This window comes from Burkholderia stagnalis, from assembly GCF_902830275.1.
GTDB lineage: Bacteria > Pseudomonadota > Gammaproteobacteria > Burkholderiales > Burkholderiaceae > Burkholderia > Burkholderia stagnalis.
The window spans coordinates 1-57671 of the sequence record NZ_CADESW010000007.1 but is presented as its reverse complement, the minus strand read 5'-3'; the positions used below and the strand labels follow the sequence as shown (position 1 = coordinate 57671).

46 protein-coding genes, 1 tRNA gene and 1 pseudogene (1 of these 48 running past the window's edge) are annotated in these 57671 nt (G+C 63.7%); 34 read left to right on the top strand and 14 right to left on the bottom strand.

The genetic code is table 11. The features are described 5' to 3' along the window. Positions 1 to 229: the beginning of a response regulator gene (locus tag HWY45_RS14545; RefSeq protein ID WP_059882361.1), read on the bottom strand. It extends 416 nt beyond the left edge of the window; the window shows 229 of its 645 coding nt (coding positions 1–229); it begins with the start codon at positions 227 to 229; its stop codon lies off the left edge, out of view. 484 nt (positions 230 to 713) lie between these two features. On the opposite strand from HWY45_RS14545, the gene HWY45_RS14540 reads away from it, so the two are divergent. The 10 genes from HWY45_RS14540 to HWY45_RS14495 all read left to right on the top strand — a co-directional run bounded on the left by HWY45_RS14540 (position 714) and on the right by HWY45_RS14495 (position 14178). Beyond that, complete coding sequence (locus HWY45_RS14540; RefSeq protein WP_059882363.1) at positions 714 to 1721, top strand: ABC transporter substrate-binding protein; 1008 nt, start codon at positions 714 to 716, stop codon at positions 1719 to 1721. Between the two features lie 107 nt (positions 1722 to 1828). Then, complete coding sequence (locus HWY45_RS14535; protein ID WP_059882365.1) at positions 1829 to 2626, top strand: ABC transporter ATP-binding protein; 798 nt, start codon at positions 1829 to 1831, stop codon at positions 2624 to 2626. A gap of 47 nt (positions 2627 to 2673) precedes the next feature. After that, positions 2674 to 3522, top strand: a complete 849-nt coding sequence (locus HWY45_RS14530) for an ABC transporter permease (protein ID WP_059564675.1) — start codon at positions 2674 to 2676, stop codon at positions 3520 to 3522. 89 nt (positions 3523 to 3611) lie between these two features. Further along, positions 3612 to 4979 (top strand): sensor histidine kinase, encoded by a 1368-nt coding sequence (locus tag HWY45_RS14525; protein ID WP_059882367.1) that lies wholly within the window; start codon positions 3612 to 3614, stop codon positions 4977 to 4979. Positions 4980 to 5000: 21 nt separating this feature from the next. Next, positions 5001 to 5678, top strand: coding sequence for a response regulator (locus HWY45_RS14520; protein ID WP_059564650.1), 678 nt, complete (start codon positions 5001 to 5003; stop codon positions 5676 to 5678). Positions 5679 to 6027: 349 nt separating this feature from the next. Then, positions 6028 to 7155: a porin gene (locus HWY45_RS14515; RefSeq protein ID WP_059810906.1), complete on the top strand. Its 1128-nt coding sequence runs from the start codon at positions 6028 to 6030 to the stop codon at positions 7153 to 7155. Positions 7156 to 7507: 352 nt separating this feature from the next. Further along, positions 7508 to 9514, top strand: a complete 2007-nt coding sequence (locus HWY45_RS14510; RefSeq protein ID WP_059564648.1) for a site-specific DNA-methyltransferase — start codon at positions 7508 to 7510, stop codon at positions 9512 to 9514. Continuing rightward, positions 9514 to 12540 (top strand): type III restriction-modification system endonuclease, encoded by a 3027-nt coding sequence (locus HWY45_RS14505; protein WP_059882368.1) that lies wholly within the window; start codon positions 9514 to 9516, stop codon positions 12538 to 12540. Before HWY45_RS14510 ends, HWY45_RS14505 begins: the two co-directional genes overlap by 1 nt. A gap of 259 nt (positions 12541 to 12799) precedes the next feature. Then, the gene (locus HWY45_RS14500; protein ID WP_059882370.1) at positions 12800 to 13960 is read left to right on the top strand and encodes a DUF4382 domain-containing protein; all 1161 of its coding nucleotides are present in this window, start codon (positions 12800 to 12802) and stop codon (positions 13958 to 13960) included. Positions 13961 to 14016: 56 nt separating this feature from the next. Continuing rightward, entirely contained in the window at positions 14017 to 14178 is a 162-nt protein-coding gene (locus HWY45_RS14495; RefSeq protein ID WP_124483003.1) for a hypothetical protein, read from the top strand. A gap of 74 nt (positions 14179 to 14252) precedes the next feature. Here the strand turns inward: HWY45_RS14495 and HWY45_RS14490 are convergent, their stop codons facing one another. Next, positions 14253 to 14615: a hypothetical protein gene (locus HWY45_RS14490; RefSeq protein ID WP_059882372.1), complete on the bottom strand. Its 363-nt coding sequence runs from the start codon at positions 14613 to 14615 to the stop codon at positions 14253 to 14255. Positions 14616 to 14871: 256 nt separating this feature from the next. On the opposite strand from HWY45_RS14490, the gene HWY45_RS14485 reads away from it, so the two are divergent. Continuing rightward, positions 14872 to 16086, top strand: a complete 1215-nt coding sequence (locus tag HWY45_RS14485; RefSeq protein ID WP_059882374.1) for an MFS transporter — start codon at positions 14872 to 14874, stop codon at positions 16084 to 16086. A 48-nt stretch (positions 16087 to 16134) separates the two neighbouring features. Here the strand turns inward: HWY45_RS14485 and HWY45_RS14480 are convergent, their stop codons facing one another. The 4 genes from HWY45_RS14480 to egtB all read right to left on the bottom strand — a co-directional run bounded on the left by HWY45_RS14480 (position 16135) and on the right by egtB (position 19167). Then, positions 16135 to 16392, bottom strand: a complete 258-nt coding sequence (locus HWY45_RS14480; protein WP_059882376.1) for a hypothetical protein — start codon at positions 16390 to 16392, stop codon at positions 16135 to 16137. Between the two features lie 51 nt (positions 16393 to 16443). Further along, on the bottom strand, positions 16444 to 16767 hold the full coding sequence (locus HWY45_RS14475) for a hypothetical protein (RefSeq protein ID WP_059810899.1): 324 nt from the start codon (positions 16765 to 16767) through the stop codon (positions 16444 to 16446). A gap of 164 nt (positions 16768 to 16931) precedes the next feature. After that, entirely contained in the window at positions 16932 to 17939 is a 1008-nt protein-coding gene (egtD, locus tag HWY45_RS14470; RefSeq protein ID WP_059882378.1) for an L-histidine N(alpha)-methyltransferase, read from the bottom strand. Continuing rightward, positions 17923 to 19167 (bottom strand): ergothioneine biosynthesis protein EgtB, encoded by a 1245-nt coding sequence (gene egtB, locus HWY45_RS14465; RefSeq protein ID WP_059882414.1) that lies wholly within the window; start codon positions 19165 to 19167, stop codon positions 17923 to 17925. Before egtB ends, egtD begins: the two co-directional genes overlap by 17 nt. A gap of 348 nt (positions 19168 to 19515) precedes the next feature. Here egtB and HWY45_RS14460 point away from each other — a divergent pair, with 348 nt between their 5' ends. Together HWY45_RS14460 and HWY45_RS14455 are read left to right on the top strand one after the other, a co-directional pair. After that, the gene (locus HWY45_RS14460; RefSeq protein WP_059810896.1) at positions 19516 to 19989 is read left to right on the top strand and encodes a carboxymuconolactone decarboxylase family protein; all 474 of its coding nucleotides are present in this window, start codon (positions 19516 to 19518) and stop codon (positions 19987 to 19989) included. Beyond that, entirely contained in the window at positions 19989 to 20849 is an 861-nt protein-coding gene (locus tag HWY45_RS14455) for a sigma-70 family RNA polymerase sigma factor (RefSeq protein ID WP_059882416.1), read from the top strand. Before HWY45_RS14460 ends, HWY45_RS14455 begins: the two co-directional genes overlap by 1 nt. Before the next feature lie 46 nt (positions 20850 to 20895). On the opposite strand, the gene glmS is transcribed toward HWY45_RS14455, so the two are convergent. Further along, the gene (gene glmS, locus HWY45_RS14450; protein WP_059810895.1) at positions 20896 to 22713 is read right to left on the bottom strand and encodes a glutamine--fructose-6-phosphate transaminase (isomerizing); all 1818 of its coding nucleotides are present in this window, start codon (positions 22711 to 22713) and stop codon (positions 20896 to 20898) included. A 6-nt stretch (positions 22714 to 22719) separates the two neighbouring features. After that, on the bottom strand, positions 22720 to 23478 hold the full coding sequence (locus tag HWY45_RS14445; RefSeq protein ID WP_059564639.1) for a hypothetical protein: 759 nt from the start codon (positions 23476 to 23478) through the stop codon (positions 22720 to 22722). A 1140-nt stretch (positions 23479 to 24618) separates the two neighbouring features. Here HWY45_RS14445 and wecB point away from each other — a divergent pair. Next, positions 24619 to 25833, top strand: coding sequence for a non-hydrolyzing UDP-N-acetylglucosamine 2-epimerase (gene wecB / locus HWY45_RS14440; protein ID WP_059810893.1), 1215 nt, complete (start codon positions 24619 to 24621; stop codon positions 25831 to 25833). Positions 25834 to 25952: 119 nt separating this feature from the next. Here the strand turns inward: wecB and HWY45_RS14435 are convergent. Further along, positions 25953 to 26029: transfer RNA gene (locus HWY45_RS14435), tRNA-Val, on the bottom strand. Between the two features lie 629 nt (positions 26030 to 26658). Here HWY45_RS14435 and HWY45_RS14430 point away from each other — a divergent pair. From HWY45_RS14430 to HWY45_RS14385, 10 genes are all read left to right on the top strand, one after another. Then, positions 26659 to 29823: a type VI secretion system Vgr family protein gene (locus HWY45_RS14430; protein WP_150998239.1), complete on the top strand. Its 3165-nt coding sequence runs from the start codon at positions 26659 to 26661 to the stop codon at positions 29821 to 29823. Between the two features lie 52 nt (positions 29824 to 29875). Further along, positions 29876 to 34594, top strand: coding sequence for an RHS repeat-associated core domain-containing protein (locus tag HWY45_RS14425; RefSeq protein ID WP_059883174.1), 4719 nt, complete (start codon positions 29876 to 29878; stop codon positions 34592 to 34594). Continuing rightward, positions 34591 to 34917: a hypothetical protein gene (locus HWY45_RS14420; protein ID WP_230942455.1), complete on the top strand. Its 327-nt coding sequence runs from the start codon at positions 34591 to 34593 to the stop codon at positions 34915 to 34917. Before HWY45_RS14425 ends, HWY45_RS14420 begins: the two co-directional genes overlap by 4 nt. Positions 34918 to 34925: 8 nt before the next feature. Further along, on the top strand, positions 34926 to 35351 hold the full coding sequence (locus HWY45_RS14415) for a hypothetical protein (protein WP_150998242.1): 426 nt from the start codon (positions 34926 to 34928) through the stop codon (positions 35349 to 35351). Positions 35352 to 35417: 66 nt separating this feature from the next. After that, positions 35418 to 35783 (top strand): hypothetical protein, encoded by a 366-nt coding sequence (locus HWY45_RS14410; protein WP_230942454.1) that lies wholly within the window; start codon positions 35418 to 35420, stop codon positions 35781 to 35783. A 54-nt stretch (positions 35784 to 35837) separates the two neighbouring features. Continuing rightward, positions 35838 to 36095, top strand: a complete 258-nt coding sequence (locus HWY45_RS14405) for a hypothetical protein (RefSeq protein ID WP_150998244.1) — start codon at positions 35838 to 35840, stop codon at positions 36093 to 36095. 14 nt (positions 36096 to 36109) lie between these two features. After that, on the top strand, positions 36110 to 36451 hold the full coding sequence (locus HWY45_RS14400; protein WP_059883172.1) for a hypothetical protein: 342 nt from the start codon (positions 36110 to 36112) through the stop codon (positions 36449 to 36451). Then, on the top strand, positions 36448 to 37167 hold the full coding sequence (locus HWY45_RS14395) for a hypothetical protein (RefSeq protein ID WP_060293858.1): 720 nt from the start codon (positions 36448 to 36450) through the stop codon (positions 37165 to 37167). Before HWY45_RS14400 ends, HWY45_RS14395 begins: the two co-directional genes overlap by 4 nt. Positions 37168 to 37183: 16 nt before the next feature. Further along, positions 37184 to 37480, top strand: coding sequence for a hypothetical protein (locus HWY45_RS14390; RefSeq protein WP_230942453.1), 297 nt, complete (start codon positions 37184 to 37186; stop codon positions 37478 to 37480). Continuing rightward, positions 37410 to 37910 (top strand): hypothetical protein, encoded by a 501-nt coding sequence (locus tag HWY45_RS14385; RefSeq protein WP_155634913.1) that lies wholly within the window; start codon positions 37410 to 37412, stop codon positions 37908 to 37910. Before HWY45_RS14390 ends, HWY45_RS14385 begins: the two co-directional genes overlap by 71 nt. 331 nt (positions 37911 to 38241) lie before the next feature. On the opposite strand, the gene HWY45_RS14380 is transcribed toward HWY45_RS14385, so the two are convergent. The 3 genes from HWY45_RS14380 to HWY45_RS14370 form a co-directional block, all read right to left on the bottom strand. After that, the gene (locus tag HWY45_RS14380; protein ID WP_059883165.1) at positions 38242 to 38619 is read right to left on the bottom strand and encodes a hypothetical protein; all 378 of its coding nucleotides are present in this window, start codon (positions 38617 to 38619) and stop codon (positions 38242 to 38244) included. Positions 38620 to 39546: 927 nt separating this feature from the next. Further along, complete coding sequence (locus HWY45_RS14375; protein WP_059883163.1) at positions 39547 to 40302, bottom strand: anti-sigma factor family protein; 756 nt, start codon at positions 40300 to 40302, stop codon at positions 39547 to 39549. After that, positions 40299 to 40817, bottom strand: coding sequence for a sigma-70 family RNA polymerase sigma factor (locus HWY45_RS14370; RefSeq protein WP_017334692.1), 519 nt, complete (start codon positions 40815 to 40817; stop codon positions 40299 to 40301). The genes HWY45_RS14375 and HWY45_RS14370 overlap by 4 nt, the downstream gene beginning before the upstream one ends. Before the next feature lie 156 nt (positions 40818 to 40973). Here HWY45_RS14370 and HWY45_RS14365 point away from each other — a divergent pair, with 156 nt between their 5' ends. Both HWY45_RS14365 and HWY45_RS14360 read left to right on the top strand, forming a co-directional pair. Then, positions 40974 to 42065, top strand: a complete 1092-nt coding sequence (locus tag HWY45_RS14365; RefSeq protein WP_059883161.1) for a catalase family peroxidase — start codon at positions 40974 to 40976, stop codon at positions 42063 to 42065. Further along, positions 42065 to 42589, top strand: a complete 525-nt coding sequence (locus HWY45_RS14360) for a cytochrome b (RefSeq protein WP_059883159.1) — start codon at positions 42065 to 42067, stop codon at positions 42587 to 42589. Before HWY45_RS14365 ends, HWY45_RS14360 begins: the two co-directional genes overlap by 1 nt. Positions 42590 to 42744: 155 nt before the next feature. Here HWY45_RS14360 and HWY45_RS14355 read toward each other — a convergent pair whose 3' ends face one another. Continuing rightward, positions 42745 to 43041, bottom strand: coding sequence for a hypothetical protein (locus tag HWY45_RS14355; protein WP_059883176.1), 297 nt, complete (start codon positions 43039 to 43041; stop codon positions 42745 to 42747). A 242-nt stretch (positions 43042 to 43283) separates the two neighbouring features. Between HWY45_RS14355 and HWY45_RS14350 the strand changes: the two genes are divergently transcribed. From HWY45_RS14350 to HWY45_RS14330, 5 genes are all read left to right on the top strand, one after another. Beyond that, positions 43284 to 43991, top strand: a complete 708-nt coding sequence (locus HWY45_RS14350; RefSeq protein WP_059883157.1) for a hypothetical protein — start codon at positions 43284 to 43286, stop codon at positions 43989 to 43991. Between the two features lie 320 nt (positions 43992 to 44311). Beyond that, complete coding sequence (locus HWY45_RS14345; RefSeq protein ID WP_081069812.1) at positions 44312 to 46666, top strand: type VI secretion system Vgr family protein; 2355 nt, start codon at positions 44312 to 44314, stop codon at positions 46664 to 46666. Between the two features lie 22 nt (positions 46667 to 46688). After that, a complete protein-coding gene (locus HWY45_RS14340; RefSeq protein ID WP_150998246.1) occupies positions 46689 to 49544 on the top strand; it encodes a lytic transglycosylase domain-containing protein in 2856 nt (951 codons plus the stop codon). Further along, positions 49522 to 50166, top strand: a complete 645-nt coding sequence (locus tag HWY45_RS14335) for a hypothetical protein (protein ID WP_150998249.1) — start codon at positions 49522 to 49524, stop codon at positions 50164 to 50166. The genes HWY45_RS14340 and HWY45_RS14335 overlap by 23 nt, the downstream gene beginning before the upstream one ends. A gap of 363 nt (positions 50167 to 50529) precedes the next feature. Next, entirely contained in the window at positions 50530 to 50820 is a 291-nt protein-coding gene (locus tag HWY45_RS14330; RefSeq protein WP_081069811.1) for a PAAR domain-containing protein, read from the top strand. Between the two features lie 215 nt (positions 50821 to 51035). Here HWY45_RS14330 and HWY45_RS14325 read toward each other — a convergent pair whose 3' ends face one another. Next, positions 51036 to 53159, bottom strand: coding sequence for a DUF4357 domain-containing protein (locus HWY45_RS14325; protein ID WP_059883150.1), 2124 nt, complete (start codon positions 53157 to 53159; stop codon positions 51036 to 51038). A gap of 468 nt (positions 53160 to 53627) precedes the next feature. Between HWY45_RS14325 and HWY45_RS14320 the strand changes: the two are divergent. From HWY45_RS14320 to HWY45_RS14310, 3 genes and pseudogenes are all read left to right on the top strand, one after another. After that, a pseudogene (locus tag HWY45_RS14320) lies at positions 53628 to 54287 on the top strand (IS110 family RNA-guided transposase); the annotation flags it as partial. A 360-nt stretch (positions 54288 to 54647) separates the two neighbouring features. Beyond that, positions 54648 to 54839 carry a hypothetical protein gene (locus tag HWY45_RS14315; RefSeq protein WP_059883148.1) on the top strand — a complete coding sequence of 64 codons (192 nt, stop codon included), beginning with the start codon at positions 54648 to 54650 and terminating at the stop codon, positions 54837 to 54839. Positions 54840 to 54912: 73 nt separating this feature from the next. Further along, on the top strand, positions 54913 to 57549 hold the full coding sequence (locus HWY45_RS14310; protein WP_230946928.1) for a type I restriction endonuclease subunit R: 2637 nt from the start codon (positions 54913 to 54915) through the stop codon (positions 57547 to 57549). The last annotated feature ends 122 nt before the right edge of the window (positions 57550 to 57671 follow it).

Here is a 57671-nt window from a genome sequence, read left to right as displayed (position 1 = left end):
TGCGCAGTTTGCGCAGCAGCGGAAGCCCGTCGAGCGGGCGCTCGCCGCGGCTCATCGAATAATCGACGACGGCGATGTCGACCGGGGCCTGCATCAGCGCGGCGATCAATGCGGTGCCGCTGCGGCATGTATGCGTGACGCGAAACGGCGGCGTCCGTTCCAGCAGGCGATCGAGTAATTCCAGTACCACGGGATGGTCGTCGGCAATGGCGACGGATATTGCATTCATATCTCGAATTGAAAAATGCTTCGTCGATCATCGATACGGCGACGCCTTGTGCCACGGCGCCGGTGGGAGAGCAGCCTGCTTTTCCGGAGTTCGTGCGCGGGCGAATCGAAGGAAGGCGCGATTATTCATGGATAAGCGCATGAATAATGACTCAAACCGAAAATGCATTGCCCGAATATATCAAACGAGAAATCTCAAAAAATAAATCGGCAAGATTCGCGCTTTGATGCGTTTCATTTTTATGGAACTTGTCCTATTTCAGATCGAATAATCCGATCAGCATCCTAAATCGTGCCTAATCGCCAGACCTTGCGCCCGCCCGCCTGTCGCAGGCCGGGCCGCCCGGGCCGGCTCCAGGATTGCTGGAAAACCCCTAAAGGAATGACGGGTCCGCGAAAGGTTGCGGAAGGTTTCGCGTCCCTATACTCGTTACAACGATGCGCGCAATGACCGCGCCATACCGATAACGACCGGAGACACCCCGATGCGACCCATCCTGCGCCACCTCGCCGTTGCAGCCAGCCTGACCTGCGCGTTCGCCGCGCACCCCGCCGTCGCGGCCGACGACGGCGGCAAGATCACGATCATGGTGGGCGGCATCGCGAAGCTGATCTACCTGCCGGCGCGCCTGACGCAGGAGCTCGGCTACTTCAAGGAACAGGGGCTCGACGTCGAGCTGCTGTCGCAGCCGGCCGGCGTCGACGCCGAGAACGAGCTGCTCGCGGGCGCGGTGCAGGGCGTGGTGGGTTTCTACGACCACACGATCGACCTGCAGAGCAAGGGCAAGGACGTGAAGGCGATCGCCGTGTTCGGCCAGGTGCCGGGCGAGGTCGAAATGGTGTCGACCAAGGCCGCGCCCTCCTTCAAGTCGATGGCCGACGCGAAAGGCAAGACGCTCGGCGTGACGGGCCTCGGCTCGTCGACGAGCTTCCTCACGCAATACCTTGCGCTGCAGCACGGCGTGCCGTCGACGCAGTACACGATGCTGCCGGTGGGCGCCGACGCGAGCTTCATCGCGGCGATCAAGCAGGGCCGGATCGACGCCGGGATGACGACCGAGCCGACCGTGTCCGCGCTCGAGAAGATGGGCGACGCGAAGGTGCTGGTCGACCTGCGCACGCTCGAAGGCACGCGCGCGGCGCTCGGCGGCACCTATCCGGCCGCGAGCCTGTACGTGCAGTCCGCGTGGGCGGATTCGCACAAGGCGCAGGCGACGAAGCTCGCGCATGCGTTCGCGAAGACGATGCAGTTCATCCATACGCACAGCGCCGAGGAGATCGCCGCGAAGATGCCGGCCGACTACCAGAAGGACAAGGCGCTGTACGTGAGCGCGCTGAAGGCGTCGCTGCCGATGTACACCGCCGACGCGAAGATGCCCGCCGACGGCCCGGCGACGGTGCTGAAGGTGCTGTCGGCGTTCAACCCGTCGGTGAAGGGCAAGCACATCGACCTGGCGCGCACCTACACCAACGAGTACGTGAGCGCGAAATAAGCGCCGGCGGCGGACGATCCCGCCGCCGCGCTCCCCCGTTCCGGCCCGGCTGACCGGCCCCGGCGCGGCCTGCACAGGCGGCGCCTTCCACCCGCAGGACGAATGCGATGACCCAGGCAGTTTCACCGAGCACACCGGCGATCGAGTTTCGCAACGTGTCGTGCCGCTTCATCTCGCCGGAAGGCAAGGCAACCATCGCGCTGCGCGATTTCAGCATGAGCGTCGCGCGCGGCGAGTTCATCGCGATCGTCGGGCCGACCGGCTGCGGCAAGTCGACGACGCTCAACCTGATCACCGGGCTGCTCAAGCCCGCGTCCGGCGAGGTGCGCGTGATGGGCCGCCCGGTCGACGGGATCGACCCGCGCATCGGCTTCGTGTTCCAGGCCGACGCGGTGTTCCCGTGGCGCAACGTGATCGACAACGTCGCCGCGGGCCCCTTGTTCCGCGGCCGCTCGAAGGACGTCGCGTACGGGCAGGCCGAGGAATGGATCCGCAAGGTCGGCCTCGACAAGTTCACGAAGCACTACCCGCACCAGCTGTCGGGCGGGATGAGGAAGCGCGTCGCGCTCGCGCAGACCTTCATCAACCAGCCGGAAATCCTGCTGATGGACGAGCCGTTCTCCGCGCTCGACATGCAGACCCGCACGCTGATGCAGGACGAGCTGCTGCAGCTCTGGTCCGCGAACAAGGGCTCGGTGGTGTTCGTCACGCACGACCTCGAGGAGGCGATCGCGCTCGCCGACCGCGTGTTCGTGCTGACCGCGCGCCCCGCGACGCTCAAGCGCGTGTACGAGATCGACCTGCCGCGCCCGCGCGTCACGTCGGAGATTCGCTATCACCCGCATTTCATCGAGATTTCCAAGGACATCTGGCACGACCTGCGCGAAGAAGTGCAGATCGGCTGAACGCAGCAACAGCAACAGGACAGAGCAAGGACAGGAGCATGACCGACATGACGCTTCCCACTTCCGCCATGAACGCGGGCTCGCTGGAAGACGCGCAGCGCGCCGCGCAAACCCGGCTGCGCCGCCGCCGGCAACTGATCATCGGGCTGCGGATCGCCGTGCTCGTCGTCGTGCTGGGCGGCTGGGAACTCGCCGCGCGGCTCAAGTGGATCGATCCGTTCTTCTTCTCGCAGCCGACGCTGATCTTCGCGCAGCTCCAGGACTGGTTCGTCAACGGCACGTCGCAGGGGCCGCTGCTCACGCAGGTGTGGGTGACGCTCGAGGAAACCACGATCGGCTTCGTGATCGGCTCGGTGGCCGGCGTGATCTGCGGGATCGTGCTCGGCCGCAACAAGCTGATGGCCGACGTGTTCGGCCTCTACATCCAGATCGCCAACTCGATCCCGCGCGTCGTGCTCGGCTCGATCTTCGTGATCGCGCTCGGCCTCGGCATGGCGTCGAAGATCGCGCTGGCCGTCGTGATGGTGTTCTTCGTCGTGTTCGGCAACGCGTTCCAGGGCGTGCGCGAAGCGGACCGCTACCTGATCGCGAACGCGCAGATCCTCGGCGCGTCGCGCCGGCAGATCACCACGTCGGTCGTGATTCCGTCGGCGCTCTCCTGGATTCTCGCAAGCCTGCACGTGAGCTTCGGCTTCGCGCTGGTCGGCGCGGTGGTCGGCGAGTTCCTCGGCTCCAAGCAGGGCATCGGCCTGTTGATCTCCACCGCGCAGGGCGCGTTCAACGCGAGCGGCGTGTTCGCGGCGATGATCGTGCTGGCCGTGGTCGCGCTCGCCGCCGACTACCTGCTGACCTGGCTCGAGAGGCGGTTGCTGAAGTGGCGGCCGGCCGCGTTCTGAACGCCGCACGATCGCGTTCGACCCCGACCGCGCCCGAGGCCGCCCCGGCCCCGGCGCGGTTCGGCATTCAGGGAAAGGAGCGGGAACGAATGACGCACAGCCTGCGCGGGCGGCTGCTCTGGTGGCTGCTGCTGCCGCTCGCGGCGTTCGTGCTGATCGCGGGCGCGATGTCGTACGACACCGCGCGGCGCACCGCCGACCTCGTGCAGGACAGCGCGCTCGTCGCGTCCGCGCGCACGATCGGCGAGGACGTCGAGTGGCGCAACGGCTACCTGGCGGCCGACGTGCCGCCCGCCGCGCTGGAGATTTTCGAATCGCCGTCGCGCGATTCGGTGTTCTACAAGGTGATCGACGGCCACGGCCGGCTGCTCGCGGGCAATCCCGAGCTCGACCTGCCCGCTCGGCATGGCGCCGAGCCGACGCTGTACCGCACGGCGCTCGGCGGCATCGCGCTGCGCGCGGTCGCGTACGACCGGCAGCTGTACAACGAAGGCCAGGTGGAGACGGTGACGGTCGTGGTCGCGAAGACGACGCGCTCGCGCGGCGCGATGCTCGACACGATCTGGCGGCCGCAGCTCGTGCGGCTGTCGCTGATGCTGCTGCTCGCGGTCGTGCTCGTGTATCTCGGCCTGACCTTCGAGCTGCGGCCGTTGATGAAGCTGAAGGACGACGTGGCCGACCGCGGGCCGATGGAGCTGGAGCCGATCCGCCCCGAGCGGCTGCAGCACGAGCTGCGGCCGATCGTCGACGCGATCAACCAGTGCATCGCGCGGCTGAACACGCACACGGCGACGCAGCGGCGCTTCATCGCCGATGCCGCGCACCAGCTGCGCACGCCGATCGCGGTGCTCGACACGCAGATCCAGTACGCGCAGCAGCGCGAGCGCGACGACCCGGAGCTGAGCGCGATGCTCGACAGCATGCAGCGCAGCAGCCGCAAGATGGCCGACGTGACCGACAAGCTGCTGCTGCTCGCGCACGCGGAGGCGACGCCGCCGACGCTGCTGACCCAGCGCGTCGATCTCGCCGCGGTGGTGTCGAGCGTGTTCGAGGAAACCATCGTGCTCGCGCAGCGGCGCGACATCGACCTCGGCGCGGACCTCGGCGAGCAGCTCGACGTGACGGGCAGCGCGAGCCTCTTGACCGCGCTCGTGATGAACCTCGTCGACAACGCGGTACGTTATACGCAGCCGGGCGGCTGCGTGACGGTCGCCGCGCGCCGCGACGGCGATACCGTCGTGCTCGACGTGATCGACAACGGCCCGGGCATCCCGGCCGAGGCGCGCCCGCACGTGTTCAAGCGCTTCTACCGCGTGTCGAGCGACACCGAAGGCTCGGGCCTCGGCCTCGCGATCGTGCGCGAGATCGCGCAGGCGCACGGCGGGATGGCGTCGCTCGCGCCGGGGCCCGGCAACCGCGGCATTGTCGTCACCGTGCGGCTGCCTGCGTATGTTTGAAGAGTTCGAAGAGACGCTGCAATGAAACTCCTGCTGGTCGAAGACAACGCCGAACTCGCGCACTGGATCGTGAACCTGCTGCGCGGCGAGGATTTCGCGGTCGACAGCGTCGGCGACGGCGAAGGCGCGGACGCGGTGCTGAAGACCGAGCGCTACGACGCAGTGCTGCTCGACATGCGGCTGCCGGGCATCAGCGGCAAGGAAGTGCTCGCGCGCCTGCGGCGCCGCAACGACAACGTGCCGGTGCTGATGCTGACCGCGCACGGCTCGGTCGACGACAAGGTCGACTGCTTCGGCGCGGGCGCCGACGATTACGTCGTGAAGCCGTTCGAGTCGCGCGAGCTGGTCGCGCGGATCCGCGCGCTGATCCGCCGGCAAGCGGGCGTCGGCGCGACGCAGCTGGTGTGCGGCGATCTCGTCTACGCGTTCGGCACGCGCGAATTCCGCTGCCACGACGTGCCGCTCGCGCTGCGCCGCCGCGAGCACGCGATCCTCGAGACGCTGATGCTGCAGCAGAACAAGACCGTGTCGAAGGCGCGGCTGATGGACAGCGTGTTCGCGCTCGACGACGAGCCGAGCGCGGACGCGATCGACATCTACATCCACCGGCTGCGCAAGCATCTCGCGCCCAGCACGGCGGAGATCATCACGCTGCGCGGGCTCGGCTACATCCTGCGCGAGAAGGCCGCGCAGGGCTGACGCCGCGCGCCCCCCAACGGCCTGCCGCCGGCGCGGCAGCGCTTTCGCACGTCCGCGAAATCGCCATGGGCCGACCGCGCTCACTGTTGTATTCACGCAAACGCCGCAGATCCCGGCACGCGGCGCCGATGTTCCTGCTCTCCCATTCCCACATGGCATTCGGCACTCGTCAGGACTCCGCCGTTCGGTGTTTTCACCGATCCGATTCGCGTGCCCGGGAAAGCGGCGTGAAGGATTGCCCTCTCTACGATGCTAGGCGTCGGTCATCTCGCAGGGGCCGGCAGGACGCGGCATACGTTAGGTACTGCCAACAAGCGAATTTCAATGCGGCAGCTCGGAGGAGACGATCTTGAAACGAAAATACCTGGCCCTTTCCATCGCGGCGGGGCTGTGCGCCGCGACCCAGGCGCACGCGCAATCGAGCGTGCAGCTCTATGGCCTGATGGACCTGAGCTTCCCGACCTACCGCACGCACGCGGATGCGAACGGCAAGCACGTAATCGGCATGGGCAACCAGGGCGAGCCGTGGTTCAGCGGCAGCCGCTGGGGCCTGCGCGGCGCCGAGGACATCGGCGGCGGCACCAAGGTGATCTTCCGCCTCGAAAGCGAATTCGTGGTCGCGAACGGCCAGATGGAAGACGAAGGCCAGATCTTCGACCGCGACGCGTGGGTCGGCATCCAGGACGACCGCTTCGGCAAGCTGACGGCCGGCTTCCAGAACTCGATCGCGCGCGACGCGGCCGCGATCTACGGCGACCCGTACGGCACCGCGCAGCTGACCACCGAGGAAGGCGGCTGGACCAACTCGAACAACTTCAAGCAGATGATCTTCTACGCGGCCGGCCCGACCGGCACGCGCTACAACAACGGCCTCGCGTGGAAGAAGCTGTTCAGCAACGGCATCTTCGCCAGCGCGGGCTACCAGTTCAGCAACTCGACCAGCTTCGCGACCGGCTCCGCGTACCAGGTCGCGCTCGGCTACAACGGCGGCCCGTTCAACGTGTCGGGCTTCTACAGCCACGTGAACCACAACGGCTTCCGGAACCAGACGTTCTCGGCCGGCGGCAACTACACGTTCAGCATCGTGCGCCTGAATGCGGGCTACTTCCGCTACAACGGCGACCAGGGCGCGCTCGGCCAGCGTCACGACAACGCGTGGACCGTGTCGATGAAGCTCGCGCCGCAGGGCCCGCTCGACTACGAGCTCGGCTACCAGCAGATGCGCATCAAGAACGCCGCGTACAACGCGGACGGCTTCACGCCGAACGCCAACCTCGGCGCGTTCAGCCTGACCAACGGCGTCGGCAACGGCTTCAAGGAGACGATCTACGGCTCGATCTTCTACCACCTGAGCAAGCGCACCGAGGTCTACCTGGCCGGCGACTACATGAAGCTGCACGGCGGCTACAAGGTGTCGTCGACGTTCGGCTCGAACAACCAGCTCGAGCTGACGACCGGCATCCGCACCCGCTTCTGACCCCGCGCGGGCGCCCGCCCGCGTGCATCGTTCCCGAGGCTCCATGCAGGGCACGCCGGCGCACCGCGCCGTCCGTGCCCTTTTTTTCTCGCAGCGGATCGGGCCGCACGGCCGCCCGGCGCGACAACCGGCCCATCACCGGCCCGAAGCCGCGCAGCGCCCGCCAGGCGGGCGATCCGGCCCGATCCGCCGGTTTGCGGCGTGCATCGGCGCCTATCGGGCGCTTGACCTGCGCCGACCGACTCGCTAGCGTTTCGGGTTCGCCCGCGGCGGCCCCCTCCCCGGCCGCCGGCGCCGCGACAGCGCCCGACGCCCGGGCGCGGCGCGGACGGGCCCAGGATGGAAAAGGACGATGCAGAAACTCGATGCGGCCAGCCCGCAGGCGATGTCGACGGATTTCACCGCCGACAACGTCGCGCGCCTGAAGGCGCTGTTCCCCGAACTCGTGACCGAAGGCCCTGACGGCGCGTCGGTCGACGTCGACGCGCTGAAGGCGCTGGTCGGCGATCGCACGGTCGGCGACGCCGACGAAAAATACGGCTTCCACTGGCACGGCAAGCGCCGCGCGCGGCAGGCCGCGCTCACGCCGTCCACCGGCACGCTGCGGCCCTGCCCGGCCGACAGCGTCGCGTGGGACGACACCCGCCACCTCGTGATCGAGGGCGACAACCTCGACGTGATGAAGCTGCTGCACAAGAGCTACGCGGGCAAGGTCAAGCTGGTCTACATCGATCCGCCGTACAACACCGGCAGCGATTTCGTCTATCCGGACGACTTCAGCGACAGCCTGCGCCACTACCTGGCCGTCACCGGCCAGACCGAAGGCGGCGTGAAGCGCAGCACCAACACCGAGGCGAACGGCCGGTTCCACACCGACTGGCTGAACATGATGTACCCGCGGCTGAAGCTCGCGCACGCGCTGCTGTCCGACGCCGGCGTGATCGCCGTGCACATCGACGAGCACGAGGTGCATGCGCTGGTGCTGATGCTGCGCGAGATCTTCGGCGAGGAGAACGAGCTCGGCGTGGCCGTGTGGGACAAGCGCAACCCGAAAGGCGACGCGCGCGGCGTCGCGTACCAGCACGAATCGCTCGTGCTGTTCGCGCGCAACGCGGAGGCGCTGCATGAAGCGACCCCGCTCAAGCGCCCGAAGCGCAACGCGCAGCGCATGCTCGACGCCGCGTACGACCTCGTGCGCCGCAACGGCACCGCCGCGGACGCCGCGCAAGAGTACCGCGCGTGGGTCCGGACGCAGACCGGCCTGTCCGGCGGCGAGCTGATGTACGACCGGCTGTCGGCCGACGGGCGCGTGTACCGCCTCGTGTCGATGGCGTGGCCGAACAAGAAGAAGGCGCCGGACGAATACTTCGTGCCGCTCGTGCACCCGGTCACCGGCAAGCCGTGCGCGATGCCGGAGCGCGGCTGGCGCAACCCGCCGGCGACGATGCAGGCGCTGCTGGAGCGCGGCCTGATCGAGTTCGGCGCGGACGAAACCACGCAGCCGCAGCGGATCTACTACCTCGACGAGAACATGTACGAGAACGTGCCGTCGGTGCTGCCGTTCGGCGGTTCGGACGACGCGCTGCTGAAGGCGCTCGGCGTGCCGTTCGAGCAGCCGAAGCCGGTCGATTTCGCGGCATCCGTGATCGGCTGGTGCACGCGCGGCGACGACATCGTCGTCGACTGCTTCGCGGGCTCCGGCTCCACCGGCCACGCGGTCATGCAGCTGAACGCGACCGACGGCGGCTCGCGCCGCTACGTGCTCGTGCAGCTGCCCGAGCCGCTCGACAAGCACGACAAGACGCAGCAGGCCGCGGCCGAGTTCTGCGCGAAGCTGAAGAAGCCCGCGACGCTCGCCGAGCTGACCAAGGAGCGCCTGCGCCGCGCCGCGCAGCAGGTCGCGCGCGACTATCCGGAAAGCTATGGCGATCTCGGTTTCCGCGTGTACCGGCTCGACACGACCAACGTGATCGAGTGGGATCCGCGCCGCGACGATTTCGACCACGCCCTCTTCGCGTCCGTCGAGCACGTGAAGACCGGCCGCAGCGACGACGACCTGCTCGCGGAGCTGACGCTGAAGCTCGGCCTCGACCTGTGCACGCCGGTCACGCATCACGCGGTGGCCGGCAAGACGGTGCACCTGATCGGCCAGACGGTCGTCGCGTGCTTCGACGCGCGCGTCACGCGCGACGACGCCGAGCCGCTCGCCGAAGGGATCGTCGCGCTGCTCGACGCGCACGGCACGACGCGCGACGTCACCTGCCTGTTCCGCGACAGCGGTTTCGCCGACGACGTCGCGAAGCTCAATCTCGCCGCGCTGCTCGAGCAGCACGGCGTGAAGCGCGTGCGGAGCCTGTGATGCGCCTGCATTTCGAAGCGGATCTCGACTACCAGCGCGAGGCGATCGACGCCGTCTGCGACCTGTTCCGCGGCCAGGAGGCGTGCCAGGGCGACTTCAGCGTGCTCGCGAACGCGGCGCCCGGCACGTCGGCCGCCGCGCAGGCGGCGCTCGGCTTCGCGCTGTCGGAGCGCGGCGTCGGCAACCGGCTGTCGATCACCGACGACGCGCTCGCGCGCAACCTCGCCGACGTGCAGCTGCGCGGCGGCCTGCCGCCGTCGGGCGACCCGGCCTCGCGCGATTTCACGGTCGAGATGGAGACCGGCACCGGCAAGACCTACGTGTACCTGCGCACGGTGTTCGAGCTGAACCGCCGCTACGGCTTCACGAAGTTCGTGATCGTCGTGCCGTCGGTCGCGATCAAGGAAGGCGTGCACAAGACGCTCTTGATCACCGAGGACCATTTCCGCGGCCTGTACGCGGGCGTGCCGTACGACTACTTCCTGTACGACTCCGCGAAGCTCGGCCAGGTGCGCCACTTCGCGGCGAGCGCGACGATCCAGATCATGGTGATGACGGTCGCCGCGATCAACAAGCGCGACGTCAACAACCTGTACAAGGACAGCGAGAAGACCGGCGGCGAGAAGCCGATCGACCTGATCCGCGCGACGCGCCCGATCGTGATCGTCGACGAGCCGCAGAGCGTCGACGGCGGCCTCGAGGGGCGCGGCCGCGAGGCGCTCGCGGCGATGGACCCGCTGTGCACGCTGCGCTATTCGGCGACGCACGTCGACCGCCACCACATGGTGTACCGGCTCGATGCGGTCGACGCGTACGAGCGCAAGCTCGTCAAGCAGATCGAGATCGCGTCGGCGATCGTCGAGGATGCGCACAACAAGCCGTACCTGCGGCTCGTCGGCGTGTCGAACCGGCGCGGCGCGATCAGCGCGCGCGTCGAGCTCGACGTCGCGACCACGGCCGGCGTGAAGCGCCAGATCGTGTCCGTGACCGACGGCGACGAGCTCGAGCGCGTGACCAGGCGCGCGCTGTACGCGGGCCTGCGGATCGGCGAGGTGCAGGCGGCGAAGGGCGCCGAATACCTCGAGCTGCGCCATCCGGCCGGCGAGGCGTTCCTGTCGCTCGGCGAGGCGTACGGCGACATCGACACGCTCGCCGTGCAGCGCGAGATGATCCGCCGCACGATTCGCGAGCACCTCGACAAGGAGCTGCGGCTCTCGGAGCGCGGCGTGAAGGTGCTGTCGCTGTTCTTCGTCGATTCGGTCGAGCGCTACCGGAAATACGACGCGAACGGCGCGCCCGTGAAGGGCGACTACGCGCTGATCTTCGAAGAGGAATACGCGCGCGCGGCGCGCGTGCCCGCGTATCGCGCGCTGTTCGACGGCGTCGACGTCGCGCGCGAGATCGAAGCCGCGCACAACGGCTACTTCTCGATCGACCGCAAGGGCGGCTGGACCGACACCAGCGAGAGCAGCGCCGCGAGCCGCGAGAACGCCGAGCGCGCGTACGGGCTGATCATGCGCGAGAAGGAAGCGCTGCTGTCGTTCGACACGCCGCTGAAGTTCATCTTCTCGCACTCCGCGCTGAAGGAAGGCTGGGACAACCCGAACGTGTTCCAGATCTGCACGCTGCGCGACATCCAGACCGAACGCGAGCGCCGCCAGACGCTCGGCCGCGGGCTGCGGCTCGCGGTCGACCAGGACGGCGAACGGGTGCGCGACCCGGGCGTGAACACGCTCACCGTGATCGCGACCGAGCGCTACGAGAGCTTCGCCGAGAACCTGCAGAAGGAAATCGAGGCCGACACGGGCATCCGCTTCGGGATCGTCGAGGAACACCAGTTCGCGGCGCTCCCGGTGCGCGAAGGCGACGGCCCCGCGCATGCGCTCGGCATCGAGCTGTCGCGCGTGCTGTGGGCCCACCTGCACGCGCACGGCTACATCGATGCGCAGGGCAAGGTGCTCGACCGGCTGAAGGACGCGCTGCGGCAAAGCGCGCTCGTGCTGCCGGACGCGTTCGAGACGCTGCGCGCGGCGGTCGTCGCGACGCTGCGCAAGCTGTCGGGCCGCTTCGCGGTGCGCAACGCGGACGAGCGCCGCGAGATCGCGCTGCGCCGCGACGCGTCGGGCAAGGCGGTGGTGCTCGGCGGCGAGTTCCGCGCGCTGTGGGATCGCATCAAGCATCGCACCGTGTACCGCGTGCAGTTCGACAACGCGAAGCTCGTGCAGGATTGCGCGGCCGCGCTGCGCGACGCGCCCGAGGTCGCGCGCGCGCGGCTGCAATGGCGCAAGGCCGAGATCGACATCGGCAAGGCCGGCGTCGAGGCGATCGAGGTGGCGGGCGCCGGCACGGTGCTGATCGACGAAGGCGCGCTGCTGCTGCCCGACCTGCTCACCGAGCTGCAGGACCGCACGCAGCTCACGCGCCGCTCGCTCGCGACGATCCTCGCGGACAGCGGCCGGCTCGACGATTTCCGGCTCAACCCGCAGCAGTTCATCGCGCTCGCGGCCGATGCGATCAACCGCTGCAAGCGGCTCGCGCTCGTTAGCGGCATTGCGTATCGCAAGCTCGGCGACCGGCACGTGCACGCGCTCGAATCGTTCGAGAGCGAGGCGCTGACGGGCTACCTGCGCAACCTGCGCACGGACGCGCGCAAGGCGACTCACGAAGCGGTGGTGTGCGAGACCGATGCCGAGCGCGCGTTCGCCGATGCGCTCGAGGCGCACGACGCGGTGAAGCTGTACGCGAAGCTGCCGCGCTGGTTCGACGTGCCGACGCCGCTCGGCAGCTATCACCCCGACTGGGCCGTGCTCGCGGAACAGGACGGCGACGCGCGCCTGTACTTCGTCGTCGATACGCCGCGCAGCGCCGACGACGACGCGCCGCGCGAGCACGAACGCGCGAAGCTCGCGTGCGGCGACGCGCATTTCCGCGCGCTCGCCGACGGCGATGCGCCGGCGCGGTACGTGCGGGCGCACAGCGTCGACGCGCTGTTCGCGCGCACCGCGCAGGCGGCCGACGCGGGCTGACCGGCCGCGCGGCGCGGGCCGATGCTCGCGCCGCGCCGGCGGCCCTCATGCCGCATCGCAACAACCCGCCCGCTCTCCCCGCTCTCCCCGCTCTCCTCCCTTTTCCGCCCGATGCCGCGCACGATCCGGCGGCCGGAATGCTTGCCGCCGCAAGCAGTTGTCCCCGGCCGTTACGCCTCGTTGCAAATTCGAAGCGATGCAACACCGGGCTCGCACTATGCTCCGGGCACCCACACAAGAATCCGAAGGAGGGGTTGTCATGAACAACTTGCTTAAGGCGCTCGCCGGCGCGTCCGTGCTCTCGCTTGCGCTGGTCGGCTGCGGCGGCGGCGATGGCGGCGGCAGCAACACCCAAACCGGCACGCTGCACGTCGCGATGACCGACGCGCCGTCGTGCGGCTTCGATCACGTCTACGTCACCGTGTCCCAGGTTCGCGTCAACATGAATTCGAACGCCGGCGACAACGATGGCGGCTGGTCGACGGTCTCGCTGCCGGTGCCGCAGAAGATCGACCTGCTGTCGCTGACCAACGGCGCGCTCGCCGACCTCGGCCAGACCGCGCTGCCGGCCGGCCAGTACCAGCAGGTTCGCCTCGTGCTCGCGCAGAACCAGGGCAACACGCTCGCGAACTCGGTCGTGCCGACCGGCGGCGCCGAGCAGCCGCTCGCGACGCCGAGCGCGACGCAAAGCGGCTACAAGATCATCAGCCCGTTCACGGTCCAGCCGAACACGCTCGTCGACCTCGTGCTCGACTTCAACGCGTGCAAGTCGATCGTGCAGCGCGGCAACGGCACGTATGGGCTGAAGCCGGTCGTGACCGCGACGCCGACCGTGGTGAGCGGCGCGATCACCGGCTACGTCGCGCAGGCTGAAGCGGGCGCGACCGTCTACGCGGAACAGGGCGGCAAGGTGGTGCGCGGCACCGTCGCCGACGGCACCGGCAAGTTCGTGCTGTCGCCGCTGATCCAGAGCTCGACGCAGGGCAACTACGACGTCGTGATCGTGCAGAACAACGTCGCGTCGGGCATCGTCCGCGCGGTGCCGGTGGTCGTGAACACGAGCACCGCGGTGTCGACGTCGAACGTGCCGATCGCGCTGCCGGCTTCCGCGATGAGCACCGTCAGCGGCACCGTGACGGCCAGCGCGAATGCATTGGTGCGTGCGCTGCAGACGATCAATGCAAACGCTTACGAGATCACGTCGGCCAACGCGAACCTGGATACCGGCTTCTACGCGCTGTCGGTGCCGACCGCCGCGCCGATCGTCGGGACCTACACGGGTGCGCTGCCGGTCGCGCTGGCCGCGGTGCCGGCGGCCGCCGGCCAGTACACGATCGAGGCCGATGCGGCATCGGGCGCGACGCAGGCGACGAACGTCAACGCGACGACCAGCCAGACGAACGTCAATTTCTCGTTCTGACGGCTTGACCGGGCAGGGTCGCACGCGGTCCTGCCCAAACGACCATGGAGAATGACGTGAAGAAAAAGGTCATCACGCTGCTGACGGCTGTCGGCGTGCTGGGCGCATTGAGCGGATGCGCGGTCTACGTGCCGGGCCCGCCGGTGGTGGTTGCGCCGCAAGGCGGCCCCGGCAACGGCTTCTGCCCGCCGGGACAGGCCAAGAAAGGCAATTGCTGAGCGCAATGCGCATGCATGAACGAGAAAAGGCGCCCAAGGGCGCCTTTTCCGCTTCTGCGATCCGCGCAGGCCGTTTAAAGCGTATGGCCGAACGCGTTGCGCTTCTCGTGGTTCGTATGCGTGGTCGCGTGCGCGGTGTGACCATGCGCATGGCCGTGGCCCGGCTGCACGCCCGCGCGGCCGGCGATCGTGCCGGAGCGGTCGGCCGCGCGCGACAGGCCGTGGTCGCGGTCGCCGGAATGGATGCCGTTCGAGTTCGACATCGCCTCGCCGCTCATGTGGCCGCCCGACAGGCCGCCGGCATTGCCGCCGCTGCCGCCCGCGCCGTGACCGCCGCCGTTCCCTCCTCCATTACCGCCTGCCGCCGCGTGGGCCGATACCGCGCCGAGCGCGAGACATGCCGCTGCGAGCACGGACAGGAAGCGTCGTTGTTTCATCGTGGTGCTCCTTGGAGCGCATTGAGATGATTCATTGTACGAACGGGCCGGCGCGCGGCCATCGCGCGTTGTAAGTATTCGTAACGCGGCATCGGACGGCCATTTATCAGACCAATTCAGGCGTCGCCCGCTGTTGAAACGGATGCCGCCCCGCGCGACACTCGTGCTATCTGTCCTGTACCGGCCCCATGCCGTCGATCGACCTTCAAGATGGCGTAGCCGGCCGCGCCCCCATGCGGCGCGTCAAGGAGTTCCGATGGAATCGCGCACCGCCGTGTCGTCCCGTCCCGCGATCCCCCGCACCGTGTGGGCGCTGGGGTACGTCAGCCTGCTGATGGACCTGTCGTCGGAACTCGTGCATGCGCTGCTGCCCGTCTATCTCGTGACGACGATGGGGATGAGCGTCGCCGCGCTCGGCGTGCTCGAGGGCGCGGCCGAAGCGACCGCGCTGCTCGTGCGGATCTTCTCCGGCGCGCTCAGCGACTGGCTCGGCCGCCGCAAGGCGCTGCTGCTCGCCGGCTACGGGCTCGCCGCGCTGACCAAGCCGCTGTTCCCGCTCGCGCACGGGCCGGGCCTCGTGATCGCCGCGCGCCTCGTCGACCGCTTCGGCAAGGGCATTCGCGGCGCGCCGCGCGACGCGCTGGTCGCCGATGTCGCCCCGCCCGAGATTCGCGGTGCGTGCTTCGGGCTGCGGCAGTCGATGGATACCGTCGGCGCGGTCGGCGGCCCGCTGCTCGCGATCGCGCTGATGTTCGCGTTCGCGGACCAGATCCGCACGGTGCTGTGGTTCGCGTCGATCCCCGCGTTCGCGACGCTCGCGGTGCTGCTGTTCGGCGTGCGCGAGCCCGACGCCGCGGCGGCCGGGCGCGCGGGCGCGGCGCGCCCGTTCCGTTCGCCGCTCGACCTGCGCGCGCTGCGCGCATTCTCCGGCCGCTACTGGTTCGTCGTCGCGATCGGCGCGACCTTCACGCTCGCGCGCTTCAGCGAGGCGTTCCTCGTGCTGCGCGCGCAGCAGACCGGCATGGACGTCGCGTGGGTGCCGTCGGTGATGGTCGTGATGAGCGCCGCGTATGCGCTCGCCGCATATCCGGTCGGCGTCGTGTCGGACCGGCTCGACCGGCGCGCGCTGCTCGCGATCGGCATGGCGCTGCTGATCGGCGCGGACCTGCTGCTCGGCACGCGCGCCGACGTCGCGACGGTGCTGACCGGCGTTGCGGTGTGGGGGCTGCACATGGGGTTCACGCAGGGGATACTCGCCGCGATGGTCGCCGATACCGCGCCGGCCGAATGGCGCGGCACCGCGTTCGGGCTGTTCAATCTCGCGGCCGGGTTGGCGATGCTGCTGGCGAGCGTGATCGCGGGATGGGTGTGGCAGCGCTTCGGCGCGCCGGCGATGTTCTTCACCGGCGCGGCGATCGTGCTCGTGCCGCTCGCGATGTGCGGGTTCGCGCCGGGACGGAATGCGGGCTGACGCTCGCGAACGATGCGCACGGCGCGAAGCCGTGCGACGGTGACGGACTCATTGCGCTGGCGGCGTGCCCTGCGCGGCGGCCCGGCGTTGCGCGGCGAGTTCCTCCGCGTGCTTCTTCGCCATGTGATGGCCGACGATGCAGCCGCCGACCGCGCCGGCCACCGCATGGTGGCCCGCGTAGTGGCCGGCGACGCCGCCGACGACCGCGCCCTTCATGCAGCCCGCCGCATGCGCGCTGCCGATCGTGGCGAGCGCCATGCCGGCGGCGAGCGCCCATTGCCTGATGTGTCGATGGGTGGTGACCATGCGCTCACGCTCCTCGTCGTCGGTTGTTGGTTGGCGAACCGCTCAGCGGGATCAGTCCCAGCGGCCGCGATCGCGCCATGCACGCTCACGCCACTCGTGCTCGCGCCATTCATGACGGCGCCACGCGCGTTCACGCCATTCGCGGGCACGCCAGTCGTCGTAGCGATAGCCGACCGGCGCGTACGTCACCGGCGGCGCATAGGCGACGGGCGGCGGCGCCGCATACACCGGGGCAGGTGCCGCGTACACCGGAGCCGGTGCCGCGTAGACGCCCGGCACGCCGATGCCGACCGCGACGTCGACGTGCGCCGACGCGGCGCCCGACGCCGCCAGTACCGCGATACCGAGAACTGCACCGAGAAGTTTCTTGTTCATCTCGCGACTCCCTGCACTCGACGTGCTTCCAGTGAATACGGTTCGGAGTGTAGGTCGGGGTCGTGGATACAGGTGAAACCGGTCTGCGAGACTGGTAACGGGTGTTTACGGCGCCGCAGCGGTCGTGCGCGATGCGTGCCGGCATCGGCACTCACCGCACGCCGTCACGCGCGAATGTCGCCCGGGCTGCGCAGCCAGTGCACGCTGAACAGCTGCGCGTCGTCGGTCCACACGGTGTCGGGCTCGAAGCCCGCGCGCCGCGCGATCGCGTGAAAACCGTCGATGGTGAACTTGTACGAGTTCTCCGTATGGATGCGCTCGCCGGCCTCGAAGCGGAACGTGCGGCCGCACACGCGCACGGTTTGCGTGCGCGCGCTGACGAGATGCATTTCGATGCGCTGCTGGCGCGCATCGTAGAACGCCTGATGCGCGAACGCGTCGATGTCGAAATCCGCGCCGAGCTCGGCGTTCGCGCGCGCGAGCAGATTCAGGTTGAAGGCCGCGGTCACGCCCTGCGCGTCGTTGTACGCGTCGTGCAGCGTCGCTTCGTCCTTCACGAGATCCGCGCCCACCAGCAAGGCGCCGCCGCGCAGCAGCCGCGCCGCGTCGCGCAGGAACGCATCGGCTTCGTCCGGCGAGAAGTTGCCGATCGTCGAGCCGGGAAAAAAGCCGATGCGGCGGCGCGGCTCGGCCGCCAGCGCGGCGAGCTGCTCGGCCTTCGTGTAGTCGGCCGCGAGCGGCGCGACGTCGAGCCACGGATACGCGGCGCGCAGCCGCGCGGCCGCGCCGTGCAGGTAGTCCGCGGAAATGTCGACCGGCACGTAGCGCGCGGGCGCGCGCTCCGCGGAAAACGCGTCGAGCAGGATGCGGATCTTCGCGAGCGAGCCCGCGCCGAACTCGACGATGTCCGCGTGCGGGCCGACGCGCCGCACGATGTCGGTCGCATGCGCGCGCAGGATGCCGAGCTCGGTGCGCGTCGGGTAGTACTCCGGCAGCGCGCAGATGCGGTCGAACAGCGCGGAGCCCGCCGCGTCGTAGAAGTATTTCGGCGGGATGCTGCGCGGCCGCCGCGACAGCCCGTCGATCAGGTCGCGCTCGAACGCGCTCGGCCGCGGGTCGCGGGCTGCTTGCAGGCCGCCGCTCGTGGCGGCCAGATCAGGCGTCTCTCGCAAGTCGCACTCCCGTGAATTGCCAGCGCGCGGCCGGCGGAAAGAAATTGCGGTACGTCGGCCGCGCGTGGCCCGGCGGCGTCGCGATGCTGCTGCCGCGCAGGATCTGCTGGCCGACCATGAACTTCCCGTTGTATTCGGCGGCCACGCCCGCGAGCGGCCGGAAGCCCGGATACGGCTCGTACGACGAGCGCGTCCACTGCCATACGTGGCCCGTCATCTGCCGGATGCCGTCCGCGCCGTACGCGGCCTCCCATTCGAATTCGGTCGGCAGCCGCGCGCCCGCCCATTCCGCGTACGCGGCCGCTTCGTAGAAGCTCACGTGGCACACCGGCGCATGGGGCGCGAGCGGCTCCACGCCGTGCAGCCCGAACGCCTGCCACGCGCGCAACGGCGTGTCGGGCGGCGCGGCGCGTGCGGCGTCGGCGCCGTCGCGCGCGAGCCAGTACGCGGGTGCGCACCAGCCGTCGCGCAGCACCGTCGCCCAGCCGTCCGACAGCCAGAGTTCGGGGCGCGCGTAGCCGCCGTCGGCGATGAACGCGGCAAAGTCCGCGTTGGTCACGAGGCGCTCCGCGATCTCGTACGGCCGCACGAGCGCCGTGTGCCGCGGCCGCTCGTTGTCGAACGAGAAGCCGTTGCCGTCGTGGCCGATCTCGACGAGCCCGCCCGGCTGGCGCAGCCAGCGCGGCGCGGCGGCTTCGTCGCGCACTGCGGCGCCACCGTCGCCGGCACGCGGCCGGAACGCCGGCAGCAGCGGATTGCACGAGAACGCGTGCAGCATGTCGGTGACGATCAGCTCCTGGTGCTGCTGCTCGTGATGCAGGCCGAGCTCGATCTCCGGCGCGATCGTCTCGAGCAGCGCCGCGTCCGCGCTCGCAATCGCGCGCAGCAGCGCTTCGTCGACGTAATGGCGGTACGCGCGCACCTCGTCGAGCGACGGGCGCGTCAGCAGCCCGCGCTGCGGCCGCGGATGGCGCGGGCCGAGCGATTCGTAGTACGAGTTGAAGAGAAACTGGAACGCGTCGTCGAACGGCGCATAGCCTGCGACGCGGCGCATCAGCACGACCGTCTCGAAGAACCACGTGGTGTGCGCGAGATGCCACTTGGTCGGGCTCGCGTCGGGCATCGACTGCACGGCCTGGTCTTCGGCGGACAGCGTCGCCGTCAGTTCGACGCTGCACGCGCGCACGTCGCGGTAGCGGCGCTGAAGCTGGGATGCAAGGAGGCTCATCGGTTTACCGTCCACGTCGCGCTGCGCTGCGTTGCCGGAAAAGGATGCCCCGCGCTCGACGCGCGCGGCTGATGCGACCTGCGATGCTGCGACGGGCGGCCGAAGTTGCATCGCTTCGTCCGCCCGTGCAGAGGAGTATGGCCTAGAAATGTGAATGTCGCGAACCGCGCGTGGGCTGAAACCGCATCGCAAGAAAAATGAAAGCAGGCGGCGAGACCGCTCGTGACACTCGCATGACGCGCCGGTTCGTCCGAAGAACAGCACCCATGCAAAAAAATCTGACGTGAATGTCACACACGCGGGGGCTCGCTCGTCATGTCATCGGAACCCAACCCAGGAGATGGAACCATGACCGCCAAATTCGACCCGTTCGCCGCCGCCCCGTCGCTGATGAAGAGCTGGATGAGCACGTCGCTCGCCGCGCAGGCGAGCCTGGAGCCGACCCTGATCGAGCTGGTCAAGATCCGCGCGTCGCAGATCAACGCGTGCGCCAACTGCATTAACATGCACACCGTCGAAGCGCGCGCGAACGGCGAAACCGAGCAACGCCTGTACCTGCTGTCCGCGTGGCGCGAAGCGCCCTGCTACACCGACCGCGAACGCGCGGCGCTCGGCTGGACCGATGCGCTGACGCGGCTCTCCGAAGGCCACACGCATGCCGACGCATACGAGGCGCTCAACGCGCACTTTACCGAGGAGGAACAGGTGAAACTCACGCTGATGATCAACGTGATCAATGGCTGGAACCGGCTCGCCGTCGGCTTCGGCATGTGGGTCGAACCGGCCGCGGCGAAGGCCCCCGCTGCCAAGGCAGCCGCCTGATGACGGACCTCGACCCGGCGGCGGACGCGGCCGCGAGCTTCGACCCGCTGCGCCGCATGCTCGTGCGCGTCGCGTACCGGATGCTCGGCTCGGTCGCCGATGCCGAGGACATGGTGCAGGAGGCGTTCATCCGCTGGATGGACGTCGAGCGCGCCGAGGTGCGCGTGCCCGAGGCGTTCCTGCGCCGCATGGTGATGCGGCTGTGCCTCGATCAGCTGAAGTCCGCGCGGCACCAGCGCGAAACCTACATCGGCCCGTGGCTGCCCGATCCCGTCGTCGAGGAGGACGCGCAGGAGGACGTCACGCTGCCGCTGATGCTCGCGCTCGAGCGCCTGTCGCCGCTCGAACGCGCGGCGTTCCTGCTGCACGACGTGTTCGGGCTGGAATTCGACGAAGTGGCCGCGACCATCCGGCGCGAGCCGGCCGCATGCCGGCAGCTCGCCGCGCGGGCGCGCGCCCACGTGCGCGACGAACGGCCGCGTTTCAAGGTGGAGAAGCAGCGCGGCGTCGAGATCGCCGAGGCGTTCTTCGCCGCGTCGCGCAGCGGCGACATGCGCGCGCTCGGCGCGCTGCTGGCCGAGGACGTGAGCCTGCACGCGGACGGCGGCGGCAAGCGCCCGGCCGCGAATCGGCGGATCTTCGGCTTCGAAGCCGTGATGCGGGTGCACGAAACGCTGGCGGCGCTGTTCAGCAAGCACGGTTCGACGCTCGTGCACACGGGCTTCGTCAACGGCCTGCCCGGCTTCGTCACGCGGGAAGCGGACGGCGAGCTGCAGACCACCGCGCTCGAAATCGAGGACGGCAAGGTCGTGGCGATCTACGTGGTGCGCAACCCGGACAAGCTGCAGCACCTGCATTGAGCGGACGCGCCCGCACGCAGGCGGGCGCCGCTCCCCTCTCCTCCCCCTACTCGACCGTTACCGATTTCGCGAGATTCCTCGGCTTGTCGATGTCCGCGCCGCGCACGCACGCCGCGTGATACGCGAGCAACTGCAGCGGCACGACGTGCAGGATCGGCGACAGCAGCCCGTAATAGTCCGGCATCCTCAGCACCGAGATGCCGTCGCCGTTGTCGATCCGCGTATCGGCATCGGCGAACACGTACAGCTGCCCGCCGCGCGCCCTCACCTCCTGCATGTTCGACTTCAGCTTCTCGAGCAGCATGTCGTTCGGCGCGATCGTCGCGACCGGCATCGTGTGCGTGACGAGCGCGAGCGGCCCGTGCTTCAGCTCGCCCGCCGGATACGCCTCGGCGTGGATGTACGAGATCTCCTTCAGCTTCAGCGCCCCTTCCAGCGCGATCGGATAATGCAGCCCGCGGCCGAGGAACAGCGCGTTCTCGTGGCGCGCGAATTCCTGCGCCCAGCGTTCGACCTGCGGCTCGAGCGCGAGCACGTCGGCGAGCGCGTCCGGCAGGCGCCGCAGCTGCGTCGTGTAGCGCGCGAGCTGCGCGTCGTCGACGAAGCCGCGCAGCCGCCCAAGCGTGACCGCGAGGATGAACAGCGCGACGAGCTGCGTCGTGAACGCCTTCGTCGACGCCACGCCGATCTCCGGGCCCGCGCGCGTGAGGAACCGCAGGCCCGTCTGCCGCATCATCGCGCTGGTCGGCACGTTGCAGATCGCGAGCGTGTCCGGATGGCCGAGCGATTGCGCATACTTCAGCGCCGCGAGCGTGTCGGCCGTCTCGCCCGATTGCGACACCACGACCACCAGCGTGTTCGGCATCGCGAGCGCGTCGCTGTAACGGTATTCGCTCGCGATCTCGACGTGCGCGGGCATCCGCGCGATCGTCTCCAGCCAGCGGCGCGCGGTGAGCCCCGAGTAATGGCTCGTGCCGCACGCGAGGATCAGCACGTTGTCGATCTGCTCGAACACTTGCCGCGCGTCCGGCCCGAACACCGCGGGATCGAACAGCCCCGCATCGGGAATCGTCGCCGCCACCGCGTGCGGCTGCTCGAAGATCTCCTTCTGCATGAAATGGCGATACGGGCCGAGCTCGACCACGCCGTCGCCCGACGTGACCGTCTGCACCGGCCGCTCGACCTGCACGCCGTTGCGATCGAAGATGCGCGCATGGCCGGCCGTCAGCTCGACGATGTCGCCTTCCTCGAGAAAGATGAAGCGGTCGGTGATGCCCGCGAGCGCGAGCGCGTCCGACGCGACGAAGCATTCGCCGTCCTTCAGCCCGACCACGAGCGGCGAGCCGACCCGCGCGCCGACGAGCCGCTGCGGCTCGGATTTGCTGAACACCGCGATCGCATACGCGCCGTGCAGCTGCGTGGTTGCGTCGCGCACCGCCGCGAGCAGGTCGCCGCGGTACTTGCTGTGGATCAGGTGCGCGACGACTTCGGTGTCGGTCTGGCCGTCGAACTCGTAATGCTCGTCAGACAGTTGCGTACGCAACGTTTCATGATTCTCGATGATGCCGTTGTGCACGAGCGCGATCTCGTCGCGCGAGAAGATCGGGTGCGCGTTGCAGGTCGCCGGCGCGCCGTGCGTCGCCCAGCGCGTATGCGCGATGCCCGTGCTGCCGGACAGCCCGGCGCTTTCCACGTGCGCCTCGAGATCCGCGACGCGCGACACGCTGCGTTCGCGTCGCGCGATGCCGTCGACGACGGTCGCGACGCCGCATGAATCGTAGCCGCGGTATTCGAGGCGGCGTAAGCCTTCAATCAGGATCGGAACGATGTTCCGTTGCGCGACCGCGCCGACGATGCCACACATGACGCGTTACCTCCAGTGAAAAGACCGGTGCCGTGCGCACGAGCGCTCGGCACGCAAGCGAAACAATCCGGCGTGACGGCCGCGGCCGTCGTGATGCTGGCGCGCGGCGATACGGCGTGCGCGTGTGGCCCGCGTGAGCGTGCCGGCCGCGATGCCGAGGCTCGCGCACGGCGAGCGCGGCGCATCCAGATCCAGCGACAGCAGGCACGCGAGCGCGCTGCATGGCAGCGCCCGGGCGGGCGTGCGGCGCGTGGATGCGCGGCGGGTTCGGCGGGTGCGGCCGAACGCGAGCAAGGCCGCGCGACGGCGGCTTGCGGGCACGTGCCGCACGATGCGATGCGTCGGCGTGCCGTCGAACTGGCCGGCCGCGCGGCGCGGCGGCGACAGCGACTCGCGGATGCGGCTGTCGTCGACGACCGGTACGGGCAGCGTGGCCGGCATGACGCAGGCGAGAGCAGGGACGATCGACACGGGCCATTCGCGGCACGGCACGCCCGACGCGGCGCGCGAGCCCGGCAGGTCGACGAGCGGCGGAAACGGCCAGGTGCGCAGGGACAGGGCGGGGCAACGCGACACCGGGCACACGTCGCGCCCGCAGAGCAGCAGCGCCGCGAGCCACAGCCAGGCAGCCGAGCAGGTCGGCAGGAACGCGACGTCGCGACATGCGCGGCACGCCAGCGCCGCATCGCATGGCGCCAGCGCGCATGCGAGCGCGAGCAGCCACACCTCGTCGACGCAGAACGAACCCGCCCGGCAGTCCTTCATCGTTCGTCCCCGTGTCCGCGTCAGGATCGCCGTCGCGGACGGACAGGATTCAAGAGGAGCAGGCGGAGCAGGCATCGGTTCGCGGCGCCGTTTCCCGCCAGCGGCGCCGCGGATGCTGGTCCCTCACGCCGTTTCCCGGCCTCGTATCAACTGCATATAGCCGTCCCGATGTGTACCGCTAGTCGTTCGCGCTGCCGGGACGGGGCATGTTTCATTGGAAGCAAAGGCCGAGCCATCGCGCGGCGCGCCCCGTCCGGCAAGGTGCAGGCGCGGGTTCGCGGCATGCGCGGCCGTGTGCGTGAAAGGTTTTTGATTCATCGGCGTATCAGCGTTTTGCGGGCCGCGGCGCGCATGTCCTTCGGCCGACGGCGGGCCGTCGTGCAGCCGAAGCATGCGCAATCGGCGTGCCGCATGCGCATGGGCGTGCCTGACGATTCGCCGCGCGTTTGCAAATAGCGCTTGCCCGCCGTCTCCATGCAGCGGCCGCCACGCGGGCACCGGGGCCCGTTTCACCGACGCAACGTTTCCGCACCATCGCCCGCGACATACGCCGGCGTGGGGAAAATCCCCATGCATGCGCAACGGTCGACCCTGCGAGTCGCGTGCAGGCATGAGACGTGCGCACATCGTTCCGGCACGGATGGCGGCGGCGGCGCGCGTAGCGCTTCGCGATGCATCGCGGGTGCATGCAGCCGGCCTTGCGCCGTATCACGTGTGTAACGTTCCGGTGCGGGCCGCCCGACGCCCGCGCGCGCCACGCGACGCGGTTGCCGGGCACGGCGCGGCTGGTTTGAAACTTGCAGCATCCGATACACCGCACGCAGCCCGCGCTCGCATTCGCGGCGCCGCGACACATTGGGCCGATGATCCCGATGGGATGACGAGGTACGACAAATGACATGACTTGCCACTCGCAATGAGATGGCGGGCACGAGGACGCTTCGCCGGCGCATGCCCCCACGACGAAACGGCCCCGGCCTTTAACGCAGCGCGGCCTGCCGGCCGCCGGTTGCAGGTTGTCAACCGGGCGGCGGCCCGGCAGCTCATGGCCGCACTGCGCCGCCGATCCACCCGTGCTTGCGCGCGGGCTCGCCTCGCGCGCCTGGACGAACGGAATCAGGGAGCGATTCGAGGTTCGACATGCGGAAATTCCTGTTTGTATTCGGCACGCGCCAGGAGGCGGTCGGGATGGCGCCGCTCGTGCGCGCGCTGCGGGCCCACGGCAACGTCGACGCGAAGGTGTGCGTCACCGTGCGGCGCCGGGAGACCTTCGAGCCGTTGCTCGCGCTGTTCGACGTGATGCCCGACTACACGCTGAACCTGACGGACGCCGGCCATGCGCAGGCCGACTCGACGTCGGGCCTGCTGCAGGCGATCGGCGGCCTGTTCGACCGGCTGCACCCGGATAGCGTGGTGGTGTACGGCGACACCATCACGACGCTGATGGTGAGCCTCGCGGCGTTTTACCGGTATTTGCCGGTCGCGCACGTCGAGGCGGGCCTGCGCAGCGGCGACATCTGGTCGCCGTGGCCGGAGGAGCTGAACCGCCGCATCACCGATGCGGTGTCGAGCTGGCATTTCGCGCCGACCGAGCGCGCGCGGCGCAACCTGTACAGCGAGGGCGTGCCGGCCGACAGCGTCGTGCTGAGCGGCGACACGCTGATCGACGCGCTGCAGGGCGTGCGGCGCATCCTCGAGCGCGACGACGCGTTCGCGCGCGCGATCGCCGCACGCTATCCGTTCGTCGACGGCACCGGGCGCATCGTGCTGGTGTCCGGCCATCACTTCTACACCGGCGAGATGCGCGCGTGCTTCGGCCATGCGCTGCGGATCCTCGCGGGCCGGCACCGCGACGTGCAGTTCGTCTATGCGCTGCATGGCGAATCGAGCGTGGACGAGCCGATGCAGGCGCTGCTCGAAGGGATTGCGAACCTGCACGTGATCGAACCGCAGGCGTATCTGTCGTTCGTGTTCCTGATGTCGCGCGCGCACTTCATCATCACCGACTCGTGCGGGATCCAGGAGGAGGCGCCGGCGCTCGGCAAGCCGGTGCTCGTCACACGCGACACCTGCGAGCGGCCGGAGGCCGTGCAGGCCGGCAATGCGCGGCTCGTCGGCACGGATGCGGAACGCCTGGTGGACGAGGCGTCGCGCCTGATCGGCAACGACCGCGCGTACGACGAGATGGCGCATGCGAGCAATCCGTATGGCGACGGCCATGCGTGCGAGCGGATCGTGCATGCGCTGCTGAACCGGCCGCATGCGCTGCCGAACATCGTGAACTTCGGGATGGGGGCGGGGGAGATGCCGTACAACGCGCTCGCGATGGGGCTGCATGCGCTGCGTTCGGCGTGAAGACGTAGTGAAGGCGCAATAAAAAAACGCCGCGCGAACCTGTCGCGCGGCGTTTATACGATTGGCTAGTCGCTTCGCCTGCGGGCGATGCACACTGCCGGACCCCTTCGATTGTGCGTTGGTAGGCTCGATTGGATTCGAACCAACGACCCCCACCATGTCAAGGTGGTGCTCTAACCAACTGAGCTACGAGCCTAAGAAGCCGCAGATTATAGGCAGGCTTTGTGCGGAGCACAAGGGGTTTGGTGAAAATTCTTTCGCGGGCGCGTGTGGGGGTGCACAGCGCGACGCGTCCGTGCCGCGGGGTTATCCACATTTCCTTCTGGATAACCGCCCTGCAAGCCTCTGGATTCACAGTGGAACGATTCGGGATATCTGTGGCGGCTGTGAGCCGGGGCGAAAGTTGTTCTGTGCTCCACAGAACTTTGCACCCGAGTCTCGGGGGGTTATGAATCCGGCAGCGTGTTGATTTCTCAGGGGGTTTGGGGAGTTATCCACAGATTCGCGCGCGGCTTGTTAACTACTACTACGTTTATATACATATCGGTTCAAAACCATTGGACAACCACAGGGCGGCGACTGTGAGCGGTGCATAGAAGAAGCGGAATGCTGTGGTTCAGCCAAGAGGACCGCCATCGCGCGGCACCGGCATCACGTCGCGGACACGCGATGTCCCGACGCCACGGACACATCCTTTCACGCCCTGAAATAAATCCGCTGGCCGATTCGCGCGGCGTTACCTTACTGCCCTGATTCGACTGTAGAATTCCGCGCGATAGCGCAACAGACACCATCCGAGGGTGCTGAAATAAAAAGGGCCGCAATATGAACATGCCGGACATAGCCGCTGCGATTCGTGGCGGCCTGATTCAGCAGGACCGTTTACTCAAGCTCGCAACCCCGCTCGGCGAGAACGCACTCGCCGTCCAGCGGGCAGTGGGGCGATCGCGAATCGGACGAGACTATTCATTCACGCTCGACGTCATGTCGACGGATGGCGGTCTCGAGCTGAAGAAGCTGATCGCCCAGCCGGCGACGCTCTGGATTCAACAGGCGGACAAGTCGTACCGGCCGGTGAGCGGCTACATCTACACCGTGCGCCGGCTGGGCGCGAACGGTGGCATAACGACTTACCAGATCGAACTGCGCGCGTGGATGCACGTGCTACGGTTTCGCCGCGACCAGAAGATCTGGATCGACAAGCACGTCGACGAGATCATCTCCGAGGTCCTGGACATGCACCCCGAAGCCCGGGGCCGATACCGCTTCGCGCTGTCGCAGCCGCTGCCGAGCCGTTCGTATACGCGCCAGAGCGAGACGGACTGGGATTTCGTGCACCGGCTGATGGAGAGCGAAGGGCTGTTCGCCTGCTGGGAACAGGCGGGCGACGGCAAGTCGCATACGCTCGTGATCACCGATAACCTGCAGACGTGCGCGCCGCTGTCGCCGGAGACGGTGCGCTTCTATCGCGCGGGCGCCTCGAGCGAGACGGATGCGTTCACGCAATGGTCGGGCACCCGCACGCTGCAAAGCGTGACGCTGTCGACCCGGACGTTCGACTACAAGAATCCATCGGTATCCACCAACCCGAAAGGCACCAACGTGCCGACGATGGCGGGCCAAGGCGCCTTGCCGGACCAGCTCGAGGTCTACGAGTACACCGGCGCGTATACCTATCTCGACCAGTCGCGCGGCGACCGTCTGACGAAGGTCCGGATGGAGGAATGGGAGTCGCAGGCGAAGCGCTTCCACGCCGCGGGCGGCGTGCGCGGTATCGACGCGGGGCGGCGCTTCACGCTGTCGGACCATCCCGAGCACGATCGCGACCCGGCCGACCAGCGCGAGTTCGCGACGATCGAAGTGGCGTGGTGGATCGAGAACAACCTGCCGGTGTCGAGCGACGGTCCGCACTTTCCACATGGCCTGGGGCCAGAGCTTGAGCGCATCCGTGCGAGGTATCAAGGCGCGTCTGCGCTTCAGGTGCCGCATGGCGACGGCTCGGTGGGCTTCTATCTCGTCGAGGTCGAAGCGCAGCGCGCGAGCGTGCCGTATCGCAGCCCGTTCGAGCATCGCAAGCCGGAGATGCATCTCGAGACGGCGATCGTCGTCGGGCCGCGAGGCGAAGAGGTCTACACCGACGAGCTGAACCGCATTCGCGTGCGGTTCGTCTGGGATCGTGTGAACCCGGGCGACGAGAACGCATCGTGCTGGGTGCGCGTCGTGCAATCGGATTCCGGCGGCGGCTATGGCGGCGTGCACATGCCGCGCATCGGCGAGGAAGTGCTGATCGACTACGTCGGCGGCGATTGCGACCGGCCGCTGGCCGTCGGCCGCGTGTACAACGGCGCGATCAAGCCGCAATGGCATAGCGACGGGATTCTGTCCGGCTACCGCTCGAAGGAATATTCGGGCGGCGGCTACAACCAGCTCGTGATGGACGATGCGACCGGCCAGAACCGCGTGCAGCTGATGAGCAGCAGCGCGAACAGCCTGCTGCATCTCGGCTACCTGATCGACCAGAACGGCAATTCGCGCGGGTCGTATCTCGGCAGCGGGTTCGATCTGCGCTCGGATGCATACGGTGCGGTGCGCGCGAGCCAGGGCCTGTACGTGACCACGCACCCGAAGGCGCCGAACAGCCAGCCGCTGGACGTAAAGGAAACGCAGCAGCAGCTCGTGAATGCCGAGAGCCTCGTCGAGTCGCTGTCGGGCGTGAGCGAACAGCACCAGGCGGAAAGCCTGAAGGACGCGCACGACACGATGCGCGCGTTCACCGATGCGACGCAAGAAAGTGTATCGGGCAGCGCATCGGGCGGCCGCACGGCGGGCGGCGGCACGGGCAGCGCGAACGCATTCAAGGAACCGGTGATGCTGTTCGGCAGCCCGTCCGGGATCGGGATGTCGACGCAGCAGTCGGTGCATGTAGTCGCGAACGATCATGTGAACGTTGCGAGCGGGCAGAGCGTGCATGTCGCGGCCGGCAAGTCGCTGCTGGCGAGCATCGGGCAGAAGCTGAGCCTGTTCGTGCAGAACGCGGGGATCAAGCTGTTCGCGGGCAAGGGCAAGGTCGAGATCCAGGCGCAATCGGACAACGTCGAGGTGACCGCGCAGAAGACGGTCAAATTGCTGTCGGCGACCGACAAGATCGATGTTGCCGCCGACCAGGAAATCCTGCTGACGAGCGGCGGCGCATACATCCGCATCAAGGGTGGACAGATCGAGATCCATGCCCCGGGGAAAATCGACGTGAAGGGCGCGTCGCATACGTTCAGCGGGCCGGCGAGCAAGGGGTATCCGCTGCCGAGCCCGAGGCCGGATCAGCCGGGGCAACTGGAGTTGCTGCACCAGTACGCGAACGGCGAAGGCTTCAAGGGTGGCAAGTTCACGGTGCTGGATGCCAATGGCGGCGTGTTGCGCGAAGGCGCACTCGACGCGAGGGGGCACACGATCGTGAGCGGCTTGCCGGCCGGCGCCGCACACGTTCAGTTCGGCGAGGATTCGCGCAACCAATACGATCCGTCGAGCGTATTCAAGGCGGCGCAATGGCCTGCGAAGCCTTCGCAGCCGGCCGACGCGGCCGCGACGGCCATGTCGCAGCTGGGCGGCTTGTTGCCGCCGGGCGCGATGGGCGCGGTGTCGGGGGCCACGAAACTGGCTGGCGTCGCCGGACAGGCGGCGCAGGGCGGCATCGGCCAGGCGATGAGCGTTGCACAGGGCGCACTTGCCAGCGCGTTGCCGCAAGGCGCAATGAGCGCGGTGTCGGGCGCGACGCAACTGGCGGGTGTCGCAGGTCAGGTCGCCAACGGCGGCATCGGCCAGGCCTTGGCCGGCCAGGCGATGAGCGTTGCGCAAGGCGCGCTTTCCCAGGCATTGCCATCCGGCGCGAGCGCGGCGCTGGCGCAGGCGAGCCAGCTCGGCGCCGCGGCGAAGCAGGTCGGTGCGCTCGCGCAAGCGGCACGTAGCGCCGCACCTGCATTGACCTCGCTCTGACGAGCCATTCGCGCCGGACGCGACCCACACACTTTCGAACACAAGAACCGTTATGACCGATTCTTCGGGCGTCATTCTTCCCAAGGCGACGGAGGTTTACGTCGCGCCGTTGCTGCAGATCGAAACCGCCGACGTCAGCGCCGGCATCAAGGCGTGCGACCGCTGGCTGCGTGGCATCAGCGACGATTTCATCACCATCGAGCGTCTCAAGATGGTTGCGAGTTCGCTGCCCGTGGTGGCCAACATCATGGCGGCCGTCGATCTCGTCCTCGACATCAAGGACATGGTCGAGCATGGCCAGCATGGCCGGAATCCCGACGTATTCGATTATCTGAACCTCGGCCTCGACCTGATCGGCATCGTTCCGGTGCCGCCCGGCACGGCCCAGTTCCGCATGGGCATGCGGCCTGTCATGAAGCTGGTACGGCAGAAGGTCGTGCAGAGCGGCAAGGCTTTGGGTGAGGCATCGTTGCAGGTCATGCAGACCGCGCTGCTGCAGGCGCTGATCGACAGCCTGAGCGAGCAGTTCGCAGGCAAGATTCAGAGCTTCGTCGACGGGGTGACGAAGGAACTGAACAGCGTCCTCAAGACGTGCGCCGAGTACATCGAGAAGTTTTTGATCGGGTTTGCGCACCTATTCGAGGAAGTCGCGGGCGAGAAGCCGATCAGTGCCGCGCACAACGTCCGCGCGGCGGAACGTCACGCGAGCCAGATCGCGGCGGGATTCGCCGCGCATGACGCGAGCAAGACGTTTTCGAGCCTGGGACACCTGTTCGTCGATTTCGTGAAGATCGAGGCGAAGGGGGTGATCAATGCCGGGACGCGGGCGGCGAAGGTGCTGGACCTGAAGTACCGCGAGCCGCTGCTGAAGATGGCGAAGGCATTGCGTACGATGGTGCCGGTGGTCAAGGAGAAGATCCTTGCGCTAGGCGGGGTCGACGCGGGCAAGATCGGCTGGTTGATCAACCTGATTCAGGTCGCGATCGAGAAGAAGCGCGACATCCTGCGCAAGCAGAAGGTGCATTCGACGGGGATCAAGGAGCAGGGCGCGACGAAGGTTCATCGCCAGGAGGGCGAAGGGCAGAAGGAGACGGTGCGGCATACGGAGCCGGCGAAGCATCCGGGGCCGAATGACAGCAAGGTCAATTGTCCGGTTCGTTCACCGTCGGTTGCGACGAAGCGTTCCGTGGGCTTCGCGCTTGGCGACGAGCGGCTCGAACATCACGATTTTACGGTGCCTGGCGTTCTTCCGATGGTCTGGACGCGCACCTATCGATCGTTCTTCGACGCCAACGATGCGCAGGGCGAACTGGGCGCGCGCTGGATTACGCCCTATACCACGCGGATCGACGTGCGTCGTGACGGATTCGTATACCACGATGCGACAGGGCGCAGCATCGACTATCCGCTGCTCGCGCCTGGCGAAGCACATGTCGACCGGAGCGAAGGACAGACGCTTTTGCGGCTCGATGAAACGTGGATCACGCTGACTCGCGGGCACGAACTGCTTGAAGCATACGAGAAGCGGGGCGACGCGTTTCGCCTTGCCTTTGTCAAGGATCGGTCTGGTAACCAGATCACGCTTGCCTATGACGATCACGATCGGCTGATCCGGCTGATTGCACCCACTGCCGCCGTTGCCTTCGGCTACGACGACAAAGGCCGAATTGTCGAAGCCTCGCATCACGATGCCGAAGGTCGGCGTATGGGTACGTTGGCACGCTATACCTATGACGTGGACGGGGATCTCGTCGTGGCGACTGACCGCAACGGCGACTCACGCGAATACGCGTACCGGCATCACCTGATCACGCGCTATACGGATCGGACCAGCCGGGCGATGAATCTCGAATGGGATGGTATCGGGCCGAAAGCGAAGTGCGTCCACGAATACGCGGATGACGGCAGCTTCGACACACGTTTCGCATGGCATCCGGATTTCAGGATGGTCAGCGTCACCGATGCGCTCGGTAGTGTGACGCAACACTACTACGACCTGCATGGTTATACGTTCCGCATCGTTCACCCTGACGGCGGCGAAGAATGGATGTATCGGGATGCGAATCACAATCTCGTGCAACACACTTATCCCGACGGTGGCGTCGAGCGAATGACCTATAACGGTCATGACAACCTCGTGCGGCATGTGCGCGTCGACGGCAGCGTCATCGAGATGGAATACGACGAGAAGGACCAGATGGTCAGGATCGTCGATCCGCAAGGCGCGGTGTGGCTGCGTGAATACGATGATGCGGGCAGGGTCGCTGTCGAAACCGATCCGCTCGGCCACAAGACAACCTACAGCTATAACGCGCAGGGCTTGCCGACCGAAGTGACCGATGCGAAGGGCGGCACGAAGGTCCTGGCGTATAACGACGCCGGTCAGTTGATTTCGCATACCGACTGTTCGGGCAAGACGACAGCCTGGGCCCACGACGCGCAAGGCCGTCTGATCAAGACGACGGATGCGCTGGGCGGCGCGACGATATACCAGTATGGCGGCAACGGGCGACTCGAATCGATTCGCACCGCAGCAGGCGTCAAGCGCATTCAATACGACGCCGAGGGGCGCCTGATCGTCGTCACGGACCCGTTGGAACGTACGACGCGTTACAGCTATGACGGTGCGGGCCGCGTCGCGACGCGAACCGATGCGCTCGGACATTCACTGAGCTATGGCTATGACCGGCTCGGGCGGCTCGTGCGGCTGACCGATTCGAATCACGCGAGCTATCAATGCAAGTACGATCCGGTAGGCCGGTTGCTCGAGACGATCGGTTTCGACGGGACGGAAACGCGCTATATCTACGACGAAGACACGGGCTACGTTTCGACGATCGACACGGCAGGGAAGATCACGCAAGTCGAATTCGATCGTGGCGGGAGGCTGACACGACGCGCATGCGGCGATGCCGAGGAACGCTTCGCGTACGACGCGCTCGGACGACTCGTTGACGCGCGGAACGCATGCAGCCGTGTGCAGCATTTCTTCGATCTCGCGGGGAATCTCGTGCGCGAGCATCACGCGTATGACCTCTTCGGCGTGCAGCGCAGCTACGTCTGGCATCACACATACGACGAACTGGGCGTGCGTATCGGCACAGTGCGCCCGGACGGCCACAAGATTGATTGGCTTACCTACGGATCCGGGCATGTCCATGGCATGGTGCTCGACGGCGAGGCGCGCGTGCATTTCGAACGCGACGACCTGCATCGTGAAATCCATCGCAGCTATGCGAGCAAGCTCGAGCAGCGGACCGAATATGATTCCGCAGGGCGTTTGCAGCGCCATACCCTACGGCGCGAGAATGCTCCCGCGCCATTGAGCGCGCGTCATTATCGTTACGATGCCGCGGGCCAGCTCATGCACGTCGAAGACAGCCGGCAAGGGTTATTCGACTATCGATACGATCCGGTCGGACAACTGATCGAGTCGATCGGCCATGGCGGAACCGAGCGCTTTGCGTTCGATCCCGCGAGCAACCTGATCGGTGCAGGCAGTCCGGAACATGCCCGCACGCTCACACCGGCGAGCCCGGGTCGATCCGGCAGTACGTTGCCACCCCAGGTGCCGAGAGTACTCGGCAACTTGCTCAGGGAATATTCTGGCGCGCATTTCAGATACGACTCGCATGGGAACGTGATCGAAAAGCGGACACCAGGCGGCGTGCAGCGCTTCGAGTGGGATGCGTTCAATCGACTGGCTCGCGCGCGAATCGAAACCGCAACGCGGCAAACCGATGCACGATATTTCTACGATGCGGCCGGAAGGCGGATCGCGAAAGAAGTCGACGGTATCGCAACCGTGTTCGGCTGGGACGGCAACAAGCTCGCCTATGAGAGCGACGGTGAGCGCAGTACGCATTACGTCTATGAAGCCGGGTCATTCGTGCCGCTGGCGCAGTACGTCAGTGCGTCAGTCGGCGGGATGCCGACGCCTTCGCACGATAATTCGGCGCGCTATGCGCCCGAAGACGATCCGTTGCAACAGATTCCGGATCCAGGGAGGGACGCCCACCTGTATTACTACCATTGCGATCAGGTTGGTACACCGCTGATGCTGACGGATGAACTGGGCGATATCGTATGGGAAGCGAGGTACAAGGCGTGGGGCGAAGCGAAGGAGATCATTGCGCGCGTGTCGCGCACGACAAGGCACGCAGTACGGAACGCGATTCGCTTCCAGGGACAGCAGTTCGACGAAGAGACCGGGCTCGCCTACAACCGGCATCGCTATTATGATGCGACGACGGCGCGATATGTCAGCGCCGATCCGATCGGGCTGTTGGGTGGCGTCAACCCGTTCCGCTATGTTCTCGCGCCGACGGGATGGGTCGACCCGCTCGGATTGAGCGAAGACCCGTGCTGCTCATGTGGGGGCAAGGCAATCATTCGGCACTATCGTGTCGAGAATTCGGCAACCGGACATTACACGGTCGAAGTAGAGAGCGGTTACATGTCGCTTCATACGCATCAGGTCACGCGCACGGAGGCCGGCGACACGACGATCGTGAACGAACGGCGCTCACGTTTGATGGATGGCGATCCGATTCTCCATACGGCTGAAGTGCCGTTGCCCGATGCAAGGGCCGCGATCGCCTATCAGCAATCGCAGATCGGTAAAGATATCGGGAAATATGATGAACGCACCAACAGTTGCGTTGATCACGTGGCGAGCGTGCTGCGAGCAGGCGGCGCCGATGTTCCGCAAGGACCGTTGGGACAGATGAGATACCTGGGGAAACTGGGGTTCAAGGCAAAGGTGAAATGATGCCATTAGTAAGTTGTTCGTATCACGGGTATACCGGTGGCCAGCTTGTGACGCAGGCCGTACTCGATCTCGTCAATGATCGTGCCCGCTGGAAAGGTAGCCACCGGGTACTGCCGTTGATACTCGTGCGTGACGATATCGAGTTTACGGGTTTCATGCTCGAATCCGAGGAAGTGAAAATTCTTGAGTTGGGTGGTACACCCGAGGGCGGCGGAATTTATCGCTTCAACGATGATGAATCGATGGAATCGGCAATTGGGTTGCTGACGGCAAGCTGTGGCGGCTGCCTGCGTGAGTTGATGGAGTTGCAGGAAGGTGCGTAGGCAGCGTCATGCGAGAAATGGCCGCGGATCTTGAATTTGTCGAACGTCATCCAGGTTACGACACGCTGAATAATCCCAGGCGGCTGACCGTTGCCGAATTGATGCCGATCGGCTTGACGTGGCGGTCAGGCGGCGTTCGGCATGCGGTTACCAGCCAGGCCGGAGTAGCCGGGAGGCTCCTGGGCGATGCCAGTGGGATTGCAGTCGTGGAAGCGCCATATGACCTCGCGACAAATTGCGCCTATATCGTCAATGCAGACGGCTCGTTGCGAGCGCGCATTCCGGCACAAATCGGCGCCGACCGTGTCGCCTTTTACGACGTGATCGATTCGGGAGGTTCTGTTGCGTTTCTTGCTGCGGCCCAGGGAAAAGACCTTCGCATCGAAATTCGCGAGACAGATGGCGCCGTGGTTCGTGTTGAGGAAAGCAGGTAGGGCAGTCTGCTGGCGGTGTTCCTGGATGTCATGAGTGATGTGGAAGACTGATCCGGCCTATCGTCCATGAAATTTATTTCGTCGCTTTTTCTGCTTGTGTTTCCGCTACTTGCCATGAGCGAGTCAATTTTCGGCACGCTGGACAACACTCACGTCACGCTCAATACGGCCACGGTCGTCGGCCTGCGCTTGGCTTTCGCGGACTTTGAAAAGAGCGGACAGGACATCAACAACTTCGAGGTCACGATATCCGAGCTCAAGGCATCGAATGGCGAAGGGGTGGACGGGAAGGATGTCATTGGCGTGACTTTCCTGGCAAAGCTGATTCCCGGGAAGCGCGGGCTTGGCAATGCGAATCGTCTCGGGCAATCGATCAACTACGTCATCTCTCCGGAAAGCGGGAAGATTCTCGGGGTATACGGAACGAAGTGATCGCAAGACGGGCGGCACTTTGCAAATGGTCGCTGGCGGCCGAAGCTGGAGACCATGATCGTGATTGCGAACTTGACGACGCTACTGGATGTTCTTGATATCGACGTCGTGACGCAGCGCCTGCAGCAGCATCCCGGCGACATCATCCTCGAACAACGCGTATCGATCCCCGAAGCCGACGTCTTGTGCTGCCGCTACAAAGGCGAGCGGTTCAACGTGAAATTCGATCTCGACTACGGGGTGTTCGTCGACCGGATCGGCGCATTGTCGGACAGCGACATGGCCGAGATTGTCCGTTTACTTGTTGCGTGAACGAGGGAACACGAATGTCGGTAGTCAATTGTTCGGTACATGGCCGCGCCAGCGGCGTCCTTCTGACGCGCACCGCGGCCGCGGTGCTATACGGCGATCGCGATCAATGGGCGGCCGCCAGCCGGCTCGTCGGGTTGACGCTCGAAGACGACGGCATGGAATGGCGGTGCTTCATCCTTGAATTGGACGGACCGACGTTCGTCGAGCTGGGCGCGGTGCGTGACGCCGACGGAAACTACCGCATCACCGGCGAGGACGCGGCGTGGGCGGCGCTCGACCTGATGACGGCGACGTGCGACGGCTGCCTGATGGAATTGAAACAGACGCAGGAAGACGCGCGCAGCGGAGATCGATGATGGGGCCGGTGCTGTGTCATCGTCACGGGATCCGGTTTTTCAAGCGGGCGTCGGCCGGGATTGCCGCGTGTATTCGCACGCGCGGGCAATTCGCGCCCGGCGAACTGGCCAAGGTATCGCTCGACCGGCCGAAGGGCAGCAAGATCGCGTGGATGCTGCGTGCGGATCTCGATGCGCATCAGGTCGAGGCGACCTGCGTCGACAACGTCGCGCATGTGACCGCGTTTCCGCAGATCGCCGCGCTCGAGCGCGCGTGGACGCTTGTCTGCCCCGCGTGCCTCGACGAGCTGCTGGTGAGGTCCGGTGAGGTGCCCGATGCACCGACGTCGGAGAAGCAGGCGTTCGATACGTCGGTGGTGGCCGAAGGGGTGACGTGCAGCGGGTCGCTCGCGCAGTGCGAGCTGCATGGGTTGATCTTTCCGACGCGATCGTCGCCGGACGTCGAGGAGGCGATCCTGACGATCGACGTGCTGCGCGAGGTTCGCGTGGTTCGGGTCGTCGATGCGTCAATGGAGCATGCGCCCGTGTACTGGTTCGACGAAGCGTTTCTTCGGAAGGTATTCGGGCCTGGTGTCGAGATCGCCGATTCGACGTTCCGGCTGGAAAGCCGGGCGGATTTCGTGAAGCTCTGGAATGCGGGGGAGCGGGTTTGTCCGATCTGCTTGCGGGAAGTGTTGCGGCGTAGCGGCGTGGTGAGTGCGGATACGCCGGCGTGATGGGCGTGCAAAGACGATGACATCCTCGTTCATGACACCGGCGCCCTTGTGTGCCGAACTCGACGCGATCCTGCGCAATGAGCTGCGGCTCGGCAACGCGGTGCAGGAAGGGCCAGTGCGTGCGCAGTGGCCAAGTGAGGATTCGGTGTTTGCGGCGTTGCGTGACGATCTTCATCTTTCGGCGATCGCGCTGCCGCCTCATATCAAGCACACGGTCTGCGCGGATCCGCATTACGGGTGGCATGACGAATGTTTCTGCGAGCTCCATCGGCATCTGCTGGTTGCTGGACAATCCAGGCCGCCGAGGCCATGACATGAGCAACCAAGGCAATCGCATGACGCATCGGCGTCTCGTCACGGACTACGCGATCATCGAACGTCGGCCAGGTTACGACGCGGCGAACAATCCGCTGCGATTGACCGTCGCGCAATTGACGCCCGTCGGCGTGACGTGGCGGGCGGACGGCGTGCAGCATGTCATTCGCAACGAGTCGGGCGTGATCGCCGTCGTCGAAGCGCCTTTTGATTCGTCGGCCAACTGCGCGTACCTCGTCGACGCGCACGATTCGTTGCGGAGAAACGTGTCGGCGGGGAGCGTTGTGGAACGTCTCATGTTCTACGACGTGGTCGAATCGATGAACGGCGCGGTTGCGTTTCTGGCTGCCGCATGTGGAAAAGATGTCTGGCTCGAGGTGCGGATAGCCGATGGCGCGGTGACGCGGGTCGTGAATATCCGGCAGTGAAAGCGAATGAAAATTCTGTGCCGGATGTGTGAAGCGGTATGTCCTGCGGCGCGAATGACGTGAGTTGTGGATAGCGGCGGCAGAACAGTGTGAAAACGCTGTGAGCGTCACGTAATTGGGCCAACGGTTCGATTGCGATTTGAGTAGCGGCTGCCCGAAGTGGCCGTCGAGGTACGCAAGACAGCCAATCCTGCCGCTCGAGTTGTGGACAACCCCGCCCAAGAAGAATCGAAAATGCTGTGCCCGGCTCCATCGCAAGCATGCGACGTCTTCGGTGACGAGCCGACCGGCGTGCTTCGCCGGTCGACGCTGAAGCGTATCGGAAAAAACGTCAGGAGAAATTCGACGTCGCACTTTCGATATGGTGAGGGAGATAGCCTGCCGCATCCGCGCCTTTCAGGCCGCCGGCGCCGAGCGCTGCCGTGCTCGCGGCAAAGTGGGCCGCGCCATTGCGCAGGAAGCCTGCATTGGCCGCAATGGTGTCGGCCGTTGTCGCCTCGCCCGGCTTGTTTGCGTAGCTGTGCTCCAGCGCCGAGAGTTTTTCCATGTTCTCGGCCGTGGCCGGCTGCTTGCGCAGCGCCTGCATTTCCGCGCTTTCCGAGCCTGCCACGACCTTCGGCGAAACACCGGTCGTCGCTGCGAAGAATGATTTGGCGGTGTCCTGCACCTGGCCGACGGTATGCGGTGCTAGCGGCGGCAGGCCGCTCAACTGCGGATTGCTCGAGCGCGGGCTCGACGGCGCGGGGGTGCTGCCTTGCGGGCTGGAGCCTTGCGACTCCGTCGTGTATGTCGGTTGGACATGGGAACTGCTCGAGGTGCCTTGTACGGGCACGGTTGAACTCCATCGATCGATTAACGTGGCGGCAGGACGCGCGATGGCCCCGCCGTGTCTGAACGGCCTTCGTCGAGCGGGCGTTCGGTCACGTCGTGACCAGCAAAACCAGCTCGATGAGGCGCCAATCGATCTTCGAGGCGCGAGCGATCCCGTCCGCGAGCGATGCGAAGCCGATGGAACGGAGCAGAACGGCGGCGACGTGACAACCGACGTGTGGAAATCGACCCCAAAAGCAGTCTGAAACGCTGTGTGTGGTATTGTGCGCGGCCGCGCGTGTCCGGCAGGCGCCGGTTCTTGTCGAAGAGACTGCTTCAGTTCAAGTGCGAATTGCTGGCGCGTTGTCGGTTCCCTTGTGGATAACCGACCGTCAAAACGACTCGGCGCGCTGTGAATCGCAATGGTGAGGAACGACGGACGAGGTCGAGTGCGCCTTGTTATTCGGTACTCGCAGGGCCTTTTGGTGCCGATGAACGGGCGGTTTCGATTAATGCGCAAGCGGCCGGATGTGTTGTGGATATCCGCCAGTCAAACCACTCGAAACGCTGTGCCAACCCCAAGGTGAGACTGAGCGCGTTCGGCAGAAAACAGCGTGCCGTCGATCCCGTTGTGGATATCCGACTCGCAAAACACTCGAAACGCTGTGTGTTTATGAGGTGAGGGTGATCGCTCCCACTCAATTGTGGACAACCGGCTTCCCGAGCGAGTCGAAACGCTGTGCAATCGAATGGTGAGAGCACACGCATCTCTTTGAATACATTGCGTTATTAGCGTTCAAGCCGTTCGCCGCATGTAGCGCGCCGATCACGTCTGCTCATCGAGCGCACGCGCGACGGCCTTCTCGCCGAGGCTATCCGCTTTCCCGACCACCGCATAGTTGAGCCCATGCCGCGACCCATAGCGCGCGAGCAGCTCGCCGTCGACGCGTTCGCCGGCTGCGAGCAGCCGATGCGCGGATTCGGGCGGTCGCACGTAGAAGCTCAGCTTGCGCCCTGCGTCGTCTTCATAGAGCACCATCGCCGCGGCCCCTCGCTCGGTCGCGAACAGACGCCCGCCCACCGGCCGAAACCCCGCCGCGCTGAGATCCGGCAACTTCGCCCCCGCCCCGACCCGACTGGTGAGCCAGATCTGCAACTCGCCCGCACTCGTCGGCGTGACGTCCACGCGCGCGCTGCGATCGACCACCATCAGCTTGTATGCCTCCACGGCATCGCTCATCGGCGCGACCGGCGACGGCGCGTTCCATCCACGTGCCTGCCATCCGCCGAACGACCCGATACCGATGCAGAGCACGAACGACGCAGCCATCGCAAACCGCATCCGCGAGCGTTCCGCGCGCCGCGCCCGAATCGTCGCCGGGTCCAGCGCCGGGTTCTCATACGGCGGCGCCACGCTCGCGAGCGCCGCCCGCAGCCGCTGCGCGTCCTGCCGCCAACGCTGCACCTGTTCGGCGCGGTCCGGATGATGCGCGAGATAGCGCTCGACGGCGGCGCGTTCGTCGTCGTCGAGGCGGCCGTCGACGTACGCATGCAGGTCGTGTTCGTCGGGAGGAATGTTCATTTCATCAAGCGAAGCGAAGGAGCGGGGATCTCGCCGTCGCCGAGCCGGCGCAGCGCCTGGCGCGCGCGGGAGAGCCGCGACATCACGGTGCCGATCGGCACGTCGAGCAGGTCGGCGACTTCCTGGTAGCTGAAGCCCTCGACCGCGACGAGCAGCAGCAGGCTGCGCTGCTCGTCGGAGAGGCGGCCGAACGCTTCGAGCGTCGCGCGCGCGGCCACCTCGCGTTCGGCGGACGGCCAGTGCGGCTCTTCCGGTTCGTGGAGGCGGCCGAGCAGCCACGCGTAGCGCTTCGCGCTGCGTTTGCCGTCGAGGAAGCGCCGATACAGGATCGTGAAGAGCCAGCTGCGCAGCGACGCGTCGTCGCGGCGGCTCGACCAGCGCGACAGCGCGCGCTCGAGCGTCGACTGCACGAGATCGTCCGCCGCGTGGACGTCGCGGGTCAGCCAGAGCGCGAAGCGGCGCAGCCTGGGGATGAGTTCGCGCAACGCGTCGTCGTCGAGGGCGGTGGAGGGCATGGCCTTGCCGGTTGCCGAAAGGGTCGTGATGCCGCGTAGGACGCCGGCGGGCGCCGCTTATTCCATCAGCATACGAGAAATTTTTCATGGAATAAGGTGGCGCGGGCGGCGTCCTACGCGGGTTAGACAATGACCTGACGGTCGGGAGTGACTTTCATGGAGCGATCTTCTTCCTCTTCTTCGCCGCAGCGCGAGCCCGGGCGCGGGTGGTGGCGCTGGGCCGTGATCGGCGGCGCGGTGGCCGGCGTGGCGGCGGCGTTCGGGTATGCGGGCGGGTGGCTCGCGCCGGCGCGGCTCACGCCGCACCGGCTCGTCGACGCGTTGCAGACCAACAGCGGCCTGCATGCCGGGTTCCGGCGCAATCACGCGAAAGGCGTCTGCGTGAGCGGATACTTCGAAGGCAACGGGGCCGCGAGCGCGTATTCGGTCGCGCCGTTCTTCAAGGCGGTGCGCACGCCGGTGGTCGGGCGGTTCGCGCTGCCGGGCGGGAACCCGTATGCGCCCGACAGCAGCGTGCCGATCCGCAGCCTCGCGCTGAAGCTCACCGCGCCCGACGGCGAGCAATGGCGCACCGGGATGAACGCGATGCCCGTGTTTCCGGTGACGACGCCGCAGGCGTTCTACGCGCTGACGGTGGCGACCCGGCCCGATCCGAAGACGGGCAAGCCCGATCCGGCGAAGGTGAAAGCGTTTTTTGCCACGCATCCGGAGACGGCGGCGTTTAGCGCGTGGGTGAAGGGTGCGAAGCCGAGCGCGAGTTACGTCACCGAAAGTTATTACGCGTTGAATGCGTTTTACTTCGTCGACGCGAGCGGCAAGCAGCAGGCGGTGCGGTGGCGGGTCGTGCCGGCGCAGACGGCCGGCGCCGGGGATGTTGCGACGGCCGCGGATCCGAATGTGTTGCAGGAGGATGTGACGCGGCGCATTGCGGGCGGGGCGCAGAAGTGGAAGCTGCTGGTCACGCTGGCGGAGCCCGGCGATCCGGTGGACGACGCGACGCAGGTCTGGCCCGCGCAGCGGACGACGATCGATGCGGGGACGCTCGTGCTCGATCGGGTGGTGCCGCAGGACAGCGGGCCGTGCCGGGATGTGAATTACGACCCGACGGTGCTGCCGCGGGGGATTGAGGTGTCGGGGGATCCGCTGCTGGCGGCGAGGTCGGCGGCTTATGCGGATTCGTATCTGCGACGGACCAGTGAAGAGGCTGGGGTGGCGGGGGCGGCCAGGTTGAGTGGGGAGGGACGGTGATGAAGACGCGTTTTGGGTTGCCGGCGAGGGTGCTGCATTGGGGGATGGCGGTGATGGTTGTCGCCATGCTGTTTATTGGGGTGGGGATGGTTTCGTCTGTCTCCGAACGGCATGCGGTTTTGGTGGCGATTCATAAGCCTTTAGGGATTGCCGTGCTGGTGCTGGTTTGTGTGCGGATCGTTGTGCGGTTTTTGTCGAAGCCGCCGGCGTTGCCTGAAGATTTGCCGGGGTGGCAGAAGGTTGCCGCGCATGGGTCGCATCTGGTGCTGTATGCGCTGATGGTTGCCATGCCGCTGATCGGGTGGGCGATGCTTTCAGCGGGAGGGTATTCGGTGACGCTGGGTGGTGGGGTGCAGTTGCCGGCGATTGTGGCGGCGGATCCAGTGGCGTTTGCTTGGCTCAGGGTCGCGCATCGGGTGTTGGCTTATCTGTTTTTCGCTACCTTTCTCGCGCACTTCGCGGCGGCGCTTTATCACGGGCTGATTCGGCGGGATGGGGTGGTTAGGGCGATGGTGGGGAGGTGACGACGGAAGGTTGCGTTCTGCCGCTGTGACGGTTGTTGAAGGTGGCCGTTGAAGAATCGCGGCGGTCTCTGAGCCAAGGAATGGCGCATGCAGACTCGCTGAACGTTGGTCTAACCACCAAAGCAACAAGGGCCGCGTAACGCGGCCCTTGCTTGTTACGCCGGCTGCTCTGCCTCGGGATGCTGATGGTAAGGCTGCTCCCGCTGATTAAGCTGGCTGTAGTCGGGCGTGATGGTGATTTTCCGGGTGACGTGGTTGATGCTGAGGAAGACCCGGTCGCCCGGTTCGAATCCGAACAGCTTGAAGTGCATGTCGACGACGTGCATCCATGGCAGGTATGGCCAGCCTCTCTTGGGCCGGTCAGGCGAGTTGCGGAGCATCATCGCAAGGATGGTGTTCGGCTTGCGAGGTTTGCGCTTCTTGGGACGTGACTTATGATTGGCGTCAGCCATGGTCAACTCCTTGGTCGAGTTGGTTGTGGTCAGCGGGTCGTATGGGTGGCAGCCCATGCGGCCCGCGCTTTTTGCGGTGGTGCTGTTTGAGTTTACGGGAAGAAAAGCGTTCGGTGAGGGCCTCGCGTGCGGATTAGCCGAACGGTATAGAAGGCATTGGCCGTCTCGAATTCTGTGCTGTCGAACAATTGTGAGGCGGGGCGGCTGTTGGCGAAATCGTCGGCGAGTGACAAGGAGATTGCGTGTCGTCGTTGAAGCGGATGTTCGAGCAATTTGTGAGAGAACGTCAGAACAGGCGTATCGAGCGAGCCCTGCTTGAAGAACACAAGGAAGCAGCGGTACGACTCTTCGATACGAATCTGGATGCCTTGCGGAAGCCCTTCGCCAGCACGCCAGCGACGCTTCAGTCCACGCCTCTCCCAAGCTATCCAGGGGCCATGTGGATGGGGCACATTGGCATCAATGCGTTTAGCGTGACGCAGGATATCGAGGTCGAACAGTTCCCCGTCTATTTCAATCTCGTGGCTGCGGGCAGGGAGCGAGTAGGGCAACACCAGTTCGTGAGCGATGGATCGACTCATACATTCTTTGGCAGCGCTGATCGCTGCTCCGGAAAGAAGGTCAATTTGCTGACGAACGATATCGAACTTGTTCGATCAGTTTCGGTATCCGAATTCAATCCGCCACCGCCGTGGCTTGCGTGGTACGAACTCGGCTCGCTGATCTACAACCTGCAGGGTGATGCGCAGTCTTGGTATGAGAATGTGTGGGATCGGTATTGGGAGAGTCTGAGTCTGGCTGAACAGGACGCGTTTATCGAAGTGCAGCGAACGTCGGCCAATGCATACTTGACTGAAGAAGAGTGGGGGGAATGGCTCGCAGCGATCCGAACAAGGGACGCCCGGTATCTTGAGCGGTTGAAGATGGAGTATGAGAAGGAAAGACGTTGAGACTGCGCAACATGAATTAGCGGAACAGCATATAGGGCAATAGAAATTTATCAACAAGAGTGCGCGACGAGAAGTGAGTGCGCAAAGAATACGAAGAGTCAGAATTTCAAGCCCTGTAATTGGGACGTGTCTCCCCCGCCGTCGGTAGCCGAAAATATCAAATGACTGCGCGACTCTTTTTATGAGATGAGTTGTGCCCTAATATTCGGATCTAAGTCTGTCCGATGGAACCTACGCTGAAGGCACAAAAGAACTTCGCGAACAGCGTCATTACCGTCAAATAGGTTTCCTAAAAGAGGATCTGCTATCAGGAGGTCGACTTGAGTTCCGGAACATTCTCGACCGAATTTTCGGCGTTGACCGCCGGAGATCGCCATCGCTTTTATCGCCTGGAAGTTCCGCAAGCGAGAAGCGCGGAGCAATCGGACGTGTTCGAATTTCACGGTGTTCGCGCAATTGGCGAGTCGACAAAGTACGTCATTTGCTTTACGCACCCCCGCCCGGATCTGTCTCGCGCCGAGTATCTGAACAAGCCGGCCACGTTCGTGATCCAGCCACCACATGATCCGATGCGCACGCTTCATCCCGAGCCGCGGCGGCGCGTCCAAGGCGTGATCACCGGCTTCGCACGCGTGTCACATAGCCGAGACGAAACGACCTACGAAATCACATTGGAATCGCGTTTGGCGTTGCTGCGCAATACGCCAAAATGCCGATTCTTCCTCGACATGAGTTTTCCGCAGATCATCGAACAGATTCTGCGGGAACACGAATTCGGGAGATTTCTCGCGTCGTTCGAATTCAATCTGTATCGGGACTACGGCAAACGGCCGTTCATCATGCAGTGGCAGGAAGACGACCTGACCTTCATCACCCGCCTGTGCCGTCGATCAGGCATCTGGTTTGTATGCGAGGAAGGCAAGCATTGGGAAAACGTGCGATTTGGCGATGACCTGACGCACTACCGCCACCCCCCATCCTTGACCGTGCCGTATGAGGAATACGGCGGGATGCTCAGCAACGGCATTGAATCGGTCAGTACGCTATCGATGCGCTCGACGACGATCCCCGCGCAATATCAGGTGCGGGACTACAACCCGAACACCGCGTATGCGCCGATCGATGCCACCAATACGATTCGAGACGACCCGACAACCTACGGTGATGCCTTTACGTGGGGTTCCTCCCACCAGGCACAAGAAGATGCTGCGCGCGAAGCGCTGTTGCGGAGAGAGGCAGCGTTAGCCGAGCAGATTCAGTTTCACGGTAGCGCCAACTTGCTCGACCTGACGCCGAGCAGTGTGCTCAAACTTTCGAATCACACGCTTGAAGAAGCGAAACATGGACTGCTTGCTGTACGCGTAGTTTGCAGCGCGTCACGCAAGCAGGCCTACCGAGTCGAGTTCGATGCGATTCCGTCAGATCGGTTCTATCGTTTGCCACTGCTCGAGCATGCGTGGCCGAAGGTGCAGGGAACGATTACCGGACGTATCGCAGCAACACCGAAATACCGTGGACCATATCTGGATACGAAAGGCCGGTATGTCGTCCAATTGCATCTGGACATGGACGACCGTGTACCAGGCCTGAACAGTTGCGAGATGCGGCTCGCGAAGCCGTTCGCCGGGCCGAATCATAGTGGCTTCCACTTTGGTTTGGTCGAAGGCACTGAAGTCACGGTGGCGTTTCACAACGGGAATCCTGATTTCCCGTATATCAGTCAAGTCTTGCATAACTCGGAAGAGCCGGATCCGATCGTGGCCGGCTATCCATGGGGTACGCGCAACACGATTCGTACCAGATCGAACAATACGTTCGAGATGGATGACCGTGAAGGAAAAGAACACATCAAGGTCGCGACTGAGCATGGCAAATCGCAGCTCAACCTGGGCTATACAGTCGATCGAGATAACCGGACGCGCGGCGAAGGTTTCGAGTTGCGTACGGATATGCAAGGCAGTGTGCGTGCCGGCGGTGGTGTGTTCGTATCTGCGGATAGTCAGCCGGCGGCGAAGGGCGTTGCAGCCGATATGCGCCCCGCGTCAGATCAGTTCAGGCTGACTCAGGCCGAAGTTCAACAACTAGCCGAATTGGCGCGCACGGCAACGGCAGAAGTCGCTGACTTGAGAGCGGAAAACGCGTGGCTGCGCGAGGCCTTCTCGGAACTGCAGCAGTCCGTTATAGCGTTGTCCGCGCCGAACGGCATTGGCATGGCGACACCCAACCGGGTGATGGTGTCAGCGGGCAAGGACGTGAGCGTATCTGCTTCGGGCAGGTTCAATGTGAGCGCAATGCGCAATATCGTCATGGCCGCGAAGAATGTCGTCTCCGTGTTCGCCCATCAGATGGGAATCCGCTTGCTGGCAGCGCGCGGCAACGTGACGATCCAGGCTCAAAGCGATGGGGTTGACATCGCGTCCAGGCAAGACACGTCCATTCGTAGCACGTCAGGCCGGGTGGTGATCGAAGCGAAGAGCGAAATTCTGCTCAAGTGTGGCGGCTCGTACATGCGCATCACACCCAACAACCTGACGAACGCGACGCTCGGGGACTACGTCGAAAAGGCGGTCGCGTGGGAAAAGCGCAACCCTGACGGCACGATGAAAAAGGACACGTTACCTTTTTCGACGGATGTGCCCGACCTGCACCAGCATGGTTCGCGATTCTCTGGCTAATTCAATTCAGTGATCCAACCTTATGACTGCACCTGAAAAAAGTAGTCCGGCGCCAGCCTCGACGGCGAACGCTGCATCGCCACAGGACTGGCGCTATCCATTTCCCGATAAAGAGCGCAAGGAGATCACCGATCCTCAGGCGATCTATTCTGCACTCGGTTTGATGGACGATGGTTTCTTCCCGCTTGGCGTAAATGGCTTTCCACACGGTGGCGTGCATTTCGGTCGTGGCACATCAGCGAGGTTCGATCAGGCGGGCGGCGTTCGCGCGATCGCGAACGGAATGATTGTTGCGTACAAATTGGACGACGCCTATAAGCAGCTGAAATTTACGCAGGATTCTCGATGGTCGATGTACTCGACCGGATTTGTCCTGGTTCGGCATGAGATGACGATGCCGCCGGCGCCGGGCAGTACAGGAGCGCAGCCGCCCGACGAAACGTTGACGTTCTTCAGCCTGTACATGCATCTGGCGGATTGGCAATCCTATGAAGTGGAGGGCGCGCTCGCCAGGCCGGGATGGTGGCCCGTGCCGGTCTATCGAATCGGCAACAAGGAGCAACAGGAGGACGGCGGCCAAGCACCGGGAGCGTTCGTTTGCAGCGAGCCGAAAGCCGCACCCAAGAAAGGTCAATTTACCGGCGGGCAGCATGTCGGTTTCCTGCCTGAGGGAAGCGAAGTCACTGTTGGTGAGAAGCGCGGCGAATGGGGGCACATAAAGGCCATCACGTCCGGCGGCATGATTGCTGCCAGAAGCGGCGCGGCGTTCGGATTGGATGAAAGGAGCGCTCCGTGGCTTCAGCCGGACGGCGACTCGCGCGAAGAGACAGCTCCGCGGATGGCCGAAGGTGAATGGGGATGGATCTATCTGCCCAATCAACAGGCGACGACGGCGCCCGGTGCAGTGGGAACAGTGGTTGTCCCAACGCAGCCGATTCCGGTGCGAGCTGGCACGCTGCTTGGACAGATGGGCGAATACCACGACTATGAGCGCTCTACCCCGTTACCTCCCGTTCCAGCGCGGCAATTGCTGCATTTGGAGGTGTTTGCTGGTGACGATTTGAACGGCTTCATCGGTAAGAGCCGCGCGCGGGCTGCGCAGTTGGGCGCGAGCGGGCGCACGATCCTGGTTGTCGACGCGGGGACTAAATTGGTCGAGCGTGCGCCGCCACCGGATACGAAACTGGGAAATGGTCCGCCGATCACCGTCGCAAAGGAAACGGCGAGCAGCCCGAAGACCGGCCCGTGGATACAGATTCAGACATTTCACGTTCAGCATGGCATTGCCAGCAAAGTTGACAGCCCAGTCTGGATCGAGCGCAGGAACGCCGACCGATTGGCGTCGCCAGTCGGATTGGCTGCTTGGTGGCGATTTCCATTGCAACTTTCACAGGTCGCGAAGCCTGAAAACGGAAGCCTTGTCACCTTTCCACGTGCCCAGCTCGACGCGATCGAGGGCGATAGCAAGGCAATCGACGATCGCGGGGTGAAATGGTGGCACCTGCGCGTCGGTACCCGTGACGGTGGAGAAGCATGGGGCTGGATTTGTGAAAAAGAGCATCCGGGGACGCGCTGGGAAAACCCTTGGGCATGGCCGGGCTTCGAGATCGTGGACGCGACTGGAATCAATATCGCGGACGCGTTTCGACGCAATCTGATAGTCACCGGGTCGGCGCATTGGAAGGAACAGAAGGAATTCGAGCCGTCAGCGGAAGCAGTGAGCAATAGCGCGCTGCTCAAGCGACTCGAGCAGACGGTGAGCCGGCTGCCAGCGCCGGATGGGCGTAAAGACGAGCAAGCCAGGAATGAGGGCCAGGTGGTGACAGCTCGCAAGCTACAGCAGGCGATGAGTCGACGATGGCTTGCGAGTGAGTTGAGCCACGTCATTCTTCGGTACGAAAGCGAGTGGAGTGGCGATATGAGCCGGTGGGAAGCGCTTACCCCGCTCATGCGCAATGCAGCTGAGAACTGGCGGTGTGAGCTTCAGAGGATTCACGAGCTGCAATGGTGGAAGGCGGTTGAGGGGAAGATCGAGCGGCTTCCTGGCGGTGCGATCGTCAATCATATTCATCCGGTGGCGTTGATCGGGAATTTCGCTCTATCTTGCTTTCCACTTGACAAGGCACTTGAAATGGCGTTGCTTATTACGGGCTCATTCGAGGGGGAAAATAGTACGAAACTTCGTTATGACGCTGTTGCAAATAATTTCGATGGCATGGGAATGTCATTCGGGATAGTGCAATGGAACTTCGGCATGGGAACGTTGGGACCCGTTCTGTTGGATATGGTCGCTGCCGACGAGGAAGCATTTAAGTCTTGCTTCGATACGACCTCGGACTACGAATCGTTGGTGGCTGCACTGCATTCGAGCAAAGAAGTGCAAAAAGAGTGGGCTATCGGAAGGCAGCAGGCTAATCAATCTGGATGGGATGCATCATTCAAGAAAATTGGAGGTGTGGATAAATTTAATAAAATCCAATTGAAACATGCTGCGACGTACAACAAATACGTTATGGTCTGCATCAGATGGCTTCGTGGCGTTAGCCACGAGCTAATGGAAAGGATTGAAGTTCAAACCTACGTTGCCCTATATGATTTGTGTGTGCAGCAACAAACCCTTAATTCGGCTCATGCGGAGATCAAAAGTCGCGTGGCGGCAGAAAAGCCGAAGACTCAAAAACAATTGATGATTATCGTAGTTGAGGAGCGTTCGAAGAAGGCAAATCCGCTATATCGAGAAGATTGTCTAAGTCGGCGCAGAGGGATCTTGGAGCAGCAAGATTTTACAGTGCCACGCCAACCGAAACCGGTGACCCGATCCAATGTCAATTTTTCAGCTCTTAAAGAAATTGCAAATGAATTCGTCTGCCAGCTATAAAGGGGTGGCGGTACTTGGCGTGGCTATTGCGTTGATTTTGAATTATTCGTCGATCGCAAATGCCAGTGGGCCAGGTGTCGATTATGTGTGTGATGGATACGAGTGCAGCAAGTCAATTGAAACATCTTCAACCGATGCTAATCCTATCTGTGAGGATTCCAATTTGGTTGTGTCTTGGAATCGAACGCGTCCGTCGTACTATATGGTGACGTGTAGTTGTAACTGCACGATGCAATTGAATTCAAATTGGCTTGTGGATAAGAAAAATGGAAATATCTATGGTTTTTTGGGGAGGAATATAAATTTGAGTTTCCTGGGCCAGGTTGACGGGGCGACGGAGGTTCCAGATCGATTTGCTCCTGTCAAACTATGTAGCGCGCCGAAAGATTATCAAGATAAATCGAATCTGTTCGCTCTTTTACATAAGCGGCCAGATGACACTGTGTCGCCGTATTGTTACGAAGTTACCTTTGTGAGGCGGATCAACAACAAGATTGTCTTACATGGAGAACACGGAGAGATAGTGCCCAGTAATGAGGGGTACTGGATTTCGACGATCGAAGAATGGCGGAAGAAGAAGTTGCATTCTATTGTTAGGCGTATAGTTGGTGAAGATGGATGACCTACAGGTATAAGGATGCAGCGTTGATACGCTGAGCATTGCACGCAATACAGACCCGATAGAACCCGCGGCATGCTTATCGCCTGGTGAGTCGCTGATTGTAAGTAAAATATTTTATGAGACTCGCTGATCAAAATGCGTTGTACCTGAATGGTATAGGGAGGGCGCGAGAGGGTATTAAGAAGATTTCCCCTTTTGTTGAGTGGGGGAGGTCGACTGTCAATGGTGTCCAGTCTGATCTAGAATTTAAGGCGGTTGAGCGTGATTACAAGATGCTACTCGGCAAGTGAATTTTGAAATAAACTTGGATGGTGGTTTAGGCGACGACTTTCGATCGTTATTCGATTTCTAACAGGATCCAATATGAGTCAACGCTATGACATTTTGGACGGCGACACAACAACGGCACGCGGCCAAGTTATCGCAACCAGTCGCGCCGAGAGGATGAACGACCGCGCTGTCGCATATGAAGGCGATCCGGTTATATGTAGGACGTGCGGAACTACCGGCCAAATTGTATGTGTTGGCCCCCGCTGCTTGAGCCGTGGTCCGGACGGACGGCAGCAGGCGCTGAATGGCGATTGGTGCGTGTGTCAGTGCCAACCGGCGCCGCTGCTCATTCAGTCTCAAGACGCGTCGAGTACCTTGTCGTAACTGCGTGGGGACCTGCTTCAGGCACGTGAAACGACCATGCTCGAGGTTGGGCGTATGCTCTTTGCCAAGTGGCAATCGGCTGGCGTTTGATGCCTACACCCGCTTGTCGTACCAGCTCGTTGTTTAGGCCAGTGCAACAAGGTGTCGGCGCGCAACGAATTTGCCTAGGCAGCGTGACCGATAGGGGCTCATGGCGAGTTGACCTCGCCACGAAATCACTGGTTACCTGGTTCGGTCTCGCTAGCCGATTGGTCGGCCGGCAAATTGTCTTGCCAAGCGGCATACGTAATCGTCGTTCCTTTGAGTCGCCACGAATTCCGCCCATTGTCCGTTCTGCCCAAGACCGTAGCGGAGGCGGCACTGGGACTGACGAAGTTCACATCCCGTGTGAAAACCAGATGGGAGCCGTCCGCCGACACTTGTAGAGAACCGAATTTCTGCAAACTCTCTCGCAACTGTTGATATGAATGGGGCTGCCCCGTCCAATCCAATCGTGCCTGCGACTGCGCGAGAATGGTGAACGAGCTGCTACTTTTCCGTGCCACTGCGGCGAGGCCGTGCTTGGCACTTTCCAGCTCGAAGTAGATGCCATCGCTGTCCGATGACAGTTCGCCCAGCAATTCCTTAGAAATTTCCGACTTGCTCTTGCGGTCCTCCAGACGCCAGTGCGTCTCGAACACCTTCATCACCGAAGCCTGCTGTGCTTGCATGATGTCCACGGTCCATTCCGAATGCTGCAGCACTTGAGTTGTAAGAGCGAAGCCGGAAACACCGCCTTTGGTGAAATAGGAATTCTTCTTCCAGGAAAACTCTCGATTGCTCGCGGAGCTATTCTTCTTGCGGCTCAGTAGCACGAGGTTGCCAAGCCGATGGACCCAGCTTTGATAGATTTTCGTATCGGGAACCCACGTCGCCCATTGGCTGTTCGGCGCGGGCTGTTGGGGCATCACATGTTCGACCGAGACGACCTCGTGTTCGTACACCGCGGAGCCATCGGACAAAAGACGGTCCAGGCGCAAGAGCAACAGCGCTACGGCACGTGCGGAGTGCGTGTCATACAGCGGGCCGCTCAGCACCGAATAGGCGTCGTATTGCTCACTCGGAGAAAGTTGCAGCGGCGATGCCTCGGCGAACAAATTTTGGCCGTTTTCGATGGCGCCCGTTAATGTAGAGAAGCGTTCAATACGACCATTAACCCCAATTTTTCGTGCGAGCATCGAATACGCAAGGCGTTCGAGGTCGCGGAAGAAAGCCAACATCCGGGCCGGCTGCTCGGAATGCCGCACGTAAAAGGCCAAGGCAGGCGGCAACCAGTCCTTGAATTCCAGCTTGTTAAGCCAACGCAGGTGCTCGTTTACGAGCTCCGCATGCAATGTGCTGGCGTAATCGGCGTCGGAGAGCGCAGCGAGCGCTCTCGCCATCGGTAGAAGCACAGTGTCGACAAACGTCTGCGGCTCAGTTGCCTGTGTAACGTGCTCCTTGAACTCTTTCAGCAATGTCCCTTGCGGCTTGGCTTTGCGGTACACCATTCGGATATGGCTGAATAGGTCGCCGAACTCGTCGCGCCCCAAGTCCTCCTCAGCGTCTTCCCATTTTTTTGTGTACGTCTCACGCAGTCCAGATTCGATGCCCCCAATGATTTCCGCCTTCAAAATATCCGTAGCGCTCAAATCGAGGCCGCGACTATTGAGAACTCCAAAAATGCGATATGCGGAATCGAGGTCTGGAGTAGCTACGGTGACGAGATAGCAACGTGTGATTATGAACTGGACCAGCCTTATTAGCTCGGATTCATCCAAATCCGACAGCCCGTTCATGAAGACCCGGGCGTTTGCTCTCAACCGCTCCTGCGCGCTGGGTAGAGTCGAATTCAACTCAATGAGTTTGGTGAGGCCGTCTTCGTGTTGGATGTAGTGACGGAAGAAATCTCTGTCTCGTTCGCGCAAAGACAGGCGGTAGCTGGCTTCGGTGGCCGAGACGACGTCTCCGTGTTCGTAAATACGTTTCGTGATACCGGTCTGCACCGCACGGTCACTGATTGTGGCTCTAATTGCGGAAAGAAGCAGTGTCAGCGTGGTCAAGCGCTGCTGGCCATCGACAACGGTGGCGTCAGGCGATGCTTCGCCCTTTATGAGTACGATGGTGCCAAGAAAATACGGCACACCATCCCCGAGTTGCTCCGGGGACACTTCGAGCGCACTCAGCAAATCGTCCAAGAGCTCCTGCGCCTGGTCGCTCCCCCAGGAATAGGGGCGTTGATAACCTGGGATGGTGAATACATACTCATCGCTGAAAATCTTCTGCAGCGTTTGTTCTTTTGCAGTGAGCGTATGCGGCACGTGAAATCCCCGGCAAATAATTTGAAGTGTCTTGAGTTTGCCAATATACCGGCTTTCTCGGAATCGTAGCTAGCGGCGCACCTCGGTGGTGGCGCGTCGAGCGTGCGATGAAGTACAGCGTTATAAGCCGGCTCCTTGGGGGCATCGGACCGAGCATGATGTCGACGCAGGACTTTGACTCGAAGTGCAACCAAGATCCGCAATGTCCCCATCTATTCTGTATCTGCTCACTATTGAGCAGATACTCGTCTTGGTGAGGTCGTCGAGACTGAGGGCACTCAGACAGACTTCTTTGCATTCTGGCTTGCTAGATGCCCCGCTGCGTGGGGGGGCGCGTGGAGAATTGAAATGAACGCGTCCCACCCGAGACCGTGAGAGCAAAGGAAGTGGGTGGATCCTCACGGGCCAACGGCATCGAAGTGCCCAAGTGGAAAATGCAAGCATTTCCCGGCAACCGGAGGATCCACGATGAACAGTATGGCAGTGGGCGTAGACATCGCCAAGAACGTGTTCCAGGTGCATTACGTTGGTCAGGCAACAGGAGAGATCGTGAACAAGCCGGTCAAGCGGGCGAAGTTTCTGGAGTACTTCGCGAACCGTACGTCGTGTCTGATCGGGATGAAGGCATGTGGTGGGGCTCATCACTGGGCGCGGCAACTCAGACGGATGGGTCACGAGGTCCGGTTGATGCCGGCGGAGTTCGTGAAGGCGTTCAACATTCGCAACAAGAGCGATGCGGCCGATGCGCGGGCGATTTGGCTGGCGGTGCAGCAGCCGGGCAAGCCGGTAGCGGTGAAGACCGAGATGCAGCAGGCGATGCTGGCGCTGCACCGGATGCGCGAGCAGTTGGTGAAGTTCCGCACGATGCAGATCAATGGATTGCGTGGGTTACTGACGGAATACGGTGAGGTGATGAGCAAGGGGCGGGCGAGGTTGAACGAGGAAATACCCGCCGCGCTTGGCCGGATTGCGCAGCGGCTGCCTGCGGCGCTGATCGATACGTTACGCGAACAATGGAACGGGCTGGCCCGACTCGATGGGCAGATAGCCGAGATCGAGCGTCGGATGCGCGAATGGCAAAAGGATGACCGGGCAGTGAAAGCAGTCAGCGCGATCCCGGGCGTGGGAGGCGTCCATTCCATTGCCTCGCCCACGAAATGACGGATAGGTCTTATAGAGCTGCAGCCCATCCTGTCTGTCGGAACACACGAAAACTGTTGCAAACGGGACGCGTTCATATAGCACCTCATGCGCCCCGCGCCATTTGCCGTGCTGCAGTTTGTCTAAGGGAAGCACATCACTTGATGGGTACGCGTCGTGCAGAATAGCCGAACGGTATAGAGGTCACCAACGGCTTCGAATACCGACCGTTGGCACACTTTCGGGTCCCCATTACCGAAGCCAAGTCACAGCACGCCGGTTCTTGGGTATTGCGGAAATAATGCAAAAGGCAGTACATTTGCGTCACTTGATTGACGAGACGCCGCCATGTCACGCCTGAAGGACGAAACCCTTTCTATCCGGACCTCTGCCGACATCAAGCAGCTCTTGCGTTTGGCGGCGGAGCGCGAGCGACGCTCTGTCGCGTCCATGATCGAAATTCTGATCTTGGAGTACGCCCGAACGCATGAGCTAAGGCTGGATCACCCAGGTGATGAAATCGCCAAAGGGAGCGCCTGACGTGGCTCCGATGGGCTACCAAGGGCAAACCCACTCGATAAACCAACGGGCGATCGACGGTAGGAACGAATTCATGACCTCAACAGAAAATCAGATCGAGCAGGAGCTGATCACCAAACTTGGTGACCTCAAGTACAGCTATAGGCCCGATATCCGCGACCGCACCGCTCTCGAAGCCAACTTCCGCGCGAAGTTTGAGGCGCTAAATAGGGTACGCCTGACCGACAGCGAGTTTCAGCGCTTGCTCGACAGCATCATCACTCCTGACGTCTACAACGCCGCCCAGACGCTGCGCAACATCAACAGCTTCGAGCGCGACGACGGAACGCCGCTGAACTACACCCTCGTCAATATCCGCGACTGGTGCAAAAACGACTTCGAGGTGATCAATCAGTTGCGTATCAACACTGACAACAGCCATCACCGGTACGACGTGATGCTGCTGATCAACGGTGTGCCGGTGGTGCAAATCGAGCTGAAAACGCTGGACGTCAGCCCGCGTCGGGCCATGCAACAGATCGTCAATTACAAAGGCGCCCCCGGCAACGGGTACGGTAGGACGCTGCTGTGCTTCGTCCAGCTCTTCATCGTTAGCAACCGCGCCGATACCTGGTACTTTGCCAACAACAACGCGCGCCACTTCAGCTTCAATGCTGATGAACGATTCTTGCCTGTTTACCAGTTCGCGAGCGAAGACAACAAGAAGATCACGCAACTGGATAGCTTTGCCGAGAAATTTTTGGCCAAGTGCACGTTGGGGCAGATGATCAGCCGCTACATGGTGTTGGTGGCCAGTGAGCAAAAGCTGCTCATGATGCGGCCATACCAAATCTACGCCGTGAAGGCCATCGTGGACTGCATCCACCAAAACTGCGGCAACGGTTACATCTGGCACACCACCGGCAGCGGCAAGACGCTTACCTCGTTCAAGGCCTCGACTCTGCTCAAGGACAACCCGGACATCGACAAATGCTTGTTCGTGGTGGACCGCAAAGACCTAGATCGTCAAACCCGAGAGGAATTCAATCGCTTCCAGGAAGGTTGCGTCGAGGAGAACACCAACACTGAAGCATTGGTGCGCCGCCTGCTGTCTGACGACTACGCAGACAAGGTCATCGTCACTACCATCCAGAAGCTGGGGTTGGCACTCGACGGCACCAACAAGCGCAACTACAAGGAGCGCCTTGAGCCACTGCGGAACCAACGCATGGTGTTCATCTTTGACGAATGCCACCGATCGCAATTCGGAGAGAACCATAAGGCCATCAAGGAGTTCTTTCCCAATGCCCAGTTGTTCGGCTTCACCGGAACGCCCATCTTCGAGCAGAACGCCAGCTATCAACAGGTCGAGGGGCAACAGGCCAGCTACCGCACCACGGACGACCTTTTCCAGCGCTGCCTGCACCAGTACACCATCACCCACGCTATCGAAGACCGCAACGTCCTGCGCTTTCACGTGGACTACTTCAAGCCCGAGGGCAAGAATCCGCCCAAGCCTGGCGAAGGCTTGGCCAAGGCCAAGGTCATCGAAACTATCCTCGCGAAGCACGATGCCGCCACTAACGGGCGCAAGTTCAACGCTGTACTGGCCACCGCCCGCATCAACGACGCTATAGAGTATTTCGAGGCTTTCAAAACGCTTCAGGCCAAGAAACTGGAAGAAGACAACACCTTTCAGCCGCTGAACTTAGCTTGCGTATTTTCCCCGCCCGCCGAGGGCAACAGGGATGTGCAGCAGATTCAGGAGGACCTGCCGCAGGAAAAGGAAGACAACCAAGAGGACCCGGAGGGCAAGAAAGCCGCACTCACCCGCATCATTGCCGACTACAACGCTCGCTTCGGCACCAACCACCGTATCGGCGAGTTCGATCTGTACTATCAGGACGTGCAAAAACGCATCAAGGATCAGCAATACTCTAATGCCGATCTGCCGCACACCCAGAAGATCGACATCACTATCGTGGTGGACATGCTGCTTACCGGCTTCGACTCCAAGTACCTCAATGCCCTGTACGTGGATAAGAACCTCAAGCACCATGGGCTGATTCAGGCTTTCTCGCGTACCAACCGCGTGCTCAACGACAGCAAGCCCTACGGCAACATTTTGGACTTCCGTCAGCAGCAAAAGCCCGTGGAAGAAGCCATTGCACTCTTCTCTGGAGAGAAGATCAACAATCCGCGCGAGATCTGGCTGGTGGATCCTGCACCCGAGGTCATTGATAGTCTGCAGACGGCCATGCAGAAGCTGGCCGATTTCATGCAATCGCAGGGGCTAGCTAATGCGCCGGAAGAGGTGGTTAACCTCAGGGGCGACGCAGCGCGCAGCCAGTTCGTCAATCTATTCAAGGAAGTGCAGCGCTTCAAGACCCAGCTCGATCAGTACACCGACTTGAGCGAGGAGCAAAAAACGCAGATCAGCCAGATCACGCCACCCGAGCAGTTGCAAGGTTTCAAAGGCGTGTATTTGGAGACCGCCAAACGGCTCAAGGAGCAGCAGGACAAGGAAGGCGACCAGGCTCTGCCCGAGGTGCAGCAACTTGATTTCGAATTTGTGCTCTTCGCTTCAGCCGTCATCGACTACGACTACATTATGGGGCTGATCTCCCGCATGACGCAGGAGAAGCCCGGCAAGCTTACCCTTAACCGAGAGCAGCTTATCGGCCTGATTCAGTCCGACGCCAAGTTCATCGACGAGCGAGAGGACATTTGACCTGCCCCCGGTTTTAGTCCGAACTGCAGTTAGAGTCCGAGGTTAAAAACTGCTGCTTCGCGTCGTGCGCCCGGGCGAACTGCGCAGGCGTCAGATAGCCGAGCGAACTATGAGGCCGCTCG

Bases quoted from the DNA above. Each gene is read 5' to 3' on its own strand.
- HWY45_RS14540 (WP_059882363.1), top strand. From the start codon at position 714: ATGCGACCCATCCTGCGCCACCTCGCCGTTGCAGCCAGCCTGACCTGC.
- HWY45_RS14535 (WP_059882365.1), top strand. From the start codon at position 1,829: ATGACCCAGGCAGTTTCACCGAGCACACCGGCGATCGAGTTTCGCAAC.
- HWY45_RS14530 (WP_059564675.1), top strand. From the start codon at position 2,674: ATGACGCTTCCCACTTCCGCCATGAACGCGGGCTCGCTGGAAGACGCG.
- HWY45_RS14525 (WP_059882367.1), top strand. From the start codon at position 3,612: ATGACGCACAGCCTGCGCGGGCGGCTGCTCTGGTGGCTGCTGCTGCCG.
- HWY45_RS14520 (WP_059564650.1), top strand. From the start codon at position 5,001: ATGAAACTCCTGCTGGTCGAAGACAACGCCGAACTCGCGCACTGGATC.
- HWY45_RS14510 (WP_059564648.1), top strand. From the start codon at position 7,508: ATGCAGAAACTCGATGCGGCCAGCCCGCAGGCGATGTCGACGGATTTC.
- HWY45_RS14505 (WP_059882368.1), top strand. From the start codon at position 9,514: ATGCGCCTGCATTTCGAAGCGGATCTCGACTACCAGCGCGAGGCGATC.
- HWY45_RS14500 (WP_059882370.1), top strand. From the start codon at position 12,800: ATGAACAACTTGCTTAAGGCGCTCGCCGGCGCGTCCGTGCTCTCGCTT.
- HWY45_RS14490 (WP_059882372.1), bottom strand. From the start codon at position 14,615: ATGAAACAACGACGCTTCCTGTCCGTGCTCGCAGCGGCATGTCTCGCG.
- HWY45_RS14485 (WP_059882374.1), top strand. From the start codon at position 14,872: ATGGAATCGCGCACCGCCGTGTCGTCCCGTCCCGCGATCCCCCGCACC.
- HWY45_RS14480 (WP_059882376.1), bottom strand. From the start codon at position 16,392: ATGGTCACCACCCATCGACACATCAGGCAATGGGCGCTCGCCGCCGGC.
- HWY45_RS14475 (WP_059810899.1), bottom strand. From the start codon at position 16,767: ATGAACAAGAAACTTCTCGGTGCAGTTCTCGGTATCGCGGTACTGGCG.
- egtB (WP_059882414.1), bottom strand. From the start codon at position 19,167: ATGAGCCTCCTTGCATCCCAGCTTCAGCGCCGCTACCGCGACGTGCGC.
- HWY45_RS14460 (WP_059810896.1), top strand. From the start codon at position 19,516: ATGACCGCCAAATTCGACCCGTTCGCCGCCGCCCCGTCGCTGATGAAG.
- HWY45_RS14455 (WP_059882416.1), top strand. From the start codon at position 19,989: ATGACGGACCTCGACCCGGCGGCGGACGCGGCCGCGAGCTTCGACCCG.
- glmS (WP_059810895.1), bottom strand. From the start codon at position 22,713: ATGTGTGGCATCGTCGGCGCGGTCGCGCAACGGAACATCGTTCCGATC.
- HWY45_RS14445 (WP_059564639.1), bottom strand. From the start codon at position 23,478: ATGAAGGACTGCCGGGCGGGTTCGTTCTGCGTCGACGAGGTGTGGCTG.
- wecB (WP_059810893.1), top strand. From the start codon at position 24,619: ATGCGGAAATTCCTGTTTGTATTCGGCACGCGCCAGGAGGCGGTCGGG.
- HWY45_RS14430 (WP_150998239.1), top strand. From the start codon at position 26,659: ATGAACATGCCGGACATAGCCGCTGCGATTCGTGGCGGCCTGATTCAG.
- HWY45_RS14425 (WP_059883174.1), top strand. From the start codon at position 29,876: ATGACCGATTCTTCGGGCGTCATTCTTCCCAAGGCGACGGAGGTTTAC.
- HWY45_RS14420 (WP_230942455.1), top strand. From the start codon at position 34,591: ATGATGCCATTAGTAAGTTGTTCGTATCACGGGTATACCGGTGGCCAG.
- HWY45_RS14415 (WP_150998242.1), top strand. From the start codon at position 34,926: ATGCGAGAAATGGCCGCGGATCTTGAATTTGTCGAACGTCATCCAGGT.
- HWY45_RS14410 (WP_230942454.1), top strand. From the start codon at position 35,418: ATGAAATTTATTTCGTCGCTTTTTCTGCTTGTGTTTCCGCTACTTGCC.
- HWY45_RS14405 (WP_150998244.1), top strand. From the start codon at position 35,838: ATGATCGTGATTGCGAACTTGACGACGCTACTGGATGTTCTTGATATC.
- HWY45_RS14400 (WP_059883172.1), top strand. From the start codon at position 36,110: ATGTCGGTAGTCAATTGTTCGGTACATGGCCGCGCCAGCGGCGTCCTT.
- HWY45_RS14395 (WP_060293858.1), top strand. From the start codon at position 36,448: ATGATGGGGCCGGTGCTGTGTCATCGTCACGGGATCCGGTTTTTCAAG.
- HWY45_RS14390 (WP_230942453.1), top strand. From the start codon at position 37,184: ATGACATCCTCGTTCATGACACCGGCGCCCTTGTGTGCCGAACTCGAC.
- HWY45_RS14385 (WP_155634913.1), top strand. From the start codon at position 37,410: ATGACGAATGTTTCTGCGAGCTCCATCGGCATCTGCTGGTTGCTGGAC.
- HWY45_RS14375 (WP_059883163.1), bottom strand. From the start codon at position 40,302: ATGAACATTCCTCCCGACGAACACGACCTGCATGCGTACGTCGACGGC.
- HWY45_RS14370 (WP_017334692.1), bottom strand. From the start codon at position 40,817: ATGCCCTCCACCGCCCTCGACGACGACGCGTTGCGCGAACTCATCCCC.
- HWY45_RS14365 (WP_059883161.1), top strand. From the start codon at position 40,974: ATGGAGCGATCTTCTTCCTCTTCTTCGCCGCAGCGCGAGCCCGGGCGC.
- HWY45_RS14360 (WP_059883159.1), top strand. From the start codon at position 42,065: ATGAAGACGCGTTTTGGGTTGCCGGCGAGGGTGCTGCATTGGGGGATG.
- HWY45_RS14355 (WP_059883176.1), bottom strand. From the start codon at position 43,041: ATGGCTGACGCCAATCATAAGTCACGTCCCAAGAAGCGCAAACCTCGC.
- HWY45_RS14340 (WP_150998246.1), top strand. From the start codon at position 46,689: ATGACTGCACCTGAAAAAAGTAGTCCGGCGCCAGCCTCGACGGCGAAC.
- HWY45_RS14335 (WP_150998249.1), top strand. From the start codon at position 49,522: ATGAATTCGTCTGCCAGCTATAAAGGGGTGGCGGTACTTGGCGTGGCT.
- HWY45_RS14330 (WP_081069811.1), top strand. From the start codon at position 50,530: ATGAGTCAACGCTATGACATTTTGGACGGCGACACAACAACGGCACGC.
- HWY45_RS14315 (WP_059883148.1), top strand. From the start codon at position 54,648: ATGTCACGCCTGAAGGACGAAACCCTTTCTATCCGGACCTCTGCCGAC.
- HWY45_RS14310 (WP_230946928.1), top strand. From the start codon at position 54,913: ATGACCTCAACAGAAAATCAGATCGAGCAGGAGCTGATCACCAAACTT.